Origin of the sequence: Streptomyces sp. NPDC126497 (genome assembly GCF_040302425.1) — a bacterium.
GTDB lineage: Bacteria > Actinomycetota > Actinomycetes > Streptomycetales > Streptomycetaceae > Streptomyces.
In genome coordinates this window covers 1-57,671 of record NZ_JBEORT010000033.1, presented here as the reverse complement: position 1 = coordinate 57,671, position 57,671 = coordinate 1, and the positions used below count along the sequence as shown (strand labels likewise).

Here is a 57,671-nt window from a genome sequence, read left to right as displayed (position 1 = left end):
CCGCTGGTGCGTCCCTACGCGATGACCGGTGGCCGGACCAGGCCGCGCTACCAGCTGGCCATCGAGGCACTGATCAGTACGACGGCCGACCCGGCAGCGCTCATGGGACTCCTTCCGGAGCACCAGCGCATCTGCCACCTGTGCCGTGAGGTGAAGTCGGTCGCCGAGGTCTCGGCGCTGCTCAACATGCCGCTGGGTGTTGCCCGGATCCTGGTGGCCGACTTGGCGGAGGCGGGACTCGTCGCCGTCCACCAGCCGGGCGGCGACGAGACGACCGGCGCCCCGGATGTGACACTGCTCGAAAGGGTGCTCAGTGGACTTCGCAAGCTCTAGCGGCGGGACGGTCTCCGACAGCCGTACCACCACCTCGGCGAAGATCGTGGTGGCGGGTGGCTTCGGCGTGGGCAAGACCACGTTCGTCGGGGCCGTTTCGGAGATCAACCCGCTGCGCACGGAGGCCGTCATGACGTCCGCTTCGGCGGGCATCGACGACCTCACCCACACCGGGGGCAAGACCACCACCACGGTGGCCATGGACTTCGGCCGCATCACCCTGGACCAGGACCTGATCCTGTACCTGTTCGGCACGCCCGGCCAGGACCGCTTCTGGTTCATGTGGGACGACCTGGTGCGCGGCGCCATCGGCGCGGTGGTCCTGGTGGACACCCGCCGGCTGGCGGACTGCTTCCCGGCGGTGGACTACTTCGAGAACAGCGGGCTGCCCTTCGTGGTCGCCCTCAACGGCTTCGACGGGCAGCAGCCCTACCAGCCGGAAGAGGTGCGCGAGGCGCTGCAGATCGGCCCCGACACCCCGATCATCACCACCGACGCCCGGCACCGCGCCGACGCGAAGAGCGCGCTGATCACCCTGGTCGAACACGCCCTCATGGCACGTCTCAAGTAGGGCCGGACAAGGGGCGGTACACGGCGTTTGCCGTGGATACCGGGGCCGGCTGTGTCCTTTGACACGGCCGGCCCCGGTATTCATAACGTTTCGGCAGAGGAATCGGAGGGAACCGACACGCGACGCGTTCGCGCAGTACCGCTGCGCGCACGAACGACCTGCCTTTTGCCGGTGGTCGTTCGTTATGACCGTTTTATCTGGGGCTTACATCACTCGGATTCCTCGCCTTCCACTGTTTGGAAGAGCGCTGGTCGGCATGCTGGAATGCCTGAACTGCCCAATAGTCAAAGACGTACTCCACAGTCGATGGCACACCGGGCTCTGAGACACTGCGGCACAACGTTGGTGCCGACCGCCGAGAGGTTGTTGGTCGAGTGAGGCGAAGCAAGAACAGTCCCGAGCCGTCGTCGGCCCGGGGCAACTTCACGCCGCCGCCGCGCACAGCGGCGCCCGCCCCCGTGCCCGGTCCCGAACCGACGGCCGCGCCCGCCAAGAGCGGAGGGGCCCTGTCCCCGCGCAACTGGCGTGTGACGACCAGACTCAACGCGATCCTGCTCATACCCGTGCTGGTCGGTCTGGTCATGGGCGGCTTCCAGGTGAAGGGCTCGATCGACACCTGGAACGAGGCCCAGGACGCGGAGAACACCGCGCGCCTGGTGCGCGCCTCCCTCACGTACGCCGACGCCCTCTACAACGAGCGGGACATCACCGCGGCCCCGCTGCTGCAGGGCAAGGGCACCAGCGACCCGGACGTCACCAAGGCCCGCGCCGCGACCGACAAGGCCGCCGAGGCCTTCGACGAGGCCGCGCTGAACATGCCGGACAAGCCCGGTCTGAAGCGCCGGATGGACCTGTTCCGCAAGGCCGAGCCCCAGCTGACCGCGCTGCGCGCCGCCGCCTACACCTCCAAGCTCAAGGGGGTCGCGACCGAGGAGGGGTACGTCACCGTCGCCCACCCCCTGATGGAGCTCGCCAACGAGCTCGGCCTCGGCACCGGCAACGTCACCAGCTACGGACGTACGGTCTACGCGATCTCGCTGACCAAGTCGGCGCTGTCGCTGGAGCGCTCCATCGGCATGCACCTGCTGGTGAAGCCCGGCCCGACCGACAGCCAGCTCGCCAGCCAGCGCGTCGCCCTCTCCTCCTACGCCTACCTCGAGCGCATCGCCATCGAGGAGTACAAGGGCGGTGGCACCGAGGCCGACGTGGAGAAGCTGGAGCAGACCGCGCAGCGGATCCAGGCCGAGGGCACGGCGATGGCCCGGGAGTCCAAGCAGAGGGACCCGGACTACGTGGCGCCGCCCGCCAAGACCGAGACCATGATCTCCGAGCTGGGCCGGCTCCCCTCCACGGAGGCGTCCGCCCGCGCCGGACTCGCCGCCCAGGGCATCACCCCCGCCAACTGGTGGGCCGTGAACACCCTCAAGTTCGACGGTTACCGCGAGATCGAGTCCGACCTGGCCGACACCGCGGTGAACGAGGCCTCGCAGATCGCCGACGACGCCCAGCGCGACGCCCTCATCACCGGTGCCGCCGTCATCGTCGCCCTGCTCGCCGCGTTCATCCTGGCCGGCATGGTGGCCCGCCAGATGAGCCGCTCCATGCGCCGGCTGCGCAACGCCGCCTTCGGCATCGCCGAGCAGCGCCTGCCGATGCTGGTCGACCAGCTCTCCCGCACCGACCCCGGCCGGGTCGACACCAAGGTCGCGCCGATCCCGATCTCCACCACCGACGAGATCGGCGAGGTCGCCCGCGCCTTCGACCAGGTCCACCGCGAGGCCGTCCGGCTCGCCGCCGAGCAGGCCCTGCTGCGGGGCAACATCAACGCGATCTTCACCAACCTGTCGCGCCGCAACCAGTCGCTGATCGAGGGCCAGCTGACCCTGATCACCGACCTGGAGAACAACGAGGCCGACCCGGACCAGCTGGAGAACCTCTTCCGCCTGGACCACCTGGCGACCCGTATGCGCCGCAACGGCGAGAACCTCCTGGTCCTCGCCGGCGAGGAGCCCGGCCGCCGCTGGGACCAGCCGGTGCCGCTGGTCGACGTGCTGCGCGCCGCCTCCTCCGAGGTGGAGCAGTACGAGCGCATCGAGCTGTCCGGCGTCCCCGAGGCCGAGATCCACGGCCGTGCGGTGACCGACCTCGTGCACCTGCTCGCCGAGCTCCTGGAGAACGCCACCACGTTCTCCTCCCCCCAGACCAAGGTCCGCGTCACCGCGACCCGTCTCCCCGACGGCCGCGTGATGATCGAGATCCACGACAAGGGCATCGGCCTCACCGCCGAGGACTTCGCGGACATCAACCACAAGCTGGCCAACCCGCCGACGGTGGACGCCGCGATCTCCCAGCGCATGGGCCTGTTCGTGGTCGGCCGGCTGTCCGACCGGCACGGCATCCGGGTCCAGCTGCGCCCCTCGGGCGAGCAGGCCGGCACCACCTCGCTGGTCATGCTGCCGGACGCGATCACCCACGGTGGCGGCGGCGAGCCGCAGATGGAGCGCGACGAGTTCACGGTCTCGCAGATCATCCCGGAGCAGAACTTCCAGGGCGAGGACTTCGGCCGGCAGCCGCTGCGCACCGCCGCGGAGCTGGGCTTCGACGACAGCCGCTACACGGAGGTCCCGGACGACATCCGCGACCTGGACCCCGTCGGCCGTTCCCTGCTGCGCGAGGAGCGCCGGGCGGCCCTGGAGTCCCAGGCACAGCCCGAGCCGACGGCCGCGAACGCCCCGGAGGCTCCCGGGGCGCCCGCCCACCCGGACGAGTTCGCCGCCCCGCAGGGCTACGACAACGGCCAGGGGTACCCCGGCGACGGACAGGGCTTCGACGGCGGTTACCAGGAACAGCAGACCGCCGGGTACGACGGGCAGGCCTACGACAACGGACAGCGGACGGCGTACGAGGAGCCGCAGCAGCAGGCGTACGGCGAGGGGTTCTACGCGCCGAACGGGCAGCTGCCGCAGAACGACGCCTTCTCGGCCAACGGCGGCTACCCGGACCCCTCCTACGCGGAGCCGGCCCAGGGCGGCGACGCGACGGGTGCGGCCTTCGCCGGGCGGCGCCAGGAGGACGACTGGCCGCAGCAGGGCGGTTACCCGAACGGCTATCCGGACCAGTACCCTGCTCAGGCCCCGGAGTCGGAAAATACGCAGGCCGCTGACGCACATGAGCAGGACGGCGTAGGCTTCGACCGTCCGGGACCGGCTGCCCCCGACGTCCACGCGATGACCGACGCCGGCCTTCCCCGCCGCGGATCCGCCGCGAGCGGCGCGAACGGCTCGGACGGCGCACGGCACGTCGACCAGGAGCCGCCGGCCTCCACTCCGGAGAGCGACAGCGGCTGGCGTTCGGCGAACGACGAGCGCTGGCAGCAGGCATCGGCGCTCCGGAAGCCCAAGGCGGGCGGAGTGACCTCCTCCGGTCTGCCCCGACGGGTCCCCAAGGCCAACCTGGTCCAGGGAGCCGCCGAAACCACACCTCAGGGAGGCCCCCAGGTCTCCCGTGCCCCGGAAGACGTCCGGGGCAGACTGAGCAACCTGCGGCGCGGTGTCCAAAAGGGCCGCACCGCAGGCAGTGAAACGAACGGCCAGGGCTTCGGTCCTGACAGCACCTACAACCAGGAGCGTTAGTGTGAGCCCGATGAGCCAGGCGGCACAGAACCTGAACTGGTTGATCACCAACTTCGTGGACAACACCCCGGGGGTGTCCCACACGGTGGTGGTCTCCGCCGACGGACTCCTTCTGGCGATGTCCGAAGGCTTTCCCCGTGACCGCGCCGACCAGCTCGCGGCCGTCGCCTCCGGTCTGACGTCTCTGACGGCAGGCGCCTCCCGGATCTTCGAGGGCGGCAGCGTGAACCAGACGGTTGTGGAGATGGAGCGGGGATTCCTGTTCATCATGTCCATTTCCGACGGTTCCTCGCTCGCGGTTCTCGCACATCCCGAGGCGGACATCGGCCTCATTGGGTACGAGATGGCCCTCCTGGTCGACCGAGCCGGTACGGTCCTGACACCGGACCTGCGGGCGGAGCTCCAGGGGAGCCTTCTCAACTAGAGGACGGACGGTGCGTTTCGGCGTCCCGGGGCCGTAAGGTTTCGGGACGCGGCTCCACAGTGATGGGTGCCAGGCACAGTCGGAGGAGGAGAAAGTGGCAACACCCCCAGACGGTTCAACAGCGGGCGACTGGTCGTACGGTCCTGCCCAGGGCCAGAACGACGGTTCCCAGAACCGGTACGGATACCCCTCCGCGCCACACCACGGCCAGCCGTACGCGCCGCAGGGCCCGGGCCCTTCGCCGTACGACCAGCCGCACGCCCCGCGCATCCAGCCGGTGCAGCCGCAGCGCCGAGCACCCGAACAGGCGCCCGCAGGGGCGTCGAACAACCCCCTGGTGCGCCCGTACGCGATGACGGGCGGCCGCACCAGGCCGCGGTACCAGCTCGCCATCGAGGCGCTGGTGCACACCACCGCGCAGCCGCACCAGATGCAGGGCCAACTGCCCGAGCATCAGCGGATCTGCAACCTCTGCCGGGAGATCAAGTCGGTGGCCGAGATCTCGGCCCTGCTGACCATCCCTCTCGGCGTGGCCAGGATCCTCGTCGCCGACTTGGCGGAGGCGGGACTGGTCGCCATCCATCAGCCCGGCGGCGACGAGAGCGCCGGCGGCCAGCCAGACGTGACACTGCTCGAAAGGGTGCTCAGTGGACTTCGCAAGCTCTAGCGGCGGTCCTTCCCGCTCCACCACCTCGGCGAAGATCGTGGTGGCGGGTGGCTTCGGCGTGGGCAAGACCACGTTCGTCGGGGCCGTTTCGGAGATCAACCCGCTGCGCACGGAGGCCGTCATGACGTCTGCTTCGGCGGGCATCGACGACCTCACCCACACCGGGGACAAGACGACCACGACGGTCGCCATGGACTTCGGCCGCATCACCCTGGACCAGGACCTGATCCTGTACCTGTTCGGCACGCCCGGCCAGGACCGCTTCTGGTTCATGTGGGACGACCTGGTGCGCGGCGCCATCGGCGCGATCGTGCTGGTGGACACCCGGCGTCTGGCCGACTGCTTCCCCGCGGTCGACTACTTCGAGAACTCGGGTCTCCCCTTCGTGATCGCCCTCAACGGCTTCGACGGGCAGCAGCCCTACCAGCCGGACGAGGTGCGCGAGGCGCTGCAGATCGGCCCCGACACCCCGATCATCACCACCGACGCCCGGCACCGCGCCGACGCGAAGAGCGCGCTGATCACCCTCGTGGAGCACGCCCTGATGGCCCGCCTCCGCTAGGGCCTGTCCGGCACCTCGTCGGTGCCGGGCGGCGCGACCGGTCCCCCGCGGCCACCGAGCCGCCGGGGGCTGTCGCGTGCCGGGTGCGGCAGGTCCGTGGCTCGTCGCGCCCACGCGGCGGAGCCGTGTGCCGTCACGGCCCCGCGCCCCGGGGGTGTCGTCCCGGACGGATCGCGAGAAGGGCCCCTCCTTCGTGGAGGGGCCCTTCTTCGGTGTACGGGGGTCAGCGCCAGCTGTGCGGGGCCCGGAAACCCGGTTCGCGTTCCAGGCGGCGCCAGCCGGCGCGGCCCCGGTGCGCCGGAGCGGCGGCGGACGGCTGGGCGGCGGCCCGCGCCAGCAGGATCGCCGTGATCGCGGCGACCTCCTCCGGCTCCGCGTGCCCCTTCTCGACACGGATGTCAGGTGTGCTCATGGCCATCGGTCTCCCCGGGAGATGTCCGCCGGTCACTGCGGCGGGTTGCCGTGCTTGCGGGACGGCAGGTCGGCGTGCTTGGTCTGCAGCATCGCCAGCGAGCGGATCAGCACCTCACGCGTCTGGGCGGGGTCGATCACGTCGTCGACGAGGCCGCGCTCTGCCGCGTAGTACGGGTGCATCAGCTCGGACTTGTACTCCTTGACCATGCGGGCCCGCATGGCGTCGGGGTCCTCGGCCTCGGCGATCCGGCGGCGGAAGATGACGTTGGCCGCACCCTCGGCGCCCATCACGGCGATCTCGTTGGTCGGCCAGGCGTAGGTGAGGTCGGCGCCGATGGACTGACTGTCCATCACGATGTACGCGCCGCCGTACGCCTTGCGCAGGATCAGCGAGATCCGCGGCACGGTGGCGTTGCAGTACGCGTACAGCAGCTTGGCGCCGTGGCGGATGATGCCGCCGTGCTCCTGGTCGACGCCCGGGAGGAAGCCGGGGACGTCCAGGAAGGTGAGGATCGGGATGTTGAAGGCGTCGCACATCTGGACGAAGCGGGCGGCCTTCTCGGACGCCTCGATGTCCAGGACGCCCGCCAGCGACTGCGGCTGGTTGGCGACGATGCCGACGACCCGGCCGTCCATCCGGGCCAGGGCGCAGATGATGTTGCGCGCCCAGCGCTCGTGGACCTCCAGGTACTCGCCGTCGTCGACGATCTCCTCGATGACCTTGGCCATGTCGTACGGCCGGTTGCCGTCGGCGGGGACCAGGTCCAGCAGGACGTCGCTGCGGCGCTCCGCCTCGTCGGTGCACTCCACGCGCGGCGGGTTCTCCCGGTTGTTCTGCGGGAGCAGGGACAGGAGGTAGCGGACCTCGTGGAGGCACGTCTCCTCGTCGTCGTAGGCGAAGTGGCACACCCCGGAGGTCTCTGCGTGCACGTCCGCGCCGCCCAGGCCGTTCTGGGTGATCTCCTCGCCGGTGACCGCCTTGACGACGTCCGGGCCGGTGATGAACATCTGCGAGGTGTCGCGGACCATGAACACGAAGTCCGTCAGGGCGGGGCTGTAGGCCGCGCCGCCCGCACAGGGGCCGAGCATCACGCTGATCTGCGGGATGACGCCGGACGCCTTGGTGTTGCGCTGGAAGATGCCGCCGTAGCCGGCGAGGGCGGAGACGCCCTCCTGGATCCGGGCGCCGGCGCCGTCGTTCAGCGACACCAGCGGCGCGCCGGCCGCGATGGCCATGTCCATGATCTTGTGGATCTTGGTGGCGTGGGCCTCGCCCAGCGCGCCGCCGAAGATCCGGAAGTCGTGCGCGTAGACGAAGACCGTACGGCCCTCGACCGTCCCCCAGCCGGTGATCACACCGTCCGTGTACGGCTTCTTCTCCTCCAGACCGAAGCCGGTGGCCCGGTGCCGGCGCAGCTGCTCGACCTCGCGGAAGGAACCCGGGTCCAGCAGCAGTTCGATGCGCTCCCGCGCCGTCAGCTTGCCCTTGGCGTGCTGCGCCGCGGTCGCCTTCTCGCCCGGGCCGGCCACTGCCTGCGCACGGATCTCGTGCAGTTCGGCCACGCGTCCGCGCGCGTCGGTCGGCTCACCCGGCGCCTCATCCAAAACGGTCATGTAGTGACCTTACGAAGCACACCCGCAAATGCGAGCCGTCGACTCCTCACAGTCTCCGGGGTGTTTTCCTGGTGCCCCTGAACAGAACCACGGCGCCATACAGCCGTTCCGACTGCTCAGAGGGCGTCCCGCTTGTGGAGGTCGCACAAAGACGTCACCTGAGAGTCACCTCACATTCATGGCTGGCACATGCACCCGTTCGGGTCGGTCCGCCCCCCGGGAGCGCAGCGGCGACGGTGGCCCGCCCCCCGCCGGGGCCTCAGCCGAAGCGGTTCAGGAGCCTGCGGTAGAGACGGGGGGCGAGGGCACGGACCCGGGAGGGCAGGGTGAGCCAGGCGGGGACGTAGGCCTCGTCACGGCCCTGGGAGACGGCGTCCCAGACGGCCGCCGCGACCCGGCCGGCCGAGGTGGGGCGCGGGTGGGAGCGGCGGTACGGCGTGCCCCTGCGGGCGAAGAAGCCCGTCTCGACGGGGCCGGGCACGACGAGCGTCACCCCGACGCCCGTACCGCGCAGCTCCTGCCGGAGCGCCTCGGCGAACGCGGCGAGTCCGGCCTTGGCGGCGGAGTACACCGCCTCCTCCCGCACGCCCACGGAACCGGCCACCGAGCCGACGAGCACCACCCGGCCGCCGCCGGCCGCCACCATCGCGGGCAGCACCTCCCGCACGAGGTGCAGCGTCGCGTTGAGGTCCAGGAACAGCACCCGGTCGATGTCGGTGTGCGGCATCGTCAGGAACGGCCCCGCCCAGCCGATGCCCGCCCCGGCGACCAGCACGTCGATGCGTCCGGTCTCCCGCAGCGCGGCCTCCGCCAGCATCTTCGCCCCGTCCGGCGCGGCGAGGTCGGCGGGCAGCAGGACCGCCGGGGTGCCGGACGCCGTCTCCTCCAGCCGCCGCCGGTCCCGGCCGCTGAGCAGCAACTGCCAGCCCCCGGCGGCGAAGCGCCGTGCGGTGGCCGCGCCGATGCCCGAGGAGGCGCCGGTGACGAGGGCGACGCGCCGGTCCGTGCGCGGCGGCCCGTGGCCGTGTGCCGCCGCCGGGGCGGAGGCGGCGGCACGGGCGGCGCCGTGTGCGGGGTCCGCCGGGGGGTCGTAGGTGGAACCGGAGCCGGTGGTGGTCACGAGTCGGTCTCCCATGCGCGGTCGCTGCGGGTCCTCGCCTTCCAGGACACCCCCACTCCGGTGCACCCCGCCAACGCTGGAGTCCGTCCGCCCGATCCGCTCCGGCCCCCGCCGGCGGGCGGTGTCCGGGCTCCCGGGGCCGGCGCGCCGCGCCGCGGGACCACTCCTGCGGGCCCCGGGATGCGGCCAGGCGGGCGTACGGCGGGGAAGCGGGCGGGCCGGCTCGAGGGGTGCGCCGCCGGCTCCACCGGGACCGCGGCCGGGGACACGGCCGGCGGACGCCCCGGCGTGACGGCGCGATCGCGCCGTCTTCGCCAGACATGTTGAAACTTCAACGGAATAGGTCTACGGTGGACCTCGTCAGGTTAGTTGAACATTAAACGTAATCCCCTCGGAGGGACATCATGGGCATCTTCGGCCGCAGGGACAACGAAACCGCCACCGTGACCACCGGCTCCGCGGTGAACCCGGAGCTGGCCGCGCTGACCGGCGCGTACACGATCGACCCCGCGCACTCCACGCTCGGCTTCGTCGCCCGGCACGCCATGGTCACCAACGTCAAGGGCAGCTTCCAGGACTTCACCGGCACGCTGCACCTCGACGGCAGCGACCCGTCCCGCTCCACGGCCACCATCGACGTGGTGATGGACAGCATCGAGACGGGCAACGCCGACCGCGACGGCCACCTGAAGAGCGCCGACTTCTTCAGGACGGACGAGTTCCCGACGATGACCTTCCGCACCACCGGGGCGGAGGCCCTCGGCGGCGACGACTACCGCATCACCGGCGACCTGACCATCCTGGGCACCACCCGGCCGCTCACCATCGACCTGGAGTTCAACGGCGCCGCGAAGGACCCCTTCGGCAACGAGCGCGTCGGCTTCGAGGGCAGGGCGGAGATCCTGCGCTCCGAGTGGGGCCTGACCTGGAACGCGGCGCTGGAGACGGGCGGCGTCCTGGTCTCCGACAAGATCAAGCTGAACTTCGACATCTCGGCGATCAAGCAGGCGTGAGCCCACCGCCCCCTCGGGGCACCCGAGTTCACCACGGCAACGGCCCGGAGCCCGACGAGGCGTCCGGGCCGACGCCTGCCCGGCCGCCGTCGCCTCAGCGCAGGACGGCGGCGCCGCGCGCCCGCAACCGCCGGACGACGGGGTGACGAGCACGGACGCCGCGGGGCAGTACCCGCCCGGCGCGACGAACCGGACCGGCCGGCCCACGCCGGCGTCGAGGAGCAGACCGCCCGCGCCGGGGCCCGGCGCCGAGGCGAGGACCAGGACCTGGTCAGAAGCCGCCGCCGAAGTCCCCGCCGCCCCCGCCGAAGTCCCCGCCGCCGAAGCCGCCCCCGAAGCCACCGCCGAAGTCCCCGCCGTCGAAGTCCGCGCCGGAGACGTCGCCGCCCTCGTAACCGCCGAAGTCTCCGTAGCCGGCGCCGTAGGCGGCCCCGTAGGCGGGACCGGCCATCATGCCGCCGAGCATGGTGCCGACGAGCAGGCCGGGCAGCAGGCCGCCGCCGAAGTAGCCGCCGGCCCAGGGACCGTACGCGGGACCGGCGTCCCAGTAGGGACGGCGCCCGTACTCGGTGTCGACCTCGCGGACGACGGGGTCGAGGCCGTCGGCGAGACGGGTCCGGTCGGCCGCGCAGACCGGGACCTCGCGCTCGGTGCCGCCCGGCGGCGTCCAGACGGCGTCGGCGACCGAGGGGCCGTGACGCGGGTCGAAGAAGCAGGGCGGGCGGCGCTCCGGAAGCGGCCGTCCCTCCCGGCGGGCGGCGAGGGAGGCGAGGGCGAAGCGGCCGTCCTCCACGGCCCGGGTGACGGTCCGGACGTCCTCCGGTTTGCGGGCCGCGGCCATGAACGACTTGGAGTGCTCGTAGGCGTCCAGCGCGCGCCCGTAGTCCGCGCGCATCGCGTCGTCCGCGCCGGGTTCGCCCGGGTGGAAGTCGAGACGGTCGAGTTCCTCGCCGAACGCGGTGATGTCCTCGTCGACCACCACCCGCAGCTTCTCCAGCGCCTCCCGCCGCTCCTCCTCGCGGCGGCGCCGGTTGCGGCGGGACACGGCGTAGACGCCCGCGCCGCCGGCCGCCACCAGCGCGCCGACGGTGATCAGCCCGCCGACGGGGACCTCGCTCGACCCGTCGCTCCACGAGTTCGGCGCCGAGCCGCCGGTGTTGCGCAGCGCGCTGTCGACGAAGTCGTTCAGCTGGGCCTTCGCGTCCCCGGCGCCCTGGACGGACATGACCAGGTTGCGCACCCCCTGGCGGCTGAGCACGCTGCTGTCGGCGCGTGCGTCGAACCGGTCGCCGAGGCGGATGCCGTACAGGCCGGTGACGCCGGTCTCGGTGCGCAGCTTCCGGAAGATGTCCTGCGTCGGGTAGTCCCCGGGAAGGACCGCCACGAAGACGGGTTCGTCCGCGTCCTCGATCTTGTCGGCGAGGGCCTCGGCGTCGGACTCCGCCAGGATGTCCCGGGCCGCGGGGTCGACGTAGACGGGGCTCTCGCGCAGCGCGCGGGCGATCTCCGACACGTCGGTGGCCGCCTGCGCCCCCGGCGCACCGGCCGTCAGGACCACCAGCACGGCGGTCACCGGCACGATCAGCAGGCGTACGAGGGTACGCATCGTCGCGTCCTTCATATCTTCGAAGCTACCCGAATCCATCCATAAACGGACATCGGGGCCGACAGGGGCTCCGAAGACGCCCCTGCCGGACGGGCCGTACGGGTCCCCTACGCGGCCGGTTCCACGCCTGCCCGCAGCAGCCCGTACGCGTAGGCGTCCTCCAGCGCCTGCCAGGACGCGGCGATGACGTTCTCCGCGACGCCCACCGTCGACCACTCCCCCGCCCCGTCGGACGTGGCGATCAGCACCCGGGTCGTCGACTGGGTGCCGTGCTTGCCCTCCAGGATGCGGACCTTGTAGTCGACCAGCTCCAGCTTGGCGAGCTGCGGGTAGATCTTCTCCAGGGCGACCCGCAGCGCCCGGTCCAGGGCGTTGACCGGGCCGTTGCCCTCCGCGGTGGCGACGATGCGCTCGCCCTTGGCCCACAGCTTCACCGTGGCCTCGTTGGCGTGGGTGCCGTCGGGGCGGTCCTCGGTGATCGCGCGCCAGGACTCGACGTCGAAGTACTTCAGCGGCCCGCCCTCGGCCTCCGCGCGCAGCAGCAGCTCGAAGGAGGCGTCGGCGGCCTCGTACGTGTAGCCCTTGAGCTCGCGCTCCTTGACCCGCTCGACGACCCGGCCGACCAGTTCGCGGTCGCCGCCGAGGTCGATGCCGAGCTCCTTGCCCTTGAGCTCGACGGAGGCGCGGCCGGCCATGTCGGAGACCAGCATCCGCATGGTGTTGCCGACCTGCTCGGGGTCGATGTGCTGGTACAGGTCCGGGTCGACCTTGATCGCGGAGGCGTGCAGGCCCGCCTTGTGCGCGAAGGCGGAGACGCCGACGTACGGCTGGTGCGTGGACGGGGTGAGGTTGACGACCTCGGCGATGGCGTGCGAGGTGCGGGTCATCTCGCGCAGCCGGCCCTCGGGCAGGACCCGCTTGCCGTACTTCAGCTCCAGGGCCGCCACCACCGGGAACAGGTTGGCGTTGCCGACGCGCTCGCCGTAGCCGTTGGCGGTGCACTGGACGTGGGTGGCGCCGGCGTCGACGGCGGCGAGGGTGTTGGCGACCGCGCAGCCGGTGTCGTCCTGGGCGTGGATGCCGAGCCGGGCACCGGTGTCGGCGAGCACGGTGGAGACCACGGCCTGGATCTGCGCCGGGAGCATGCCGCCGTTGGTGTCGCACAGGACGACGACGTCGGCGCCGGCCCCGGAGGCGGCGCGGACCACGGACTTCGCGTACTCGGGGTCGGCGCGGTAGCCGTCGAAGAAGTGCTCGCAGTCGACGAAGACCCGGCGGCCCTGCCCCTTGAGGAAGGACACCGTGTCGCGGACCATCTCGAGGTTCTCCTCGAGGGTGGTGCGCAGGGCGAGCTCGACGTGGCGGTCATGGGACTTCGCGACCAGCGTGATCACCTGTGCGCCGGAGTCGAGGAGCGCTCTGACCTGCGGGTCCTTCGCGGCGGTGGTGCCGGCGCGGCGAGTGGCGCCGAAGGCTACCAGCTGGGCGTGCCGGAACTCGATCTCCTGCTGGGCGCGGGCGAAGAACTCGGTGTCCCGCGGGTTCGCGCCGGGCCAGCCGCCCTCGATGAAGCCCACGCCGAACTCGTCCAGGTGCCGGGCGATGGCGAGCTTGTCGGCGACCGTGAGGTTGATGCCCTCACGCTGGGCGCCGTCGCGCAGGGTGGTGTCGAAGACGTGGAACGAGTCGTCGGGCTCGCTGGTTGCGGTCATGGTCTGAAGGCTCCTGAGTTGATCTCGGTCTACCGGAATGACCGGTTCCACCGTTCCCCCATGCTCCCCCACGCCCCGTTCCCCGGCTGCGGGTGGGCCGGGAAACAGAAAAACCTCTCGCGGGTGCGAGAGGTCTGCGCGCGGGTCGAGGACGACGGTGTCCGCCCGTACGGTGTCGTACGTTGCGGTCACTGCGGACCGGCGCGCCTGCTGCCAATAATCGTGGCGAACGAGAGCACGGGGGCAGTCTGGCACAATCCGCCCCCGCGCTCACGGTCCGTCTCAGGATGCGGGCGGTGTGTGGTCACCCACGGGACCCGGCTCAGCCCAGCCGGTGCATCCAGCCGTGCTTGTCCTCGGCGGTGCCCCGCTGGATGTCGAGCAGGGCCCGGCGCAGCCGGAGGGTGACCTCGCCGGGCTCGCCGCCGCCCTGCCGCCACTCGGCGCCGGCCCGCTTGACCGTGCCGACCGGGGTGATGACGGCCGCCGTACCGCAGGCGAAGACCTCGGTGAGGCTGCCGTTCTCCGAGTCGCGCTGCCACTGCTCGACGGAGACGCGCTCCTCGGCGGCCTCGTAGCCGAGGTCGCGGGCGACGTCCAGCAGGGAGTCACGGGTGACGCCCTCCAGGATGGAGCCGCTGAGGGCGGGCGTGACGATCCTGTCGCCGTACACGAAGTACAGGTTCATGCCGCCCAGCTCCTCGACCCACCGGTGCTCCACGGCGTCGAGGTAGCAGACCTGGTCGCAGCCCTTGGCGGCGGCCTCGGCCTGGGCGAGCAGGGAGGCGGCGTAGTTGCCGCCGGTCTTGGCGTCGCCCATGCCGCCGGGGACGGCGCGGACGCGGTCCTCGGAGACCCAGATGGAGACGGGCTTCACGCCGCCCGGGAAGTAGGCGCCGGCCGGGGAGGCGATGACCAGGAACAGGTACTCGTTGGCGGGCTTCACGCCCAGTCCGACCTCGGTGGCGATCATGAAGGGGCGCAGGTAGAGGGATTCCTCGCCGCCGTGCGCCGGCACCCACGCCTTGTCCTGCGCGACCAGGGCGTCGCACGCCTCGATGAAGGTCTCGACCGGCAGTTCGGGCATCGCCAGGCGCCTGGCGGAGCGCTGGAAGCGCTCGGCGTTCTTCTCCGGGCGGAAGGTGGCGACGGAGCCGTCGGGCTGCCGGTACGCCTTGAGGCCCTCGAAGATCTCCTGCGCGTAGTGCAGGACGGTGGTCGCGGGGTCGAGGGAGATCGGCGCGTACGGGACGAGCTGGCCGTCGTGCCAGCCGCGGCCCTCGGTCCACTTGATCGTCACCATGTGATCGGTGAAGTGGCGGCCGAATCCGGGGCTGGCCAGGATCGCTTCGCGCTCCGCGTCCGAGAGCGGGTGCGCCGAGGGCTTGAGCTCGATCGTGGGCGTCGTCATGAGTGGTTGTCCTTCACCGGTTGTAGTGACGGGCCGCGCACACTCCCGTACGGCCGGTGGCCAGTACTAGGACGTCCGAGCATTCCCTCATTCCGCGGCTCCGCGTTCGATTATCGCCCGGAGGCGGTGGCGGAAGAAACAGGGTGAATGCGGCCCGGTGGTCGATGGTGGCACCCGGCGGGGACAGGGGGAAGCCGCCGGGCGCTGATGCGACCCGGCGGCTTCGAGTGGTCTCGAGGGAGCGCCGGGTCAGCCGGCTACTCGCGCGGCGAGCGCGTCGCCGATCTGCGAGGTGCTCCGGGCGGGCAGGGAGCCGCGCTCCGCGAGGTCGGCGGAGACGGCGTCCTCGATGCGGGCCGCCTCGGCGTCGTGGCCGAGGTGGCGCAGCAGGAGGGCGACGGACAGGACCGTGGCACTGGGGTCGGCCTTGCCCTGGCCGGCGATGTCCGGGGCCGAGCCGTGCACCGGCTCGAACATGGACGGGTACGCGCGGTCCGGGTTGATGTTGCCGGAGGCCGCGACGCCGATGCCGCCGGAGACGGCCGCGGCGAGGTCGGTGATGATGTCGCCGAAGAGGTTGTCGGTGACGATGACGTCGAACCGGGCCGGGTCGGTGACCAGGTAGATCGTCGCGGCGTCGACGTGGATGTAGTCGGTGGTGACCTCGGGGTACTCCTCGGCCACCTTGTTGAAGACGTTCGTCCACAGGTGGCCGGCGAAGGTCAGCACGTTGTTCTTGTGGACCAGCGTGAGCTTCTTGCGGGGCCGGGCCTGGGCCCGGGCGAAGGCGTCGCGGACCACGCGCTCGACGCCGAAGGCCGTGTTGACGGACACCTCGGTGGCGACCTCGTGCGGCGTGCCCTTGCGGATGGTGCCGCCGTTGCCGGTGTACGGGCCCTCGGTGCCCTCGCGGACCACGACGAAGTCGATCTCCGGCTGACCGGCGAGCGGGGTGGCCACGCCCGGGAGGAGCTTCGACGGACGCAGGTTGACGTGGTGGTCGAAGGCGAAGCGGAGCTTGAGCAGGAAGCCCCGCTCCAGGACGCCGGAGGGGACCGACGGGTCGCCGATGGCGCCGAGCAGGATGGCGTCGTGCCGCTTCAGCTCGTCGAGGTCGGCGTCGGTGAGGGTCTCACCGGTGGCGTGGTAGCGCCTGGCGCCGAAGTCGTACTCCTTGGTCTCCAGCTTCACATCCTGCGGGAGGACGGCGGAGAGGACCTTGAGACCTTCGGCCACGACCTCCTGGCCGATGCCGTCACCGGGGATCACTGCGAGATTGATGCTGCGAGACATGCGGGCACCCTACTCCTCGTCCCAGGGGATGACATGCGGCGTCCGGCATGCGGACGATCGGCGTGTCAGTGGCCGGTCGAGCCGCCGTTGTCCCTGCGGTCGAGGGCGCGCTGGAGCGCCGCGGCGGCGTTCTTCCGGTCGGATTCGCTGGTGCGGGGGGTGTGACGGACGCGGCGGCGGACGGTCGTCTCGGCCATGGGGCATCGACTCCTTCGGCATACGTGGAGTACGGAAAGGGGGATTACGAGACGCCGGAAGGGGCGGGGAGCGGCGGGCCGCAGGGATTGCCTGCACGGGGCCCGGCTCACGACCGCCGTTCGCTTGATCGAGCGAGTCGTTCGGCTCCTACAAAGCTAGAGGAGTGGACTGCATCTGTCTGCACAAGTACTCGGACTTCCTACTATCTGAGACGGTCGACCGGGTCACACCGCTCCCAGCTGCGAAAACACCGGACGGACCAGGTCGGGGGGTGACCTGGTCCGTCCGGGGCCGGGTGGGCGTCAGCCCATGTGCGGGTAGGTGTAGTCGGTCGGCGGGACCAGCGTCTCCTTGATGGCGCGGGTCAGGGTCCAGCGCATCAGGTTCTGCGGGGCGCCGGCCTTGTCGTTGGTGCCGGAGGCGCGGCCGCCGCCGAAGGGCTGCTGGCCGACGACGGCGCCGGTCGACTTGTCGTTGATGTAGAAGTTGCCGGCCGCGTAGCGCAGCTTCTCCATCGTGTACGCCGCCGCCGCGCGGTCGTTCGCGATCACCGAGCCGGTGAGGGCGTAGTCGGAGACCGACTCCATCTGGGTCAGCATCTCGTCGTACTTCTCGTCGTCGTAGACGTGCACGGCGAGGATCGGGCCGAAGTACTCGGTGCGGAACACCTCGTTCTCCGGGTCGGTGCACTCGATGACGGTCGGGCGGACGAACCAGCCGACCGAGTCGTCGTAGGAACCGCCCGCGACGACCGTGCAGGCCGCGTCCTCCTTGGCGCGGTCGATGGCGGCCTTGTTCTTGGCGAAGGACCGCTCGTCGATGACGGCGCCGATGAAGTTGGACAGATCGGTGACGTCACCCATGGCGATGCCGTCCACCTCGGCCGCGAACTCCTCCTTGAAGCCGGAGTTCCAGATCGAGGCCGGGATGTACGCGCGCGAGGTGGCGCTGCACTTCTGGCCCTGGTACTCGAAGGCGCCGCGGGTCAGGGCGGTCTTCAGCACGGCGCGGTCGGCGCTCGGGTGGGCGACGACGAAGTCCTTGCCGCCGGTCTCGCCGACCAGGCGCGGGTAGGTGCGGTACTTCTCGATGTTCTGGCCGACCGTCTTCCACAGGTGCTGGAAGGTCTTGGTCGAGCCGGTGAAGTGGATGCCCGCGAGGTCCCGGTGGGCCAGGGCGACCTCGGAGACCGCGATGCCGTCGCCGGTGACGAGGTTGATGACGCCCTTGGGCAGACCGGCCTCCTCCAGGAGCTGCATCAGCAGCACGGCGGCGTGGGTCTGGGTGGGGGACGGCTTCCAGACCACCACGTTGCCCATGAGGGCCGGCGCGGTGGGCAGGTTGGCGGCGATCGCGCTGAAGTTGAACGGCGTGATCGCGTAGACGAAGCCCTCCAGCGGGCGGTGGTCCAGGCGGTTCCACACGCCCGGCGAGTTGGCCGGCGGCTGCTCGGCGAGGATGCCGCGCGCGTAGTGGACGTTGAACCGCCAGAAGTCGACCAGCTCACAGGGGCTGTCGATCTCCGCCTGCTGGGCGGTCTTGGACTGGCCCAGCATCGTGGAGGCGGCGATGGTCTCACGCCAGGGGCCGGCCAGCAGCTCGGCGGCGCGCAGGATGATCGCCGCGCGGTCGTCGAAGGACATCGCGCGCCAGGCGGGCGCGGCGGCCAGGGCCGCGTCGATGGCGTCCTGCGCGTCCTGCTGGGTGGCGTTGGCGTAGGTGCCCAGGCGGGCCTTGTGGTTGTGCGGCTGCACGACGTCGAAGCGCTCCCCGCCGCCCATCCGCTTCTCGCCGCCGATGGTGCAGGGGAGGTCGATCGGGTTGTCGGCCAGCTCCTTGAGCTTGGCCTCCAGCCGGGCGCGCTCGGGCGTCCCGGGGGCGTAGCCGTGCACCGGCTCGTTGACGGGGGTGGGGACCTGGGTCACAGCGTCCATGGGTGGCGTAACTCCTTGTCGTGAGCGGTGTGGTGTCAGCCCTTGGTGATCATGCTTCGGGCGAAGAACCGCAGGTTGGCGGGCTTCTCCGCCAGTCGGCGCATGCTGCGCCTGCCCGGGGGACACCCCCCGGACCCCCGGCCGGGGCCGGAGGTGCGGCACAGCCGGGTCGTCTCAGCCACGACTGATCATGCTTCGGGCGAAGAACCGCAGGTTGGCGGGCTTCTCCGCCAGTCGGCGCATGAAGTAGCCGTACCAGTCGGTGCCGTAGGCCGTGTAGACGCGCATGCGGTGGCCCTCGGCGGCCAGTCGCAGGTGCTCGTCACCGCGGATGCCGTAGAGCATCTGGAACTCGTATTCGTCGAGCTTGCGTCCGGCGGTGCGGGCCAGTTCCTGGGCGATGGAGATCAGGCGCGGGTCGTGGGACCCGATCATCGGGTAGCCCTCGCCCTCCATCAGCGTCCGCAGGATCCGCACGTACGCCTTGTCGATCTCGTGCTTCTGCTGGTGGGCGACTTCGGCGGGCTCCTTGTAGGCGCCCTTCACCAACCGTACGCGACTGCCGGCCGCGGCGAGGCGGCGCGCGTCCTCCTCGGTGCGGAAGAGGTAGGCCTGGATGACGCAGCCCGTCTGCGGGACGTCCTTGCGCAGCTCCTCGTGGATGGCGAACATCGAGTCGAGGGTGGTGTGGTCCTCCGCGTCCAGCGTGACCGTGGTGCCGATCCCGGCGGCGGCCTCCACGACCGGGCGGACGTTGGCGAGCGCCAGCTCGTGGCCGCCGGGGAGCGCCTGGCCGAACATCGACAGCTTCACCGACATCTCGGCGCGGGTGCCGAGCTCCAGCGGCTTCAGCCGGTCGATCAGCTCCAGGTACGCGTCGCGGGCGGCGGCGGCCTGCTCGGGGGTGGTGATGTCCTCGCCGACGACGTCCATGGTGAGCTCCAGGCCGTTGCCGGTGAGCTCCCGGACGATCGGCAGGACCTCGTCGACGGTCTCCCCGGGGATGAACCGGTCGACGACCTGTTTGGTCACCGGGGCCGCCGAGATCAGGCGTCGCATCCGGTCGCTGCGCGACGCGGCGAGAATCACGGGACCCAGCACGGGGCACCTCCACAAGCTGCACGAGGCCGTCACCCGGTGGTTCGGGCACGGCACGGAGAACCACCGTGAAACCTACGGATGCCCCCGATCGTGGGCCACGGACACCTGTCACGCATCCGTGCCACAGATCTCAGACAGATGTATGAAGGCTTCGGGACTTTGCGGCAGAATGCCCGGGTGACGTCGGAACACAGGGACGACTACCAGGAACTGGTGGACGAGATCTCGGAGCTGCTGGGCGCTCCGGCGACCCTGGAGAACCGGGACTTCGAACTGATCGCCTTCGGGGCGTACGACAGCGAGGGCGACCTCGACCCGTCCGCGCTGGACCCGGTGCGCACCCGCTCGATCCTGACCCGGCGTTCGACGCCCGCCGTCCGCGTCTGGTTCGAGGGCTTCGGCATCACCCGTGCGAGCGGTCCGGTCCGCATCCCGCCCACTCCGGAGGCGGGGGTCCACCGGGGGCGCATCTGCCTGCCGGCGCGCCATCGGGGCGTCGTCCTCGGGTACGTCTGGCTGCTCGACTACGAGCCGGGCCCCTCCGAGCGGCAGCTGGACGCGGCCATGCGGGTGACGGCGCGGATCGGGGCGCTGCTCGCCGACGAGGCCCGGCACGGCGCCGGCCTCACGCGCGAACTGCGGGCGGTGCTGACGGCGGAGCGGGACTGGCAGCGGGAGATGGCGGTCGCCGAACTGCGCGCCGCCCTCGGGGTCCGGGCCGGCGGTCCGCACACGGTGGTCTGTGTCGCCCCCTGGCCCTCCGCCGACCCGGACGACGCCCCGTCGGTCCGTACGGTGCCGGGGGCGACGGCGCTGTGCACCCTGCCGTGGGACGCCGGCGCCCTGTCCCTGGCCCTGCTGCTGCGGCTGCGCTCGACGGACGCGGCGACCCCGGCGACGACGGCGGCCTCACGGCTGCTGGAGCGGGCCGGGAGCCGGGGCGGTCCCCCGGTGGCCGCAGGGATCGCCGCGCCCCGCGCGGGCCGCGCCGACCTGGGCGCGGCCTGGGCGGAGGCGTCGGCGTCGGCCCGGGCGGCGCTGGCCGAGCCCCGGCTCGGACCGGTCGCCCGGTGGGCGTCGATCGGCCCCTTCCGCCTGCTGACCGCACTGCCCCCGGGGGCCGCCCGCGATCCCGCCGTCGCCCCCCTGCTCTCCCCCGCGCACGCCGAGCTGGCCCGTACCGCCGAGGTCTACCTCGACCGCGCGGGACAGGCCGGCCGCACGGCCGCCGAGCTGGGCATCCACCGCCAGACCCTCTACTACCGCCTGTCCCGGATCGAGCAGCTCACCGGCCTGGACCTGGACGACGGCGAGGACCGGCTGCTGCTGCACATGGCGCTCAAGGCCTCGCGCCTGTAGCGGCGGCCTCGACCACCCGGCGCGGGCCGGCGGTGAGCCGTCCGCCGTCGGGCGCCGGCTCACCTGCTGAGCGTCCCGCTGTCGATGGCGGCGGTCCCGCCGGTGGTCCTACGGCCTGGACGGTCGGCTTCGTCGTCCCGGCGGGCGGTGACGGACTGCCGGCCTGCGCCGGCACCGACTCACCGTGGCCGGTGCCGGCCGCGTGCGGGGTGGGAGCCTCGGGCATCGTCGCCGTGATGCCGCTCCTCACCGGCCTGGCCCTGGGCTCGGCGCCGGTGGAGAGGGCCGGGGGCGGCGTCCTCCCCGCCGGAGACCGGCACGGGGTTCGGCGGCGCCCTGGGCATGGCCCGGGAGACCCCGGGCGGCGCGGGAGGCGTTCACCCGCGGGATGCGGGGCGCGGCGACCACGGGAGCGGTACTGCTCCTCGGAGCGGCGGGACCGGCCGCCCCGGGTCTGCGGCACATCGGGGTGCGGCCGGCGGCGCCCACGGAAAACGCCGGACGGACTGATGCGATCAGCCCGTCCGGCGTGTGAGGACGAGTCCGTCCGGGACGGACGGGGTTCCGGGGCACAACCCCCGGAATCTCAGACCAGGTTGACGGAGCGGGCCGACGTCGCCCCGATCTCCGCGGCGAGCTCACCGAGCACCCCGGCGGACACCGTGTCGTCGACCGTCAGCACCGCGAGCGCCTCGCCGCCGACCGTCGCGCGGGCGACCTGCATGCCGGCGATGTTGATGCCCGCCTCGCCGAGGACGCGGCCCACGGTGCCGACGACACCCGGACGGTCCTCGTAGCGCAGGACGACCATGTGGTCGGCGAGCGCGAGGTCGACGTCGTACTCGCCGACCGCGACGATCTTCTGGACGTGCTTGGGACCGGCCAGCGTGCCGGAGACCGAGATCTCCTCGCCGTCGGAGAGGGTGCCGCGCACGGTGACGACGTTGCGGTGGTCGGCCGACTCCGAGCTGGTGGTCAGCCGGACCTCGACGCCGCGCTCCTGGGCGAACAGCGGGGCGTTGACGTAGGACACCGTCTCGTCGACGACGTCCTCGAAGACGCCCTTGAGCGCGGACAGCTCCAGCACCTTCACGTCGTGCTGGGTGATCTCGCCGTACACCTCGACGTCGAGGCGGACCGCGACCTCGCCGGCGAGCGCGGTGAAGATGCGGCCGAGACGCTCGGCGAGCGGCAGGCCCGGCTTGACGTCCTCGGCGATGACCCCGCCCTGCACGTTCACCGCGTCCGGGACCAGCTCACCGGCGAGCGCGAGGCGCACCGAGCGGGCGACGGCGATGCCGGCCTTCTCCTGGGCCTCGTCGGTGGAGGCGCCGAGGTGCGGGGTGCAGACGACCTGGTCGAACTCGAACAGCGGGGAGTCGGTGCACGGCTCCTTGGCGTACACGTCCAGGCCGGCGCCGGCGACGCGGCCCTCCTTGAGCGCCGAGTACAGCGCCTCCTCGTCGACGATGCCGCCGCGCGCGGCGTTGATGACGCGCACGCCCGGCTTGACCTTGCGCAGCGCCTCGTCGCCGATGAGGCCGACGGTCTCGGGGGTCTTGGGCAGGTGGACGGTGATGAAGTCCGAGACCTCGAGGAGCTCGTCCAGCGACAGGACCTTGACACCCATCTGCGCGGCCCGCGCGGGCTGGATGTAGGGGTCGTAGGCGACGACCTTCATGCCGAAGCCGGACATGCGCTGGGCGACCAGCGCACCGATGCGGCCCAGGCCCACGACGCCGAGGGTCTTCTCGGCCAGCTCGACACCCGTGTACTTGCTGCGCTTCCACTCGCCGTTCTTCAGTGCGGCGTTGGCCTGCGGAATGTGGCGGGCGGTGGCGATGATCAGACCGCAGGCGAGCTCGGCGGCGGTCACGATGTTCGAGGTGGGGGCGTTGACGACCATCACGCCGGCCTTGGTGGCGGCGGAGACGTCGACGTTGTCCAGGCCGACGCCGGCGCGGGCGACGACCTTGAGCCGGTTCGCGGCGGCGATCGCCTCGGCGTCGACCTTGGTGGCCGAGCGGATCAGGATCGCGTCCACCTCGGCGATGGCCAGGAGCAGTTCGGCACGGTCCGCGCCGTTGCAGTGGCGGATCTCGAAGTCCGGACCGAGTGCGTCGACGGTGGCGGGCGACAGCTCTTCAGCGATGAGTACGACGGGTTTCGAGCTCACGTGAGTCCTCACAAGTCCAATGCGGACGGCCGTCCCGACGGCCGCAGGCGGTGAAGAAGTGCTAGCCGCGTGGAAGACGCACGACGCTGTGGGCCTGACGCGTTTGTTGTACAGCAGTCTAGTGGCGCGGGGCGGCTCGTCCTGTGCCTCTTCGGAACGATCACCCGGAAGTGGCTGTACGGCCTGGCCAACTGGATCGTCCCCTCCAGCGGGGTCCGGAGCGGAGCCCCGCGACGGCGCCCGGTGCACGCGGCGCCGTCGCGGGGCGACAGGGCTTACGCCTCCTCGTCGACCCAGCTCATGAGCTTGCGCAGCTCCTTGCCGGTGGTCTCCAGCAGGTGCTCGGAGTCCTGCTTCTTGTACTCGTTGTACTTCTTCAGGCCGCCGTGGTACTCGTCCATCCAGTTCCTGGCGAAGGTGCCGTCCTGGATCTCGGCGAGGACCTTCTTCATCTCGGCCTTGGTGGCGTCGGTGATGATCCGCGGGCCGGTGACGTAGTCGCCCCACTCGGCGGTCTCGGAGATCGACCAGCGCATCTTCTCCAGGCCGCCCTCGTACATGAGGTCCACGATCAGCTTCAGCTCGTGCAGGCACTCGAAGTAGGCGATCTCCGGCTGGTAGCCGGCCTCGGTCAGGGTCTCGAAGCCCGCCTTGACCAGGGCCGCGGTGCCACCGCAGAGGACGGCCTGCTCACCGAACAGGTCGGTCTCGGTCTCCTCGGTGAAGGTCGTCTTGATGACGCCGGCGCGGGTGCCGCCGATGCCCTTGGCGTACGACAGGGCCAGCGCGAAGGCGTTGCCGGAGGCGTCCTGCTCGACGGCGGCGATGCAGGGGACGCCGCGGCCCTCCTCGTACTGACGGCGCACCAGGTGGCCCGGGCCCTTGGGGGCGACCATGCAGACGTCCACGCCGGCCGGGGGCTTGATGAAGCCGTAGCGGATGTTCAGGCCGTGACCGAAGAACAGTGCGTCGCCGTCCTTCAGGTTGTCCTTGACGTGCTCCTCGTAGACCTGGGCCTGGATCGGGTCCGGGACGAGGATCATGATGACGTCGGCCTCGGCGGCGGCCTCGGACGGGCTCACCACGCGCAGGCCCTGCTCCTCGGCCTTGGCCTTGGACGTGGAGCCCTCGTGCAGACCGACGCGCACGTCGACACCCGAGTCACGCAGCGACAGGGCGTGGGCGTGGCCCTGGCTGCCGTAACCGATGACCGCGACCTTGCGGCCCTGGATGATGGACAGGTCGGCGTCGGCGTCGTAGAACAGCTCGGCCACTGGGTTCTCTCCTTGTGTGCAGGTGTTGCGTCCCACCGTATGACGGCGGGCGGAAGGGAAGTTTCGGAGTCTCGGAATACGGGCGGCCGGATCACGGCCGACCGCCCGTTCCGTGTCTCAGGCCGACCGGTCCAGGGCGCGCAGCGAGCGGTCCGTGATGGAACGGGCTCCGCGTCCGATCGCGATCGTGCCGGACTGGACGAGCTCCTTGATGCCGAACGGCTCCAGCATCCTGAGCATGGCGGACAGCTTGTCGCTGCTGCCGGTGGCCTCGACGGTCACGGCCTCCGGTGAGACGTCCACGGTCTTGGCGCGGAACAGCTGGACGATCTCGACGATCTGGGAGCGCGTCTCGTTGTCGGCGCGCACCTTCACCAGAACGAGTTCGCGCTGGACGGCCTGCCCGGGTTCGAGCTCGACGATCTTCAGCACGTTGACGAGCTTGTTGAGCTGCTTGGTGACCTGTTCCAGCGGGAACTCCTCGACGCTCACCACGATGGTGATGCGGGAGATGTCGGGGTGCTCGGTGACGCCGACGGCGAGGGAGTCGATGTTGAAGCCGCGGCGGGAGAACAGGGCGGCGATCCGGGCCAGGATGCCCGGGGTGTTCTCCACCAGGACGGAGAGCGTGTGCTTGGACATGATCTGCTTCCTCTGCTTGAAAGTCCTGACGGCTCTCAGTCGTCTTCGTTGTCGCCGAAGTCGGGGCGGACGTCCCGGGCGGCCATGATCTCGTCGTTGGAGGTGCCGGCGGCGACCATCGGCCACACCATCGCGTCCTCGTGGACGATGAAGTCCACGACGACCGGGCGGTCGTTGATCGAGTTCGCCTCCTCGATGACCTTGTCGAGGTCGGCCGGGTCCTCGCAGCGGATCGCGTGGCAGCCCATGGCCTCCGACAGCTTCACGAAGTCGGGGACGCGGGTGCCGGCGCTCTTCTCGGCGGTGTCGGCTCCGGGGCCGGAGTGCAGCACCGTGTTGGAGTACCGCTGGTTGTAGAAGAGGGTCTGCCACTGGCGGACCATCCCGAGGGCGCCGTTGTTGATGATGGCGACCTTGATCGGGATGTTGTTCAGGGCGCAGGTGGTGAGCTCCTGGTTGGTCATCTGGAAGCAGCCGTCGCCGTCGATCGCCCAGACGGCGCGGTCGGGGACGCCGGCCTTGGCGCCCATGGCGGCCGGGACCGAGTAGCCCATGGTTCCGGCCCCGCCGGAGTTCAGCCAGGTGGCGGGCCTGTCGTACCGGATGAAGTGCGCGGCCCACATCTGGTGCTGGCCGACGCCGGCCGCGAAGATCGTGCCCTCGGGCGCCAGTTGTCCGATGCGCTCGATGACCTGCTGCGGGGAGAGCGAGCCGTCCTCGGGCAGGTCGTAGCCGAGCGGGTAGGTCTCGCGCCAGCGGTTGAGGTCCTTCCACCAGGCGGTGTAGTCGCCCTTGTGGCCCTCGGCGTGCTCCTTCTGGACGGCCTGGACGAGGTCGGCGAGGACCTCGCGGGCGTCGCCGACGATCGGCACGTCGGCGGCGCGGTTCTTGCCGATCTCGGCCGGGTCGATGTCGGCGTGGACGATCTTGGCGTACGGGGCGAAGCTGTCCAGCTTGCCGGTGACGCGGTCGTCGAAGCGGGCTCCGAGGGCGACGATCAGGTCGGCCTTCTGCAGCGCGGTGACGGCGGTGACCGAACCGTGCATGCCCGGCATCCCCACGTGCAGCTCGTGGCTGTCGGGGAATGCGCCGAGTCCCATCAGGGTGGTGGTGACGGGAGCTCCGGTGAGTTCCGCGAGGACCTTCAGTTCGGCGGTGGCGCGGGCCTTGAGGACGCCGCCGCCGACGTAGAGGACCGGCCGCTTCGCGGCGGTGATCAGCTTGGCGGCCTCGCGGATCTGCTTGGCGTGCGGCTTGGTGACGGGCCGGTAGCCGGGCAGGTCCATGGTGGGCGGCCAGGAGAAGGTGGTCTTCGCCTGGAGTGCGTCCTTGGCGATGTCGACCAGCACCGGGCCGGGGCGGCCGGTGGAGGCGATGTGGAACGCCTGGGCGATCACCCGCGGGATGTCCTCGGCCTTGGTGACCAGGAAGTTGTGCTTGGTGATCGGCATGGTGATGCCGACGATGTCCGCCTCCTGGAAGGCGTCCGTGCCGATCGCCTTGGAGGCGACCTGGCCGGTGATCGCGACCATCGGCACCGAGTCCATGTGCGCGTCGGCGATCGGGGTGACCAGGTTGGTGGCGCCGGGACCCGAGGTCGCCATGCAGACGCCCACCCTGCCGGTGGCCTGCGCGTAGCCGGTGGCCGCGTGGCCGGCCCCCTGCTCGTGCCGGACCAGGACGTGGCGCACCCGGGTGGAGTCCATCAGCGGGTCGTAGGCGGGAAGGATCGCACCGCCGGGAATGCCGAATACCGTGTCGGCGCCGACCTCCTCGAGAGAGCGAATGAGGGACTGTGCGCCCGTGACGTGCTCGACGGGGGCGGACTGTCCTCCGGATCGGGGCCGGGGCTGCGGGTGATGGGCCCCGGTGGCCTGCTCGGTCATCGGCATTCTCTTCTCGATGCTGAGGGTTTTTGCGAGTTTTCTACGGGTTACGCCTGCTGCTCGGCGGGTGCCTGTGCAACAAAAAACCCCTCGTGCCGTAAGGCAAGCGAGGGGAGCGCGCCGGGTGGTGGGTCGCTGAGCGGTCGAGGCTCAGCGTCAGCCGACGCGCTGTCCAAGTACGAGAATTCGGGTGCGCATGGCACTGACCCTCCACCCGGCGCACATCCACTGTCAAGTGGGTGGGACGGGAGTCTCAGCATGTGAGCGCAGCGTCGTACCGCCCCGGAGTACGGCGGTCACCCCGGAGGAGTACACCCCGGATCCCCCGCCGACGAACACGGGTTCGGCCCGCCCGGACGCCACCGGGTAGTGCCCGGCGGTCAGCGCCCTGCGCAGCCGGTACTCGTCCAGCGGCCCGGAGAAGGCCTTGCCCTGCCCGTGCGTGCAGCCCATCACGCGCAGGGCCGCCACCTGCTCGGGCAGGTCCACGCCGTCGGCCACGGACTGCATGCCGAGGTCGGAGGCGATCCGCAGCAGACCACTGGTGATCTTGTGCAACCGTGCGGACTCCACCACGCCGTCGACCAGACCGCGGTCGAGCTTCAGCACGTCGACGGGGAGCCGGCGGAGGGCCGTGATCGCCGTGGGACCGCTGCCGAAGCCGTCGAGCGCGATCCGGACGCCGAGCCGCTTGAGCACGGCCAGCCGGCGCTCCAGTTCGTCGAGCGGCACCCGGGGGTCGGTGTCGGCCAGCTCGACGACGAGGGAGCCGGACGGCAGTCCGTGCCGGGTCAGCAGGGCCTCGATCGAGCCCAGCGGCAGCGACCGGTCCAGCAGCCGGTGCGCGCTCAGCCGGACGGCCACCGGGACGGGCAGGCCGGTCGCGTGCCGCTCGGCGGCCTGTTCCACGGCCTCCTCCAGCACCCAGCGGCCCAGTTCGGCGTTCTTCTCACCGTCCTCGGCCACGCGCAGGAACTCCGCGGGGGTGAACAGCACCCCCTGGGAGGAGCGCCAGCGCGCCTGGGCGCAGACCGAGGTGATCCGGCCGTCCTCCAGGCACACCACCGGCTGGTGCAGCAGGGCGAACTCGCCGTGGTGCAGCGCCGCGCGCAGCCGGGTGGCCAGCTCCGCCTTGCGCACCACGTCCTGCTGCATCTGCGGCTTGTACAGCTCCACGCGGCCCTTGCCCGCGGCCTTCGCGCGGTACATGGCGAGGTCGGCGTTGCGCAGCAACTCGCCCGCGCCGAGGCCGGGTTCGGCGAAGGCCACGCCGATGGAGGCGTTGACCCGGACATCGTTGCCGTCGATGGCGTAGGGCTGGGAGAGGGTCGCTCTCAGGCGGTCGGCCAGCTCCAGGATGTGCCGTTCCCGGGCGTCCCGGTCCCGGACGCCGTCGCCGACGATCAGGGCCGCGAACTCGTCGCCCCCCAGCCGGGAGGCGGTGTCGCCCTTGCGGACCGCGTCCTGGAGTCTGCGGGCGGCCTGGACGAGCAGCTCGTCCCCGGCCTGGTGTCCGATGGTGTCGTTGACGCCCTTGAACCCGTCGAGGTCGATGAAGAGCACCGCCGTGCCCCTGAGGGCGGCCCCGCGGTCCGAGGCGCGGCGGCCGGAGAGCGCCTGCTGGACGCGCCGGGTGAACAGGGCGCGGTTGGGCAGGTCGGTGAGCGGGTCGTGTTCCGCGTTGTGCTGGAGCTGTGCCTGGAGCCGTACCCTCTCGGTCACGTCACGGCTGTTGAAGATCAGGCCTCCGTGGTGCCGGTTGACGGTCGACTCGACGTTCAGCCAGCCGCCGTCGCCGGAGCGGAAGCGGCACTCGATGCGGGTGGTGGGCTCCTCGGCCGGGCTGGCGGCGAGGAAGCGGCGCACCTCGTGCACGACACAGCCCAGGTCCTCCGGGTGGATGAGACCGGCCAGTTCGGTCCCCTCCAGTTCCTCCGCGGGTCTGCCGTAGACCCCGGCGGCGGCCGGGGAGACGTAGCGGAGGACGCCGCTGGGGGCGGCGATCATGATGACGTCGCTGGAGCCCTGCACCAGGGAGCGGAAGTGGTTCTCCTTCTGCGCCAGTTCCTGGGTGAGGGTGATGTTGTCGAGCAGCATGATGCCCTGGCGCACGACCAGCGCGAGCACCACGGTGCCCCCGGTGAGCAGCACGACGCGGTCGACGCTGCGCCCGTTGAGGACGTTGTAGAGGATTCCCAGGGTGCACACGGCCGCGGCGAGGTACGGCGTGAGTGCGGCGAGGGAACCGGTGATGGGCCGGGAGAGCGGGTACCGGCCGTGCTCGCCGGGCGGCGGCCCGTGGTGGTGGTCCGGTGCGCCGCGCCGTCCGGGCAGGTGTTCGCGGACCACGCGCGTGTGCCCCTCCCGCTCGGGCCGCCCATCGCGCGGCGCGGTCCAGGGCGCGTACGCCAGGAGCAGCGAGCCGGCGAACCAGCCCGCGTCGAGCAGCTGTCCCGAGCGGTAGTCGGCGTGCAGCAGCGGGGAGGTGAACAGGGCGTCGCACATCACGGTCAACGCCAGCGCGCCGATCGCGGTGTTGACCGCGGACCGGTTGACCGCCGAGCGCCGGAAGTGCAGCGCGAGCACCATGCTGACCAGGGCGATGTCGAGCAGCGGGTACGCCAGGGACAGCGCGGTGTGCGCGACGCCCGGCCCCTCGGCCCGTGCGGCCTGGGCGAGCGCCAGGCTCCAGGCGAGGGTGAGCAGGGAGCCGCCGATCAGCCAGGCGTCCAGGGCGAGGCAGACCCAGCCGGCCTTGTTCGCGGGCCGCTTGGCGAGCACCAGCAGCCCCACGATGGCGGGCGGCGCGAAGCACAGGAAGAACAGGTCGGCGTAGCTGGGGCTGGGCACGGGAAGCCCGAGGACGACCTCGTACCACCCCCACACCAGGTTGCCCAGGGAGGCCATGGTCGAGGAGAGGCCGAACATCAGCCACGCGGGCCGGAACCGGGTGCGGGGGCTGCGGGCGTAGGCGAAGCAGGACACGGCGGCGGCACCGGCCGCGGCGCTCAGCCCGAAGTCGCCCATGACCAGCGCGAGCCGCTCCGAGCCCCAGCCGAACGCGGCGCCGACGGCGTAGGCCGCGCAGACCAGGGCGAGCACGAGTTGGGCGGCCGGGCCGGGCCGTCGGCGGACGGCCGGTGCGCCGGGCGGCAGCGCCGTCGGCGTGGGCTGCCGCCGCGGCGCCCCGTCGAGCGTGGAGGCGGGGGTGGGCGCGCTCACCGGTACCTCCCGGTCCGCTCCGCTCCCGGGTCCCCCGGCCTGCACACCGGGTGGGCGCGCCCGCGGCGGCCGCCGTGTCCGGGACGGTGACGGCCGGGACCCTCATGAGGGCCGCCGTACCGGATGGGGCGGCCGCCGTGGTGACCGCGGGCGCGCGCGGGCGCGCACCACACTCGTCGCCGACGGCTCCGCCGCTTCGGATCGCTCGTCCGTGGGCCGTGCATCGTCCGTCGCCCCCCTCACTGTCCGCAGTGTCCTGCCCCCGCGCCGTTGGTCAGCGGCGCAGCCCCTGTCGGGACGATACACCAGCATCGTCACTCAGGGACATAGGTTCTCTACGCTCCGTAACGATCATTCGGTGTATGAGTACCCACCGCGCCGGAAGAAACGCGGACGGTACTCGAATCGGACTACGCGTCCTCCGCTCCGGTCACCAGGATCACGTTGCCGAGCTCCTCCCGGTTCAGATAACGGCGCAACTGGTCGGTCAGCAACCGCTCGGCGCGCGGCCGGAAGGCGGAGGTGGGTCCGCCGACGTGCGGGCTGACGAGGACGCCCGGCGCCCGCCACAGGGGATGCCCCGGAGGCAGCGGTTCGGGATCGGTGACGTCGAGGGCCGCGGTGATGCGGCCGCTCTCCACCTCGGTGAGCAGCGCCTCGGTGTCGACGACACCGCCGCGGGCCACGTTCACCAGCAGGGCGCCGTCCTTCATCCGGGCCAGGAAACCGGCGTCCACCAGGTGCCGGGTGGTCTCGGTCAGCGGTGTGGACAGGACGACGACGTCCGCCTCCGGGAGCAGGGCGGGCAGTTCGGTGAGCGGGTGCACCGGCCCGCGCTCCGTGGTGCGTGCGGAGCGCGCGACGCGCACCACCCGCGCGAGCTCGAACGGAACGAGCCGGTCCTCGATGGCCGCGCCGATCGAGCCGTACCCGACGATGAGCACGTTCCTGTCGGCGAGCGCGGGCCGGAACCCGCCGCGCCACTCCCCCTTGTCCTGTGCCCGCACGAAATCGGGGATGCCGCGCAGCGAGGCCAGGATCAGCGCGAGCGCCAGCTCGGCGGTGCTGGCCTCGTGCACGCCGCGCGCGTTGCACAGCCGTACGCCGGGGGGCAGGTGCTTCAGGCCGGGCTCCACGTGGTCGGTGCCGGCCGACAGGGTCTGCACGACGCGGACGGAGCGCATCAGCGGCAGCGGGCGCACACCGACCCCGGCGGGCCTCATGTAGGGCACGACGTAGAAGGCGCAGTCGGCGGGATCGGCGGGGAACTCCTCACCCCCGTCCCAGAAACGGTAGTGCGGCCCCTCGGGGAGGCCCTCGATCTCGTCCGGCGGGATGGGAAGCCATACGTCAGCAGCGGTCATGGTCGGGAGGCTAGTTCAGGGGCCGGAACGGGCGCGGGTTAGGTTGGGGGGCCGGAGAGGGAGGGTCACGACCAGGTGGAGCTCAGGACGATCGGCGCGGGGGCGCTCGCGGTGGGGGCCGTCGGACTCGGGTGCATGCCGATGAGCTGGGCCTACAGCACGTCCCGGCAGCGCGGCGAGGAGTCGCTCAGGGCGGTGCACCGGGCACTGGACGCGGGCTCGACGCTCCTGGACACCGCCGACATGTACGGCCCGTTCACCAACGAGCTGCTGCTCGGGCGGGTGTTGAGGGAGCGGCGCTCCGACGCCTTCGTGTCCACGAAGGTCGGGCTGCTGGTGGGCGACCAGCACATCGTGGCCAACGGCCGCCCCGGGTACGTGAGGAGGGCCTGCGACGCCTCGCTGCGCCGGCTCCAGACCGATGTCATCGACCTCTACCAACTGCACCGTGCCGACCCGGAGGTCCCGGTCGAGGAGACCTGGGGCGCGATGGCGGATCTCGTACGGGCGGGGAAGGTACGGGCGCTGGGCCTGTGCGCGGTGGGGGCGCGTTCGGCGCGGCGGCCGGGGGCCCGGCTGTACGACACGACGATCCGGCAGCTGGAGCGGGTGCAGCAGGTCTTCCCGGTGAGCGCGGTGGAGGCGGAGCTGTCGGTGTGGTCGCCGGAGGCGCTGCGGTCGCTGCTGCCGTGGTGCGCGTCGCGGGGGATCGGTTTCCTGGCGGCGATGCCGCTGGGCAGCGGCTTCCTGACCGGGACGCTGACGCCCGGCGTGGGGTTCGAGGCGGACGACCCGCGTGCCCGGCACCCCCGCTTCACGGCCGAGATGATGGCCGCGAACCAGCCGATCGTGGTCGGCCTGCGCCGGGTCGCCCGCCGGCACGGCGCGCACGTCACCCCGGCGCAGGTGGCGCTGGCCTGGGTGCTGGGCCTGGGCCGCCAGGTGATCCCGGTCCCCGGCACCAAGCAGGAGCGGTGGGCCGCGGAGAACGCGGCCGCGGCGGACCTGCGCCTGACGGAGCGCGACCTCGCGGAGATCGCGGAACTGCCCGCGGCGCAGGGGTCCTGGGACTGAGCGGGGGCCGGCGGCGGCGATCGGACGGTTCGGGGTTCCGCGATCGGGAACTTCGGGAGCGCGAGCGGTGTATGACAGGAAGGACCCCGCCGCGTCGAAGGGACGAGATCGTGCAACGACGAGCCGTGCCGGCCGTACTGGCCGCCGCCGCGCTCCTGCTGGCCGCCGGCTGCTCCTCCGACGACGGAGGACCGCCGGGCAAGGACACCGGCGCCTCCCCGTCCGGCACGTCGCCGGCCACGTCGTCCTCGTCGCCGGGGGCGGGCGCGCGGGAGGCGCCGCCCGCGAAGGGCTCGGTGAAGGTGGTCCGGACGGTGACCACCGGACTGGACTCCCCCTGGGGCCTGGCCCCGCTGGCCGACGGCGACCTGCTGGTCTCCTCCCGGGACGAGGCGACGATCACCCGGGTCGACGGGAGGACCGGGAAGAAGACCGAGCTGGGCGAGGTGCCCGGGGTGTCGCCGTCCGGCGAGGGCGGCCTGCTCGGCATCGCCCTCTCCCCCGAGTACGCCTCGGACCGCATGGTCTACGCGTACTTCACCTCGGCCTCCGACAACCGCATCGTCCGCATGATCTACGACGAGCGGAAGCCGGCCGGTGAGCAGCTGGGCGCACCGGACACGGTCTTCCGCGGCATCCCCAAGGGCGTGATCCACAACGGCGGCCGGATCGCCTTCGGCCCGGACGGGATGCTGTACGCGGGCACGGGCGAGAGCGGCGACACGGGCCTGTCCCAGGACAAGGGGTCCCTGGGCGGCAAGATCCTGCGGCTGACCCCGGAGGGCGAGCCGGCCCCGGGCAATCCGTTCCCCGGCTCCCCGGTCCACTCGTACGGCCACCGCAATGTGCAGGGCCTGGCCTGGGACGGCAAGCAGCGGCTGTTCGCCTCGGAGTTCGGCCAGGACACCTGGGACGAGCTGAACGCGATCGAGCCGGGCGGCAACTACGGCTGGCCGGAGGCGGAGGGCGAGTCGGACGACGACGGCTTCCTCGACCCGGTCGAGCAGTGGGACACGGACGAGGCCTCCCCCAGCGGGGCCGCGTACGCCGAGGGTTCGGTCTGGATGGCGGGACTGCAGGGCCGGCGCCTGTGGCGCGTTCCCCTCGAGGGCACGAAGGCCTCGGCGGACCCGCAGGCGTTCCTGGAGGGCGAGTACGGCCGGCTGCGCACGGTGGTGGCGGCGGGCGGCGACAAGCTGTGGCTGGTCACCAGCAACACGGACGGCCGGGGCGGCCCGAAGGAGGGGGACGACCGGATCCTGGAGCTGGAGGTGCGCTAGGGGCGCCGTTCGGGCCGTGCCGGGGCCGTGGCCCCCGGCGCCGCACCCGGCCCGCGCTCACGTCTCGTCGGCTTCCTCCTCCGGGGCGGTCGGCGGGCGCACGGTGACCTTTCCGGACGCGAGGTCTATCGGCCCGCGTCCGGGATCGGCGTCGCCGACGTCCTGCCGGGTCAGTTCCAGCCGGTTCCGCTCGTCGCGGGTGTGTTTCCGGCCGGGGGCGAACAGTTCCTCGAAGGCGTTGAACATCGCTCCCCTTTCCAGGGACGAACGGGTCGTCCGCCTAGTCTCCCGCCGCCACCCGTTCGCCCGTCCCCGCCGCGAACAGATCCAGCCGGTGCGCCACCGCCGCCGCCTCGCCCCGCCCCGAGACGCCCAGCTTGGCGAGGATGTTGGAGACGTGGACGCTGGCCGTCTTCGGGGAGATGAACAGTTCCTCGGCGATACGGCGGTTGGTGTGGCCGGCGGCCACCAGGCGCAGCACGTCGCGCTCCCGGCTGGTGAGGCCGAGCGCGTCGGCCGGATCGGCGGGGGGCCGGTCGCGGCCCGCGGGGGCCAGTGCGAGCCGGGCACGCTGCGCCAGCAGGCCGGCGGACCGGGCCAGCGGCGCGGCGCCGAGGTGGTCGGCGACGGCGGTCACCAGCCGCAGCAGTTCCGTGGCGCGGGCGCGCTCGTCGTCGCCCCCGCCACGCGCGAGCAGCGCCTCGGCCAGCCGGAACCGGACGCGTGCGAGGTCGTAGGGCCGTCCCAGGGGCTCCACCGCCTCGACGGCGGCGGACCACTCGTCCGGCGCGGTCCTGCCCTCGGCGCGCAGCAGCTCGGCGCGCAGCCACAGGTCGTAGGCCTGCCACACGGGCACCCCGGTCGCCAGCGTCCTGGCCGCCGCGCGGATCCGTTCCAGGATCTCCGGGCGGCCGGGCCCGGTCTCCGGGGCGCCGTGGGCGTCGGCCTCCGCGGTGGCGGCGGCGATCAGCAGGGGCCAGCCGTAGCGCTGGGTGCCGGGCGGGAGGCCGGTGTCGAGGGCGGCGAGGAACTCGGCGCGGGCGTCGGGGAGGCGGCCCTCGGCGGCGGCGATGCCGACGGCGACCCACTTCATGGGGAGGGCGTACTGCGGCATCGGGTCGTGGGTGCCGAGGACGGTGCGGGCGTCGGCGAGCCGGCGGGCCGCCTCGGCCGTGTCGCCCCGGTCGTACGCGAGGTACGCCAGGCGCATCGAGCCGCCGGCGCGCTGCTTGGCGCTCTGCTCGAGGCGCCGCGCGTTGGCCGCGGCCCGCGCGGCCTCCTCCCAGCGGCCGAGGGAGTGGAGGGACTCGGCGAGGTTTCCCCACACCCAGCCCTCGGAGTCCAGCAGCCCGAGCCTACGGGTGACGTGGACGCCCTCCTCGAGGAGGCGGGCGGCCTCCTCGGAGCGGCCGACGCCTTCGAGGACGGACGGGAGGTTCACCTGGGCACGGGCGACCACCGTGTCCACGCCCAGCTCGGTCGCCCGGTCCTTGACCTCGTACATCTCGGCGAGCCCGGCCTCGATGTCACCGGCGTCGACCATGAGGCCGCCGAGGGTGAGCCGGGCGTTGAGCTCGATGTCGTGGGCGCCGACCATGCGGGCGTACTCGACGGCGCGTTCGGCGGCGGCCATGGCGTCCGGACCGGGTTCGTGCAGCATCGACCAGCTGGCGGCGGAGGCGAGGACCTCGGCGTGCACCTCGGAGGGCGGCAGTCCGCGCACCAGGTCGCGGGCGGTGCCGAGTTCGGCCCAGCCGTCGCCGCGGGCGAGGGCCTGGGTGAGCCGGGAGCGCTGCACCCAGAACCAGGCGGCGCGCAGCGGGTCGGGGTCCTCGTCGAGGAGGCGCAGCGCCCGCTTGGTGATCTTCATCGAGCGCTCGCGTTCCCCGCAGAGGCGGCCGGCGACGGCGGCCTCTGCCATCAGGTCGAGGTACTGGAGCGGGGTGGTCCCGGGGTCGCAGCCGCAGGGAGGGTAGACCTCGGCGTGGTCGAGCGGGCGCAGGGTGGCCCGTACGGCGTCGGGGACGGCGTCCCACAGCTCCATCGCCCGCTCCAGCAGACCCAGTTGCTCGGAATAGGCGTGGCGTCGGCGGGCCTCGACGGAGGCGTCGAGGACGGCGGGCAGGGCCTTGGCCGCGTCGTGGGCGTGGTACCAGTAGCTGGCCAGGCGGGTCACCCGCTCGTCGGCGGGGACGAGGGTGGGGTCGGCCTCCAGGGCCTCGGCGTAGCGGCGGTTGAGGCGGGAGCGTTCGCCGGGCAGCAGGTCGTCGCTGACGGCCTCGCGGACCAGGGAGTGGCGGAAGCGGTAGCCCTCGCGGTCGGGCGCGGGGGTGAGGATGCTGGCGTTGACCCCGGCGCGCAGGGCCTCGATGAGGTCGTCCTCGGTGAGCCGGGCGACGGCGGCCAGCAGCCGGTCCTCGACGGTGGAGCCGCCCTCGGCGACGATCCGGGCGACCTGCTGGGCGCTCTCCGGGAGGGCCTCGACGCGGACCAGGAGGAGGTCGCGCAGGGAGTCGGTGAGGCCGGTGCAGCAGCCCTCGTCGGCGGCGACGGCGAGTTCCTCGACGAAGAAGGCGTTGCCGTCGGAGCGTTCGAAGATGTCGTCGACGCGGTCGGGGTCGGGTTCGCGGCGGAGGATGCCGGCGATCTGCCGGTGGACCTCGTCGCGGTTGAAGCGGCCGAGTTCGACGCGCTGGACCGCGCGGAGCCGGTCGAGTTCGGCGAGGAGGGGGCGCAGCGGGTGACGGCGGTGGATGTCGTCGGAGCGGTAGGTGGCGAGGACGACGAGGCGGCCGGTGCGCAGGGTGCGGAACAGGTAGGCGAGCAGGTGGCGGGTGGAGGCGTCCGCCCAGTGCAGGTCCTCCAGGGCGAGGACGACGGTCCGCTCGGCGGCGACGCGCTCCAGCAGGCGTGCGGTGAGCTCGAAGAGACGGGCCATGCCCTGCTCGTCGCGGCGGGCCTCGCGTGCGGCGGCGGTGCCGATCTCGGGCAGCAGGCGGGCGAGCTCCTCCTCCTGCCCGGAGGCGGCGGCGGCGAGTTGCTCCGGCAGTTCGCGGCGGAGCTGGCGCAGGGCGGTGGAGAAGGGGGCGAACGGCAGTCCGTCGGCGCCGATCTCGACGCAGCCGCCGAGGGCGACGATCGCGCCGCGGCGGCGGGCGGCGGCGGCGAACTCCTCCACCAGGCGGGTCTTCCCCACCCCCGCCTCACCGCCGACCAGCAGCGCCTGGGGTTCGGTGACGGCCCGGGCGAGCGCGGTGTTCAGCGTGTCGAGCTCGGTGCTGCGGCCCACGAACACGGGGCTGACGGACTTGGTCTCCACGCCCTTGAGCATCGCATGCCCCTTCGACAACGGGTCACCGTTTTTCCTCCCTCCCGGGAGTCCGTGGCACGGGTGGTCCCGCGGCCCGGCGCCCGTGGGAGGGCGGCGCGCCCGCCGTGCCGCCCGGGAGGGCACCTCCCAGGCCCTTCACAGGCACGGGGGAGGCACGACCGTCCGCGGCTGACGCGGCACGCGGCCGGCCCCCGCGCGGCTGCCGGTCGCGTCGGGCTCATGCGGCCCGTGCGAAGCGGGTGGTATGGCTTTCGGCCCCGGTGCCCCGTGCGGCGGCTTCCCGGCGTGCGGCCCCACGCGGCCGCAGTGCCTCCCGGACCCGGCGCTCGTGCTCCGCGCCGCGGAGGAGCTCGTCGTGACGGAGCCGGTGGAGTGCGTACTCGAACATGGTGTGGTCCCCCCGGAGGAGTCGGTGTCGGTCATCGCCTTCCGCGATGCCTCCACCTTCGTCCCCGGGGCCGCCCGGCCGCATCGGGAGGGTTCCGTATCTTCGGCGGGCGCGGGACCTTAGACCGCGCTTAGTGCGGGTCACCGGCCCCCGGATCCCCTAAGCCCTCGGCCCGGCCGGTCGCGGGCAGGTCCGGGAGCACGTCGGTGCACGCGCGGGGACGACCGCGGCGGCGCCCTGTCCGGCACCGGGGGGGACGGCCCTCGTCACGTCGGGCCGGCGGACGGTGTCGAGGCCCGGCGCATGGCCGGCCGCCGCGGCCCGCTCGACCCGGTGGCGGGCTCCAGCCGGCGGGGACGCCCCGCGGGCGCCGGGCGCGGCGCCGGCGGGGGCGCACCGGTCGGCGAACTCCCGGCCCCGGTCCGGACGGGCCGGGAGCCCCTCGGCGTGCCGGGGTCCGAGGGGGCGCGGCTCGGCTCCGTCGTCACCCGGTCGTACCGCGTACGTCCCGCTGCCGCTCCTCCTCGGCCAGCACGTCCGCCACCCCGGCGTCCGTGGCGGCGGCCAGCCTCTCGTGGGCGGCCCGGGCCTCGGGCGGCTCGATGCTGATCCGGGGCAGGAGCCGGTCCAGCGAGCGCGGCAGCCACCAGTTGGCGCCGCCGAGCAGGTGCATCAGGGCGGGGACGAGCAGGGTGCGCAGCACGAAGGCGTCGAGGGCGACGGCCGCGGCGAGCGCGATGCCGAACATGGCGATCACGCGGTCGCCGGTGAGGACGAAGGCCAGGAAGACCGAGATCATGATCACGGCGGCGGAGTTGATCACCCGGCCGGTCTCCGCGAGGCCGACGCGGACGGCGCGCCGGTTGTCGCCGGTCTCCAGCCACTCCTCGTACATCCGGCTCACCAGGAAGACCTGGTAGTCCATGGAGAGCCCGAAGAGGACGGAGACCATGATCACGGGCAGGAAGGGCTCGATGGGTCCCGCCCGGCCGAGGCCGAGCAGCTCGCTGCCCCAGCCCCACTGGAAGATCGCGACCACGACGCCGAAGGCGGCGGCGACGGCGGCCACGTTCATCGCGGCGGCCTTCAGCGGGATGGCGAGGGACCGGAAGGCGAGCAGGAGCAGCAGGCAGCCCAGGCCGATCACGACGCCGACGAAGAGGGGCAGCTTGTCGACGATGACGTCGGCGAAGTCGTCGTACCCGGCCGTCACGCCGCCGACGTGCACGTCGAGCGAGGTGCCCGACTCGGCCCGCGGCAGCACGTCCTCGCGCAGCCGGTCGACCAGGTCGCTGGTCTGCTTCGACTGCGGGGACGTCTCCGGTACGACGGTGAGGTACGCGGTGTCGCCGCCCGCCCCGTAGGTCACGGGCGACACCGACGCGACGCCCTCGGTCCCGCGCAGGGCGGCGTCGAGGTTGTCCAGGGCGAGCCGGTCCTCGGCGCCGTCGACCTGGCCGACGAGGGTGAGCGGGCCGTTCACACCGGGGCCGAAGCCGTCGGCGAGGAGGTCGTAGGCCTGGCGGGTGGTGGACGCCTCGGGGTCGTTGCCCTGGTCGGAGGTGCCCAGGTGGAGGGAGAGGGTGGGCAGCGCGAGGACGGCCATGACGACGACGGCGACCGCGCCGAGCAGCTTGGGGTGGCGCTCCACGAACGCCGACCAGCGGGCGGCGAACCCGGTCGGCACCTCCGGCTCGGGCCCGTGCTCGGCGAGCCGGCGCCGTTCCCGGCGGCTGAGCGCGCGCATGCCGATGAGCGACAGCAGTGCGGGCAGCAGGGTGACGGAGGCGGCGACGGTCAGGACGACGGTGAGCGCGGCCGCTATGGCGACGCCGTTGAGGAAGTTCAGCCGGAGGATCAGCATGCCCAGCAGGGCTATGCACACGGTGGCGCCCGCGAAGACGACCGCCCGTCCGGTGGTGGCGACGGCGTTGGCGGCGGCCTCGGGGACGGTGAGGCCGCGCTTCAGTCCGCGCCGGTGCCGGGTCACGATGAACAGCGCGTAGTCGATGCCGACGCCGAGCCCGATGAGCATGCCGAGCATGGGGGCGAAGTCGGCGACGGTCATGAGGTGCCCGAGCAGCACGATGCCGGCGTAGGCGGTGCCGACGCCGACCAGGGCGGTGGCGATGGGCAGCAGCGCGGCGGCGGGCGAGCCGAAGGCGAGGAACAGGACGACGGCGGCGACCAGCACGCCGACGATCTCGGCGGTGTGCCCGCCGGGGGACTCGCCGAGCTCGACGGCGCTGCCGCTCAGCTCGACTTGGAGCCCGTCGGTCTGAGCGGCCTGGGCCGTCCTCACCACGGCGGCGGCCTCGCCCGCGTCGATGTCCTTGGCCTGGTCGTCGAAGGTGACCGTGGCGTAGGCGGTGCGGCCGTCCGCGCTGACCCTTCCGGCGCCCCGGTCGTCGTACGGGCCGCTCACGGCGGTCACCCCGGGCAGGTCCCCGATCCGGTCCAGGGTGCGGGTCATGGCCTGTTCGACGCCGGGGTCCCGGACGCTGCCGGACGTGGTGTGCCAGACCACGGTGTCGCTGTCGCCGCTGAGGTCCGGGAAGCCCTCCTGCAGCAGCTGGGTGGCCCGCCCGGACTCGGTGCCGGGCACCTGGTAGTCGTTCGAGTAGGCGGAGCCGGCGGCGAGGGCGCCGGCGGAGACCCCGCCGAGGGCGAGGAGCCAGAGCAGAACGGTGATCAGACGGCGTTGGACACACCAGCGTGCGAGGGCTGCCACGAATGTGCTCCCGTGGTGACTCGGTGTGGATCTTTGGCCGGGAGCAGTCGCGCGTGAACCGAACAGCCCGCAAAGAACGCATGAGCAATGCAGTGACCACTCTTGCAGGCATGAATGATCGTTTGTCGCTTTCGTGTACTAATTCACATTCCTGCGACTCCTCGGTCGAACCGGCCCCCCGGCGCCATGGCCGTGAGCCCCGCGATCAGCAGCCACAGCGCCCTGCGGGACCTCCCCCGGGAGCCCGGCGCGCCTCCCCGGGGCGCCGTCGGCACGGGTCTGCGGAATCGGTTCGGCATCGGCACGTCCGTTCATGGCGCGGGAGCGTGGCGCCCGGCGCCGGGAAACCCGGATGCGGGGTGGGAGGGCGGACTGCTAGCGTCCGTCGGTCCGACGTTCCGCGGCAGTCAGCCGCCGGCCGAAGCAGGTGCTTTGATGCTTGTCCGCCTGATCTCCGACGCGACCCCTTCCCCCTTCACGGCCCCGAGGAGCCCGTTCACCGATGTCGGACATCACACCGAACACCCCGCACGACGACCTCGCTAACCGCATCGCCCTGCCCCGTTACCCCCGCAGCGGCGCCTACGACGCCCGCTGGGCCGTCGACAACCAGATGGGCCCGCACGCGCTGTGGCTGCTGGAGTGGCTCGCCCCGGCCCTCGGCCTCGACGCCCTGCGCCCCGGCGCCCGCGTGCTCGACCTGGGCTGTGGACGCGCCATGACGTCCGTCTTCCTCGCCCGGGAGTACGACGTCCAGGTCACCGCGGCCGACCTGTGGATCGAGCCGGACGACAACGCGCGCCGCATCGCGCGGGCGGGCGTCGCCGACCGGGTGTTCCCGGTCCGCGCCGAGGCGCACGACCTGCCCTTCGGGGAGGAGGGCTTCGACGCGATCGTCTCCGTCGACGCGTACCAGTACTTCGGCACCGACGACCTCTACCTGCCGACGCTGGCCCGGCTGCTGAGGCCCGGCGGACGGATCGGGGTCGTCGTCCCGTCCCTGACCGGGGAGATCGGGGGGAGCGAGCCGCCGGAGCACCTGAAGCCCTTCTGGGAACCCGCCTTCTGGTGCTTCCACAGCCCCGCCTGGTGGCGCCGCCACTGGACCCGCAGCGGGGCCGTGGAGGTCGAGACGGCCGACTGGCTGGAGGACGGCTGGCGGGAGTGGCTGCTCTGGTGCGACGTCGTCGCCGAGGAGAGCACGGAGGAGTTCCACGTGCGGATGAGCCGGGAGTGCGCGGAGATGCTGCGCGCGGACCGGGGTCGCACGCTGGGCTTCGCACGCGTGGTGGGCCGCCGCCCGTGACCGCGTGACCGCATGGGTGAGGGGGCGCATCGGATCCGATGCGCCCCCTCCCGCACGCTTCGGCGGTCAGCCCTCGGCGACGCCCAGCTTCTGCAGGATCAGCTCCTTGACGCGGGCCGCGTCCGCCTGTCCGCGCGTGGCCTTCATGACCGCGCCGACCAGGGCGCCGGCCGCGGCCACCTTGCCACCGCGGATCTTGTCCGCGACGCCCGGGTTGCCGGCGATGGCCTCGTCGACGGCGGCGCCCAGGGCGCCCTCGTCGGAGACGACCTTCAGACCGCGCTTGTCGACCACCTCGTCCGGGGTGCCCTCACCGGCGAGCACGCCCTCGATGACCTGGCGGGCCAGCTTGTCGTTCAGATCGCCCTTGACGACCAGCTCGGCCACCCGGGCCACCTGCTCCGGGGTGATCGCCAGCTCGTCCAGCGCCCTGCCGGACTCGTTGGCGGCGCGGGCCAGCTCGCCCATCCACCACTTGCGGGCGGAGGCCGCGTCGGCGCCGGCGTCGATCGTGGCGACGATCGGGTCCAGCGCACCGGCGTTGAGGATGGACTGCATGTCGGTGGCGGAGATCCCCCACTCCTCGCGGAGCCGGTTGCGGCGCACCAGCGGCAGCTCGGGCAGGCCGGAACGGATCTCCTCGACCCACTCGCGGGACGGGGCGACCGGCACCAGGTCGGGCTCCGGGAAGTACCGGTAGTCCTCGGCCTCCTCCTTCACGCGGCCCGAGGTCGTGGACCCCGTGTCCTCGTGGAAGTGGCGGGTCTCCTGGACGATCGTGCCGCCGCCGCTCAGCACCGCGGCGTGCCGCTGGATCTCGAAGCGGGCCGCGCGCTCCACGGACCGCAGCGAGTTGACGTTCTTCGTCTCCGAGCGGGTGCCGAACGTCTCGGTGCCGTGGGGGCGTAGCGACAGGTTGACGTCGCAGCGCATCTGCCCCATCTCCATGCGGGCCTCGGACACGCCGAGCGCCCGGATGAGCTCGCGCAGCTCACGGACGTACGCCCGCGCGACCTCGGGGGCGCGCTCGCCCGCTCCCTCGATCGGCTTGGTGACGATCTCGATCAGCGGGATGCCGGCGCGGTTGTAGTCCAGCAGCGAGTGGGACGCGCCGTGGATGCGGCCGGTGGCGCCGCCGACGTGCGTCGACTTGCCGGTGTCCTCCTCCATGTGGGCGCGCTCGATCTGGACGCGGAAGGTCTCGCCGTCCTCCAGCTGCACGTCGAGGTAGCCGTCGAAGGCGATCGGCTCGTCGTACTGGGAGGTCTGGAAGTTCTTCGGCATGTCCGGATAGAAGTAGTTCTTCCGGGCGAAGCGGCACCACTCGGCGATCTCGCAGTTCAGCGCGAGACCGATCTTGATCGCCGACTCGACGCCGGTCGCGTTGACGACCGGGAGCGCGCCGGGCATGCCGAGGCAGACGGGGCAGGTCTGGGTGTTCGGGTCGGCGCCGAGCGCCGTCGAGCAGCCGCAGAACATCTTGGTGCGGGTGCCGAGTTCGACATGGACCTCGAGGCCCATGACGGGGTCGTACGACGCGAGTGCGTCCTCGTACGACACCAGGTCGGTCGTGGTGGTCACGGTGAAACTTCCCTCTCAGCCCAGCAGGACGTCGTCGTCGCCGAGGCGCTTCAGCTCGCGGTAGAGGATGGCGAGGTTGGTGACGACCGCGGCTCCGGTGACGACGGCGTCGAGCAGCCGCAGCGTGTCGCTCTCGCCACGCGCCTTCTTGATCTGCTTGTACACACCGACGGCGCCGAACGCCGAGGTGGCCATGGAGACGTACAGACCGGACTTGGACTTCTTGAAGCCCTTGGCCTTGGACAGTGCGCTCACAGCGACGGTGCCTCCTCGATCAGCGGGTGGCCCCACTTTTCCACGAAGGCGGCCTCGACGGCGGCACCGACCCTGTAGAGCCGGTCGTCCTTCATGGCGGGGGCGATGATCTGCAGTCCCACCGGCAGGTTGTCCTCGGGCGCGAGACCGCAGGGCAGCGACATGGCCGCGTTGCCGGCCAGGTTGGTGGGGATGGTGCACAGGTCGGCGAGGTACATCGCCATCGGGTCGTCGGCGCGCTCGCCGATCGGGAAGGCGGTGGTCGGGGTCGTCGGGGAGACGATCACGTCGACCTGCTCGAAGGCCCGCTCGAACTCCTGCTTGATGAGGGTGCGGACCTTCTGGGCGCTGCCGTAGTACGCGTCGTAGTAGCCGGAGCTGAGCGCGTACGTGCCGAGCATGATGCGGCGCTTGACCTCGTCGCCGAAGCCGGCCTCGCGGGTCAGCGAGGTGACCTCCTCGGCGGAGCGCGTGCCGTCGTCGCCGGTCCGCAGGCCGTAGCGCAGGCCGTCGAAGCGGGCGAGGTTGGAGGAGCACTCGGAGGGCGCGATCAGGTAGTACGCGGAGAGCGCGAGGTCGAAGGACGGGCAGTCCAGCTCGACGATCTCGGCTCCCAGCCCCTTCAGCAGCTCGACGGACTCGTCGAACCGCTGGACGACGCCGGCCTGGTAGCCCTCGCCGCGGAACTGCTTGACGACGCCGACGCGCAGGCCGGCGACGCTGCCGTTGCGGGCGGCCTCGACGACCGGCGGGACCGGGGCGTCGATGGAGGTGGAGTCCATCGGGTCGTGCCCGGCGATCACCTCGTGCAGCAGGGCCGCGTCCAGGACCGTGCGGGCGCAGGGGCCGCCCTGGTCGAGGGAGCTGGAGAAGGCGACCATGCCGTACCGGGAGACGGAGCCGTAGGTCGGCTTGACGCCGACGGTGCCGGTGACGGCGGCCGGCTGGCGGATGGACCCGCCGGTGTCGGTGCCGATGGCGAGCGGCGCCTGGAAGGAGGCGAGCGCGGCGGACGAACCGCCACCGGAGCCTCCCGGGATCCTGGTGAGGTCCCACGGGTTGCCGGTCGGTCCGTAGGCGCTGTTCTCGGTGCTGGACCCCATGGCGAACTCGTCCATGTTGGTCTTGCCGAGGATGACGACGTCGGCGGCCTTGAGCCGCTTGGTGAGCGTCGCGTCGTACGGCGGGATCCAGCCCTCGAGGATCTTGGAACCGACGGTGGTCGGGATCCCCTCGGTGGTGAAGATGTCCTTGAGCGCGAGCGGGACGCCGGCCAGCGGGCCGAGCTTCTCGCCGCGGGCCCGCTTCTCGTCGACGGCGCGCGCCTGGGCGAGGGCGCCCTCGCGGTCGACGTACAGGAAGGCGTGGACCTTCTCGTCGACGGCCTCGATCCGGGCCAGGTGCGCCTCGGTGACCTCCACGGCCGTGAACTCGCCGGAGGCGATCTTCTCGGCGGTCTCGGCGGCGGTGAGCCTGATGATGTGATCGCTCATGGCGGGTTACTCCTCCCCCAGGATCTGCGGCACCTTGAAACGCTGCTGCTCCTGGGCCGGGGCGCCGGAGAGCGCCTGCTCGGGGGTGAGCGAGGGACGGACCTCGTCCGTGCGCATGACGTTGGTCAGCGGGAGCGGGTGCGAGGTCGGCGGTACGTCTTGGTCGGCGACCTCGCTGACGCGGGCGACCGCGCCGATGATGTCGTCCAGCTGGCCCGCGAAGTGGTCGAGCTCTTCGGGCTTCAGCTCCAGACGCGCCAGCCGGGCGAGGTGGGCGACCTCCTCGCGCGTGATGCCAGGCATGCAGCGATCCTCTGGGGTGAGTGTGTGGTTGGAACAAATCGGCTTGGGCAAGTCGGTTTGGCCCAATCCTATGGGGCCGGGCCCCCTGGCCGTTAAACGGTTCCCGCGGGGCCGCTCCCCGGTGTCGCGCGCCCCGGGGACCCGCCCGGACCGCGGGGAGCGGGCCGGCGCCGGCCGGGGCGCCGACCGCGCCGGCGCAGCGGACGCCGTGGGCCACGGCCCTCTCGCCCCGTGGCGCAGTACGACGAGCGTGTCGCCGAGCGGTGCGAGGGCCGCGCACGGCGGGAACCACGCCTCGGCGCGGGCGGCCCGTACGGGACGGCGTACCCGCCGGCCGCGGGGCGGTCAGGTCACTCGTCGGCCGCCGCGGCGGGCAGTGCCGCGGCGGCCCGCACCCAGCCCCGGGAGCCGCGGGCCAGCAGCCAGGCCGTCATCTCCTCGGGCGGCATCGCCGCGGCGACCAGCCAGCCCTGGACCGCGTCGCAGCGCAGGTCGCGCAGCCGCTCCCACGTCTCGTCGTCCTCCACGCCCTCGGCGACGACGAGCAGCCCCAGCGAATGCGCCAGGTCGATGGTGCAGCGCACGATCTCCGCGTCCTCGGTGTCCACGGCCAGCCGGGCCACGAACGACCGGTCGATCTTCAGCTCGCTGACCGGCAGCCGCCGCAGGTGCACCAGCGACGAGTACCCCGTCCCGAAGTCGTCCAGCGACATCTTCACCCCGTGGCCGGTCAGCGCGTTCAGCGTGTCGGCGGCCCGCTGCGGGTCCTCGAGCAGCACGTGCTCGGTGATCTCCAGCTGCAGCGCCCCCGCCGGCACCCCGTGCCGGGCCAGCCGCGCCGCCACGGAGCCCGCGAAGCCGGGCGTGTGGACGTCGCGCGGCGACACGTTGACGGCGACCGGCACGAACAGCCCCTGGGCGCGCCACCGCGCGACCTGCTCCAGCGCGGTCTCCAGCACGTACTCGGTGAGGTGCGGCATCAGCCCGGACGACTCGGCGATCGCTATGAACTCGTCCGGCGGCACCCTCCCCCGCTCCGGGTGCACCCACCGCACCAGCGCCTCCAGCCCCGCGACCTGCCCGTCGAAGCGGACCTTGGGCTGGTAGTGCAGCTCGACCTCACGGGCGTCCAGCGCCCGCCGCAGGTCACCCAGCAGCCCCAGCCGGTCGGGGGTGTTGGAGTCCCGCTTGGACTCGTACGCCTCGACCCCCGTACGGTCCCGCTTGGCCTGGTACATCGCCACGTCCGCCCGCCGCAGCAGCCCCTCCGCGTCCTCGGCGTGGTCGGGGAAGACGGCGACCCCCGCACTCGCCTCCAGGACGAGGGTGAGCCCGTCGAGGTCGAGCGGGGAGCCGAGGGCGGCGACGAGACCGCGGGCGATCCGGGTCGCGGACGTCGTGGAGTCGGTGACGGGCAGTAAGACGGCGAACTCGTCACCGCCGAGTCGCGCGGCCTCCGCCCCGCGCGGCAGAGCCGCTCTCAGCCGGTCGGCCGTCTGCAGCAGCAGCCGGTCGCCGGCGAGGTGGCCGAGGGTGTCGTTGACCGACCGGAACCGGTCCAGGTCGATCAGCACGAGCGCCGCGCGGGCACCGATCCGCTCCGCGTCGTCCAGCGCGGTCCAGATGCGCTCCAGCAGCCACTGCCGGTTGGGCAGTCCGGTCAGCGGATCGCGCAGCTGCTCCTCGGCCCGCGCGCGGGCTATCCACAGGGTGGAGTCCAGGGCGATCAGCGGAATGGAGAAGAGCGGCAGCAGCACCGGCTCGGCGACGGCGACCACGCACACCAGGGGCGCTATGCCGAGCAGGGCGACCGCGACGAGTCCCTGGCGGACCAGGGCGGTGCGGGCCACGGTGGGCAGTCCGGCGCGCGGGGTGTGCAGGTACCACAGCAGGCCGCGGGTGACCGCGAGGTAGACCGCGGCGACCAGCACCACCCCCGGGGCGGTGTAGGGCGTCCAGGTGTCCGGGGTCGACGGCGACTCGACGGACGGCACGGAGCCGAACGCGGCCAGCACCAGCGCCCCGGCGCCGATGCCGAGCAGATCGACCGCGCCGTGCAGCACGCCCTGCCGCCAGCGGCCCCGCCGGGCCACGCCGACCAGCACGACGACGGTCAGGCTGACCATCCCGGCCGGGAGCCAGCCGTAGAGCAGCAGCACGGCGAGGGTGAGGGCGGCGCCGGACCCCGTGCCGCCCCACCAGCGGGAGCGGCCCAGCATCACCAGGTGGCCGACGACGATTCCGGTCAGCACGGCCAGGGACCAGCCGACGGTGCCGGACGGGAAGAGCGCGCGTCCCGCGGTGAAGGCCCGCAGGACACCGGCGCCGAGCACGAAAGCGGCCGCGGCGACGACCGCCGTGGGCAACGCGGGCCAGGACGGGTGCCGTTCGGCGTCCGCCTCGGACAGCCCGGGGCCGCGCGCGTCCGCAGCGCGCGCACCGGCGCGCCCCGTCGCGCCCGGCCGCCCCGCGGGCCGCCCGCCCTCACGTCCGCGCCGTCCTGCGACCGCCATGCGGCGCGGGCGCGGCCGTGAGCCCGGGGCGGCGCTCTCGGTCGGTTCCATTCCCGTCCCTCTCCCAGCCGGCGGTGCCCACGCCACGCGGCCCGATGCCCGACGACTCTCAGCGGCTCCGCGGTGGAAAGCCCTTACCCCGGACCCCTGACGAGTACGGGGTTGCCCCGACCGCAGCTGGGCACGGCAGGCGCACCTCCCCACAGTAGGCCGCGGAAGACCCGTACGGGCACCGGTCGTCGACGGTTGCCCGAATGCGCCCCGGCCACCCGTATGCATCTGGTATGCGCCGATCGGGCGGTCTTCAACCGCTATTCCTCGGCCGAAAGAGCGACCTCCGCCGCGGCCTCCGGGCCTTGTTCGAGCAGGACGCCGAAGCCGTCCTCGTCCAGAACCGGAACCTTGAGCTGCATCGCCTTGTCGTATTTCGTCCCCGGGTTGTCACCCACCACGACGAACGACGTCTTCTTGGAGACGGATCCGGTCACCTTCGCCCCCCGGGCCTGCAGCGCCTCCTTCGCGCCGTCCCGGGTGTGGTTCTCCAGCGTTCCGGTCACCACCACGGTGAGCCCTTCCAGCGGGCGGGGCCCCTCGTCCTCCCCGGACCCCTCGTCCTCCATGCGGACACCGGCCGCCTTCCACTTGCGGATGATCTCCCGGTGCCAGTCCTCGGCGAACCACTCCTTCACGGAGGCGGCGATGATGCCGCCGACCCCCGCGGTCTCCGCCAGCTCCTTCTCGGTGGCCTGCTCGATGCGGTCGACGGAGCGGAACTCGCGGGCCAGTGCCTCCGCCGCCACCGGACCGACGTGACGGATCGACAGGCCGGTCAGCACGCGCGCCAGCGGACGCTCCTTGGCCGCCGCGATGTTCGCCAGCATCGCGACCGCGTTCTTCCTCGGCTCGCCCTCCTGATTGGCGAAGACGGTGGCGATCTTCTCCTCGCCGGTCTTCGGGTCCCGCTTGGGAAGCCCGCTGTCCTGGTCGAGGACGTACGCCTTGATGGGCAGCAACCGGTCGATGGTGAGGTCGAACAGGTCCCCCTCGTCCTTCAGCGGCGGCTCCCCCGGCTCCAGCGGCCGGGTCAGCGCCGCCGCGGCGACGTAGCCGAAGTGCTCGATGTCCAGCGCCTTGCGCCCGGCGAGGTAGAACAGCCGCTCCCGCAACTGGGCGGGGCAGGTGCGGGCGTTGGGGCAGCGCAGGTCGACGTCGCCCTCCTTCATCGCCTTCAGCGGCGTCCCGCACTCCGGGCACTCGGCCGGCATCACGAACTCCCGCTCGCTGCCGTCCCGCAGGTCGGCGACCGGGCCGAGGATCTCGGGGATCACGTCACCGGCCTTGCGCAGCACCACCGTGTCGCCGATGAGGACGCCCTTGGCCTTGACCACGTCCTGGTTGTGGAGCGTGGCGAACTCCACCTCGGAGCCGGCCACGTGGACCGGTTCGACCTGGGCGTACGGCGTGACCCTGCCCGTACGGCCCACGCCCACCCGGATGTCGATCAGCTTGGTGTTGACCTCCTCGGGCGCGTACTTGTACGCGATGGCCCAGCGCGGGGCGCGCGAGGTGGTGCCGAGGCGGCCCTGGAGCGGGATCTCGTCGAGCTTGACGACGACGCCGTCGATCTCGTGCGCCACGGAGTGCCGGTTCTCGCCGTAGTGCGCGATGAACTCCCGCACGCCCGCGAGGTCGTCGACCACCCTGTTGTGCTCGGAGGTGGGCAGGCCCCACTTCTTCAGCAGGTCGTAGCCCTGGGACAGGCGGGTCATGCCCCGGTAGCCCTCCAGGACGCCGATGCCGTGGACGACCATGTGCAGCGGGCGGGTGGCGGTGACCCGGGGGTCCTTCTGGCGCAGCGAACCGGCCGCCGCGTTGCGCGGGTTGGCGAACGGTTTGTCGCCGGCCGCGTTCAGCCGCGCGTTGAGCTCCTGGAACTTCTCCATCGGGAAGTAGACCTCGCCGCGGATCTCCACCAGGTCGGGGACCTCGTCGCCCTTCAGCCGGTCCGGGATCTCGGCGATGGTGCGCACGTTGGGCGTGATGTCCTCGCCGGTGCGGCCGTCGCCGCGGGTCGCCGCGCGGACGAGCCGGCCCTTCTCGTAGGTGAGGTTGACGGCGAGGCCGTCGACCTTCAGCTCGCACAGGAAGTGGAACGTCTGCTCGCCCAGCTCCTTGCGGATGCGCTCGGCCCAGGCGGCGAGGTCGTCGTCGTTGAACGTGTTGTCGAGGGAGAGCATGCGCGAGACGTGCCGCACGGAGGTGAACTCCGTCTCGTACGCCCCGGCGACCTTCTGGGTGGGCGAATCCGGGGTGCGCAGCCCCGGGTGCTCCTCCTCCAGCGCCTCCAGCTCGCGCAGCAGCCGGTCGAAGTCGGCGTCGCTGATGACGGGGGCGTCGTTCACGTAGTACCGGAAGCGGTGCTCCTCGATCTGCTCAGCGAGCCTGGCGTGCTTCTCCCGCGCCTCGGCGGGCACGCTCGTCGTCTCCGCTTGCTTGTCGCCGGCCACCGTGTGTCCTCCCGTTACTCTGGGTTGTCCGCGAGTGATCTCGCCGCCCGGACGCAGTGGGCGAGGGCCCTGCGCGCGTACTGAGGAGAAGCCCCCTCGAGTCCGCACGCCGGAGTGAGCGTGACCGCCTCCGGGAGGAGTCCCGGCCGCAATCCCAGCCTGCGCCAGAGCGTCCTGACCCCCATGACGCTACCGCCCGGGTCCGACAACGCCGCGTCCGTGCCCGGGACGACACCGGCGAACAGCCGGGTCCCGCTCTCCACGGCTTCCCCGATCGCCTCGTCGTCACGCTCGGTGAGGAGGGAGAAGTCGAAGGAGACCGCCGCCACGCCCGCCCGGCGCAGCAGGGCGAACGGGACGTCCGGTGCGCACGAGTGGACCACGACGGGCCCGTCGTCGTGCGCCCCGACGACGTCCCGCAGCGTGGCCTCCACGATCTGCCGGTCCACCGCGCGGTGGGTGCGGTAGCCGCTGGCGGTCCGCACCTGTCCGCGCAGTACGGCGGTGAGGGAGGGCTCGTCGAGCTGCAGGACGAGTCGGGCGCCGGGGACGCGCCGCCGGACCTCGGCGAGGTGGAGGCGCAGTCCCTCGGCGAGGGAGGCGGCGAGGTCGCGGCAGGCGCCGGGGTCGGAGAGGGCGGCCTCGCCGTTGCGCAGCTCCAGGGCGGCGGCGAGCGTCCACGGGCCGACCGCCTGGACCTTCAGCGGCCCGCGGTACTCCTGGGTGAACTCCTCCAGCGCGTCGAGGTCCTCGCCGAGCCAGGAGCGGGCGCGCCTGGTGTCGCGGCCCGGGCGGTCGCCGAGGCGCCAGCCGCTGGGCTCGACGCGGGCGTACAGCTCGACGAGCAGGCCGGCGGTGCGGCCGATCATGTCCGCGCCGGGGCCGCGGGCGGGGAGCTCGGGGAGGTGCGGGAAGGACTCGAAGCTGCCGGTGACGGCCTTGGCCGCCTCGCGGGCGTCGCCGCCCGGCATGGAGCCGATGCCGGTGGCGGGGCCGAAGCGAAGGTTGTCGTTCACGGGTGAAGCGTACGCAGGGGTGGGGCCGGAGGTGGTCCGCCCCCGCCGCCCCTTCCCGTCCCCCGGGGGCGCTGCCCCCGGGCCCCCCGCTCCTCGAACGCCGGAGGGGCCGAAGGGTGCCGGAGGTGCTGGACGGTGCCGGACGGGCGGGAGGGCGCGGACGGGGGGAAGGTGCGGACGGAGCGACTACCGTCCCGGTCGGACCGTCAGGTCGTTGATCTCCGCGTCGGCCGGCAGGTCCAGGGCCGTCACGATCGTCGTGGCGACCGACTCGGGGTCGATCCACCTGGCCGGGTCGTACTCCTTGCCCTCCTGCTGGTGGACCTTGGCCTGCATCGGGCTGGCCGTGCGGCCGGGGTAGACCGAGGTGACGCGCACCCCGCCCGCGTGCTCCTCGTGGCGCAGGGAGTCGGCGAGGGCCTTGAGACCGTGCTTGGAGGCGGCGTAGGCGGACCAGTCGGCGTGGGCGCTCAGGCCGGCGCCGGAGTTGACGAAGATCACATGGCCCCGGCTCGCGCGGAGCTGGGGCAGGAAGTGGCGGGTCAGCTCGGCGGGGGCGATCAGGTTGACGTTGAGCTGGTGCCGCCAGGTCTTCGGGGTCAGCTCGCCGACCGGGCCGAGGTCGACCACGCCGGCGATGTGCAGGAGGGAGTCCACCCGGTCCGGGAGCGACTGGTGGGAGAAGGCCCAGGAGAGCTTGTCCGGGTCCGCCAGGTCGCCGACGAGGGTGCGGGCGCCGGGGAAGGCGGCCGCCAGTTCCTTGGCCCGGCCCGCGTCGCGCGCGTGCAGGACGAGTTCGTCCCCGCGCGCGTGCAGACGGCGGGCGACGGCCGCGCCGATGCCGGAGCCCGCTCCGGTGATCACATGTGTAGCCATGCCCGCCATGCTCGCATCACCGGGCGCTCACTCCACGCCCAGGCTCTCCTCCAGGTAGGCCAGCGCGCCCACCGGCTCCTCGGCGAAGAACACCAGGTCGGTCAGCGGGCGGGGCAGGAAGCCCTCGTCCTCCATGCGGCGGAACTGCTCCTTGAGGCCGTCGTAGAAGCCCGCGGTGTTGAGCAGGACCACCGGCTTCTCGGTGTGCCCGTGCTTCTTCAGCTCCAGGATCTCGGTCGCCTCGTCGAGGGTGCCGGTGCCGCCGACCATGATGACGACCGCGTCGGCCTTCTCCAGCAGCAGCCGCTTGCGCTCGGCGAGGTCGCCCGCGATCACCATCTCGTCGACGCCGTCGCGTGCCTTCGCCGCGAGGAACTCCACGGAGACGCCGCAGAGCCGGCCGCCCGCCTCCTGCGCACCGTCGGCGACCACCTTCATCAGGCCGGTGTCCGAACCGCCCCACACGAGCGTGTGACCGCCCTTGCCGAGCAGGCGCCCGAACTCCCGGGCGGGGCGTGTGTAGCGTTCGTCGAGGTCGGCGGCGGAGAGGAAGACACAGATGTTCACGGCCCCACAGTACGGGCCCCCGCCGGGAAGAAGTCCGCTCCGGGGTGCGCTGTACCCGGGGAACCGGCCACCCGAGGAGGGACGATCGTGACCATGGGCCACCGCATCACCATCGAGGACTGCGACCGGCACGTGCGCGTGGTGCGCGACGGGCAGGTGCTGGCGGAGAGCGACCGGGCGCTGGTGCTGCACGAGACGGGCTGCCCGGACCGGTACTACATCCCGCCGGCGGACGTACGGCTCGACCTGCTGACGCCCTCCCGGACGCACACCCGCTGTCCCTTCAAGGGCACCGCGTCCTACTGGTCGCTGCCGGACGCGGCGGATCTGGCCTGGGCGTACCCGGAGCCGAAGCCGGAGGTCGCGCGGATCAAGGACCACCTCTGCTTCTACGAGGCGGAAGCCGGCTGATCGCGTAGAAGGGTCGTGATCGGCGGACGCGCCGCCCGCCTCACCGATGATCGCCGCCTCGTGCGGCAGTCTGGTGTGACATGGACAAGAACATCTCTTCGCGTGACGGCACCGTGCTGGCGTACGAGAGCGCCGGGCGGGGTGCCACGATCGTTCTGGTCAGCGGCGCGATGTCGACGGGCGCCACGGTGGCGCCGCTGGCGGCGCCCCTCGCGGAGCGGTTCCGGGTGGTCGTGTACGACCGCCGGGGCCGGGGCGGGAGCGGGGACACGGCGCCGTACGCGGTGGAGCGCGAGGTCGAGGACCTGGCGGCGCTGATCGAGGCGGTGGGGGGCCGGGCCGCGCTGTACGGCGTCTCCTCGGGCGGCGCGCTGGCGCTCAGGGCGGCGGCGAGCGGACTGCCGGTGCGCCACGTCGCCGTGTACGAGACGCCGTACGCGATGTCCGAGGAGGACCTCGGGGAACGCGCGCGCTACACCGAGCGGCTGACGGCGGCGCTCGCCGAGGGGCGGCGCGGGGACGCGGTGGAGCTCTTCCTGCGGCTGACCGGGCTGGGTGAGGAGATCATCCGGGGCGCGCGGCAGTCGCCGATGTGGGCCGGGATGGAGTCGATCGCGCCGAGCCTCGCGTACGACGACGCCGTGATGGGCGACGGGAGCGTCCCGCGCGAACTGCTGGCGTCGATCCGGGTGCCGGTGCTGTCGATCGCGGGCGACGCGAGCCCGGCGTGGATGCGCGAGGCCGCGCGGGCGATCGCGGAGTCGGTCCCCCGGGGCACGTACCGCACCCTGGAGGGCCAGACCCACATGGTCGAACCGGACGTCCTGGCCCCGGTCCTGGCGGAGTTCTTCACGCGGTGAGCGTCCTGCCGGGATCCTGGGGGGAGCGCCTCAGGCCACGCCGGCCGTCGCCCGCACGGTGGACGCGATCGTCGCCGAACCGACCACGCGGGTGCCGTCGTACAGGACGACGGCCTGGCCGGGGGCGACGCCGCGGACCGGCTCGGTGAAGCGCACCCGGAGTTCCCCGTCGACGAGTTCCGCCGTCACCTCGGTCTCGCCGCCGTGGGCGCGCAGCTGGGCCGTGTAGGTGCCGGGGCCGGTGGGGGCGGCGCCGCACCAGCGGGGCTTGACCGCGGTGAGGGCGGTGACGTCGAGGGCCGCCGCGGGGCCGACGGTGACGGTGTTGGTCACCGGGGAGATGTCGAGGACGTAGCGGGGCTTGCCGTCGGGGGCGGGGGTGCCGATCCGCAGGCCCTTGCGCTGGCCGATGGTGAAGCCGTACGCGCCCTCGTGGCTGCCGACCTTGGTGCCGGTCTCGTCGACGATGTCGCCCTCGGCCCTGCCGAGGCGGCCGGCGAGGAAGCCCCGGGTGTCGCCGTCGGCGATGAAGCAGATGTCGTGCGAGTCGGGCTTCTTGGCGACGGCCAGTCCCCTGCGCTCGGCCTCCGCGCGGATCTCCTCCTTGGTGGTGACCGTGTCGCCGAGGGGGAACATGGCGTGGGCGAGCTGGCGGTCGTCGAGCACGCCGAGGACGTAGCTCTGGTCCTTGGCCATGTCGGAGGCGCGGTGCAGTTCGCGGGTGCCGTCCTCGCGCAGGATCACCTGGGCGTAGTGGCCGGTGCAGACCGCGTCGAAGCCGAGCGCCAGCGCCTTGTCCAGCAGGGCGGCGAACTTGATCTTCTCGTTGCAGCGCAGGCACGGGTTGGGGGTGCGGCCGGCCTCGTACTCGGCGACGAAGTCCTCGACGACGTCCTCGCGGAAGCGGTCGGCGAGGTCCCACACGTAGAAGGGGATGCCGATGACGTCGGCGGCGCGGCGGGCGTCGCGCGAGTCCTCGATGGTGCAGCAGCCCCGCGCGCCGGTACGGAACGACTGCGGGTTCGCGGAGAGCGCGAGGTGGACTCCGGTCACGTCGTGGCCCGCTTCGGCCGCGCGGGCGGCGGCGACGGCGGAGTCGACTCCGCCGGACATGGCGGCCAGGACGCGGAGGGGGCGGGAGCGCTGCGGGGTGTCAGTCATAACCCCTCCAGGGTACGGGGGGACGGGAACCACGGCCGCCGGGTATCCGTTGACGATCACATGGGGGCGCGAAAAGCATCAGCTGACGGGGACCGGCGCATCGGGCGGCGGGCCCTGATCGTGGGCGGGGCGGCGGCAGCGGCGGGCACGGCGGCGCTGGCGCGGGACGAGCTGGCCCGGCTGTGGTGGCGCGTGCCCGGGATCGAGAAACCGCGTGAACAGGGCGTCGTCGACTACGCGGGCGCCCGCTGGGTGGCGGCCTCGGACGCCAACTGGCGGCGCGCGGACCGGCCGGACGACTTCGGCGTCGACATGGTGGTCGTCCACGTCACCCAGGGCAGCTTCGACAGTGCGGTGCGGGCGTTCCAGGACCCGGAGCACAAGGCCGCCTCGCACTACATCGTGGGCCGGGACGGCCGTGTCGCCCAGATGATCCGCGAACTGGACGTGGCGTACCACGCGGGCAACCGCGACTACAACGAGCGCAGCGTCGGCATCGAGCACGAGGGGTTCGTGGACCGCCCCGAGGACTTCACGGACGAGATGTACGAGGCCTCGGCCCGCCTCACGGCCCGCATATGCGCCCGCTACGACATACCCGTCGACCGCGACCACGTCATCGGTCACGTCGAGGTCCCGGGCACCGACCACACCGACCCGGGCCCGCACTGGGACTGGGACCGCTACATGAAGCTGGTGCGCCGGGCCCGCACGGAGCAGTCCCGGACCGGCCCTTCGGGCTCTCCGTCGGCCACGGCGGGCTAGGTGTATCGCCTCGTGAGGCCGGCGACGGACCGGGGTTTGTCGTGAAAGTGCTGGTCACAGCCATTCGTTGAGGGCTGCGACCAGCACGGGCCGCTTCGTGGCGGACGGCGGGTTCGTCATACCGAGTGGCCACGGCCCGGTGGCGCTCGAGCCGGTCTGCGGGGAGTCGCCCCGCAGACCGGCCGTGATCACGACGGACAAGGGTTCCCGACCCTGCTCGACCGCGCAGTGGACCCTGCCGGCCAGTCCGCCGCGGGAGCGCCCGAGACCGTGGTCACCCGGCCCGACGAAGCTCCCGCCGGACGGCTCCTTCCGGAAGTCCCCCCTTTTTCGCCGCTCCGGCGGCGTGCCCGTGGGCCCGGCAGACGGTGGAGCCGACGTCGGCCTCCCAGGCGATCAGACCCTTCGCGTCCGCCCCGGCCCGGAGCCGAGTGAGGATCCTCGCCCAGGCACCGCCCCGCCGCCGGCGCCGAAACGGGTCACGGACCCGGCCCCACGACCCATGACGTCCGGGCACGTCCCACCACGGAGCACCGGCCCGGCTCGACGCCCCGGGGCAGCAACGCCTCAAGCCGGGCCCACCGGCCACCCGTCGGATCCCCACGTCCCACAGGACGTGGGGATCCGACGAACAGGATCCACCCTCGCAACAGGCCCTAGTACCACATGTACAGGTGGTACTTGAACTTCCCGTCAGTGCCCAGGCCGGGCTCGCACGTCGCCCACCAGGAGGGGTTCAGGCTCATCCAGTAGCTCCCCCGAGCCTGGCACTCCGCCCGGGTCCAGTGGCTGCTGTAGAAGTGCTTGCTCGCCTGGGCACTCTGCGTGTGCGCGGTGCCCTCGGTGCCCGAGGAAGCCGTGGGAGCCGCCTGGGCGGGCGCCGACATGAGACCCAGTCCGACGGTGGTTCCGAGAGCGAGTCCTGCGATGGTCGCGCGGAAGCGCATCAGTATTCCCTCCTTCGGCGAGGTCTGAGCCCGGAAGGCCCAGCCCTCTGCTTTGTTCGACGTGTCAACCTTGCTCGTGCGACCTTGTGCGAACCTTGCAGGAAGCTGGAATCTTGCACCCGGAGCCACCTCGGGCAGTTCGCGCGAGGACCCGGCGTCTCCCCCGTGCTTCCGGCCACACCGGAACGGTTCATCGATCCCTTGGGCCAGAGACGTCGACAAGGCCGGGCAACACGGTGGTGATGGTCGACCGGGCGAGTTCCGGGCTGATCGTTCCACGGGCGGCCGCACGCCCGAGCGCGTCCGCGGCGCCCACGAATGCGATGGCTGCTTCCTCACCGGGGTCCGCAGCGCCGTCGGCGCTTCGTCTGGCTTGCCGACGGTCGTCCACGTAGCGGCGCTCGGTTCCTCGCGCCCGGGTGCCGTCCCGCCGCCGGCGCCGAAACAGGCCACGGACCCGACCTCACGGCCCGTGACGTTCGGGCACGTCCCGCCACGGAGCACCGGTCCGGGTCCGCCACCGTATGCCGTCCATCAGACTGTCGCCGCGTCCACACCTGCGGCCGGCCCGGCTCGACGCCCCGGGGCAGCAACGGCTCAAGCCGGGCCCACCGGCCACCCGTCGGATCCCCGCGTCCCACAGGACGTGATCACCGACGAACAGGATCCACCTCCGCAACAGGCCCTAGGGCCTCTCGTTTGGATCAGGTCGGCCGCGACCGACGGTGCGTCGTGGCCGACCCGAGCGGGGCTTGGTGCGTGCAGATGCAAGGCGGAG

General features: G+C 72.3%; 46 protein-coding genes (1 of these 46 running past the window's edge). 14 read left to right on the top strand and 32 right to left on the bottom strand.

The genetic code is table 11. From position 1 onward, the window contains the following. The 6 genes from ABTY20_RS16560 to ABTY20_RS16535 all read left to right on the top strand — a co-directional run. A protein-coding gene (locus ABTY20_RS16560) for a DUF742 domain-containing protein (protein ID WP_004924977.1) crosses the window boundary here: on the top strand, positions 1-333 show its 3' portion. Its footprint begins 63 nt before the window's first position; only the last 333 of its 396 coding nucleotides appear in the window; its start codon lies beyond the left edge, outside the window; its stop codon occupies positions 331-333. After that, a complete protein-coding gene (locus tag ABTY20_RS16555; RefSeq protein ID WP_351997710.1) occupies positions 314-904 on the top strand; it encodes a GTP-binding protein in 591 nt (196 codons plus the stop codon). The genes ABTY20_RS16560 and ABTY20_RS16555 overlap by 20 nt, the downstream gene beginning before the upstream one ends. A gap of 374 nt (positions 905-1,278) precedes the next feature. Next, the gene (locus ABTY20_RS16550) at positions 1,279-4,536 is read left to right on the top strand and encodes a sensor histidine kinase (protein WP_351997709.1); all 3,258 of its coding nucleotides are present in this window, start codon (positions 1,279-1,281) and stop codon (positions 4,534-4,536) included. A gap of 10 nt (positions 4,537-4,546) precedes the next feature. Beyond that, positions 4,547-4,960: a roadblock/LC7 domain-containing protein gene (locus ABTY20_RS16545; RefSeq protein ID WP_004983065.1), complete on the top strand. Its 414-nt coding sequence runs from the start codon at positions 4,547-4,549 to the stop codon at positions 4,958-4,960. A 94-nt stretch (positions 4,961-5,054) separates the two neighbouring features. Further along, positions 5,055-5,627: a DUF742 domain-containing protein gene (locus ABTY20_RS16540; RefSeq protein WP_351997708.1), complete on the top strand. Its 573-nt coding sequence runs from the start codon at positions 5,055-5,057 to the stop codon at positions 5,625-5,627. Beyond that, entirely contained in the window at positions 5,608-6,189 is a 582-nt protein-coding gene (locus ABTY20_RS16535) for a GTP-binding protein (RefSeq protein ID WP_030216560.1), read from the top strand. Before ABTY20_RS16540 ends, ABTY20_RS16535 begins: the two co-directional genes overlap by 20 nt. 223 nt (positions 6,190-6,412) lie before the next feature. On the opposite strand, the gene ABTY20_RS16530 is transcribed toward ABTY20_RS16535, so the two are convergent. The 3 genes from ABTY20_RS16530 to ABTY20_RS16520 all read right to left on the bottom strand — a co-directional run bounded on the left by ABTY20_RS16530 (position 6,413) and on the right by ABTY20_RS16520 (position 9,337). Continuing rightward, positions 6,413-6,601, bottom strand: coding sequence for an acyl-CoA carboxylase subunit epsilon (locus ABTY20_RS16530; protein WP_351997707.1), 189 nt, complete (start codon positions 6,599-6,601; stop codon positions 6,413-6,415). A 32-nt stretch (positions 6,602-6,633) separates the two neighbouring features. Then, positions 6,634-8,217, bottom strand: a complete 1,584-nt coding sequence (locus tag ABTY20_RS16525; protein WP_351997706.1) for an acyl-CoA carboxylase subunit beta — start codon at positions 8,215-8,217, stop codon at positions 6,634-6,636. 259 nt (positions 8,218-8,476) lie between these two features. Further along, positions 8,477-9,337, bottom strand: a complete 861-nt coding sequence (locus ABTY20_RS16520) for an SDR family NAD(P)-dependent oxidoreductase (RefSeq protein ID WP_351997713.1) — start codon at positions 9,335-9,337, stop codon at positions 8,477-8,479. Positions 9,338-9,741: 404 nt separating this feature from the next. On the opposite strand from ABTY20_RS16520, the gene ABTY20_RS16515 reads away from it, so the two are divergent. Next, the gene (locus ABTY20_RS16515; protein WP_351997705.1) at positions 9,742-10,350 is read left to right on the top strand and encodes a YceI family protein; all 609 of its coding nucleotides are present in this window, start codon (positions 9,742-9,744) and stop codon (positions 10,348-10,350) included. A gap of 271 nt (positions 10,351-10,621) precedes the next feature. On the opposite strand, the gene ABTY20_RS16510 is transcribed toward ABTY20_RS16515, so the two are convergent. The 8 genes from ABTY20_RS16510 to ABTY20_RS16475 form a co-directional block, all read right to left on the bottom strand. Next, positions 10,622-11,971, bottom strand: a complete 1,350-nt coding sequence (locus ABTY20_RS16510) for a hypothetical protein (protein ID WP_351997704.1) — start codon at positions 11,969-11,971, stop codon at positions 10,622-10,624. 92 nt (positions 11,972-12,063) lie between these two features. Continuing rightward, on the bottom strand, positions 12,064-13,668 hold the full coding sequence (gene cimA / locus ABTY20_RS16505) for a citramalate synthase (protein ID WP_351997703.1): 1,605 nt from the start codon (positions 13,666-13,668) through the stop codon (positions 12,064-12,066). A 322-nt stretch (positions 13,669-13,990) separates the two neighbouring features. Beyond that, a complete protein-coding gene (locus tag ABTY20_RS16500) occupies positions 13,991-15,079 on the bottom strand; it encodes a branched-chain amino acid aminotransferase (RefSeq protein ID WP_351997702.1) in 1,089 nt (362 codons plus the stop codon). A 249-nt stretch (positions 15,080-15,328) separates the two neighbouring features. Further along, positions 15,329-16,372 (bottom strand): 3-isopropylmalate dehydrogenase, encoded by a 1,044-nt coding sequence (locus ABTY20_RS16495; protein WP_351997701.1) that lies wholly within the window; start codon positions 16,370-16,372, stop codon positions 15,329-15,331. 65 nt (positions 16,373-16,437) lie between these two features. Further along, positions 16,438-16,569, bottom strand: a complete 132-nt coding sequence (locus tag ABTY20_RS16490) for a hypothetical protein (RefSeq protein WP_106979167.1) — start codon at positions 16,567-16,569, stop codon at positions 16,438-16,440. A gap of 303 nt (positions 16,570-16,872) precedes the next feature. Further along, positions 16,873-18,504, bottom strand: coding sequence for an L-glutamate gamma-semialdehyde dehydrogenase (gene pruA / locus ABTY20_RS16485; protein ID WP_351997700.1), 1,632 nt, complete (start codon positions 18,502-18,504; stop codon positions 16,873-16,875). A gap of 35 nt (positions 18,505-18,539) precedes the next feature. Continuing rightward, the gene (locus ABTY20_RS16480; RefSeq protein WP_351997699.1) at positions 18,540-18,686 is read right to left on the bottom strand and encodes a hypothetical protein; all 147 of its coding nucleotides are present in this window, start codon (positions 18,684-18,686) and stop codon (positions 18,540-18,542) included. Continuing rightward, complete coding sequence (locus ABTY20_RS16475) at positions 18,679-19,605, bottom strand: proline dehydrogenase family protein (RefSeq protein WP_351997698.1); 927 nt, start codon at positions 19,603-19,605, stop codon at positions 18,679-18,681. Before ABTY20_RS16475 ends, ABTY20_RS16480 begins: the two co-directional genes overlap by 8 nt. A gap of 138 nt (positions 19,606-19,743) precedes the next feature. Between ABTY20_RS16475 and ABTY20_RS16470 the strand changes: the two genes are divergently transcribed. Next, on the top strand, positions 19,744-20,964 hold the full coding sequence (locus ABTY20_RS16470) for a PucR family transcriptional regulator (RefSeq protein WP_351997697.1): 1,221 nt from the start codon (positions 19,744-19,746) through the stop codon (positions 20,962-20,964). Positions 20,965-21,550: 586 nt separating this feature from the next. Here ABTY20_RS16470 and serA read toward each other — a convergent pair. From serA to ABTY20_RS16435, 6 genes are all read right to left on the bottom strand, one after another. Then, the gene (gene serA, locus ABTY20_RS16460) at positions 21,551-23,140 is read right to left on the bottom strand and encodes a phosphoglycerate dehydrogenase (protein ID WP_351997696.1); all 1,590 of its coding nucleotides are present in this window, start codon (positions 23,138-23,140) and stop codon (positions 21,551-21,553) included. 275 nt (positions 23,141-23,415) lie between these two features. Continuing rightward, positions 23,416-24,414 (bottom strand): ketol-acid reductoisomerase, encoded by a 999-nt coding sequence (gene ilvC / locus ABTY20_RS16455; RefSeq protein ID WP_351997695.1) that lies wholly within the window; start codon positions 24,412-24,414, stop codon positions 23,416-23,418. Between the two features lie 117 nt (positions 24,415-24,531). Beyond that, entirely contained in the window at positions 24,532-25,056 is a 525-nt protein-coding gene (gene ilvN, locus ABTY20_RS16450) for an acetolactate synthase small subunit (protein ID WP_351997694.1), read from the bottom strand. 35 nt (positions 25,057-25,091) lie between these two features. Continuing rightward, positions 25,092-26,942: an acetolactate synthase large subunit gene (locus tag ABTY20_RS16445; RefSeq protein WP_351997693.1), complete on the bottom strand. Its 1,851-nt coding sequence runs from the start codon at positions 26,940-26,942 to the stop codon at positions 25,092-25,094. 231 nt (positions 26,943-27,173) lie between these two features. Further along, a complete protein-coding gene (locus ABTY20_RS16440) occupies positions 27,174-30,164 on the bottom strand; it encodes a putative bifunctional diguanylate cyclase/phosphodiesterase (RefSeq protein ID WP_351997692.1) in 2,991 nt (996 codons plus the stop codon). Positions 30,165-30,574: 410 nt separating this feature from the next. Continuing rightward, positions 30,575-31,528: a 2-hydroxyacid dehydrogenase gene (locus tag ABTY20_RS16435; protein WP_351997691.1), complete on the bottom strand. Its 954-nt coding sequence runs from the start codon at positions 31,526-31,528 to the stop codon at positions 30,575-30,577. 75 nt (positions 31,529-31,603) lie between these two features. Here ABTY20_RS16435 and ABTY20_RS16430 point away from each other — a divergent pair, with 75 nt between their 5' ends. Both ABTY20_RS16430 and ABTY20_RS16425 read left to right on the top strand, forming a co-directional pair. Further along, positions 31,604-32,602 carry an aldo/keto reductase gene (locus ABTY20_RS16430; protein ID WP_351997690.1) on the top strand — a complete coding sequence of 333 codons (999 nt, stop codon included), beginning with the start codon at positions 31,604-31,606 and terminating at the stop codon, positions 32,600-32,602. Positions 32,603-32,673: 71 nt separating this feature from the next. Beyond that, positions 32,674-33,882: a PQQ-dependent sugar dehydrogenase gene (locus ABTY20_RS16425; protein WP_351997689.1), complete on the top strand. Its 1,209-nt coding sequence runs from the start codon at positions 32,674-32,676 to the stop codon at positions 33,880-33,882. Between the two features lie 57 nt (positions 33,883-33,939). Here ABTY20_RS16425 and ABTY20_RS16420 read toward each other — a convergent pair whose 3' ends face one another. The 3 genes from ABTY20_RS16420 to ABTY20_RS16410 form a co-directional block, all read right to left on the bottom strand. Beyond that, complete coding sequence (locus tag ABTY20_RS16420) at positions 33,940-34,128, bottom strand: DUF6191 domain-containing protein (RefSeq protein ID WP_351997688.1); 189 nt, start codon at positions 34,126-34,128, stop codon at positions 33,940-33,942. A gap of 34 nt (positions 34,129-34,162) precedes the next feature. Next, entirely contained in the window at positions 34,163-37,213 is a 3,051-nt protein-coding gene (locus tag ABTY20_RS16415; RefSeq protein WP_351997712.1) for a helix-turn-helix transcriptional regulator, read from the bottom strand. Positions 37,214-38,085: 872 nt separating this feature from the next. After that, positions 38,086-40,332: an MMPL family transporter gene (locus ABTY20_RS16410; protein ID WP_351997687.1), complete on the bottom strand. Its 2,247-nt coding sequence runs from the start codon at positions 40,330-40,332 to the stop codon at positions 38,086-38,088. A gap of 502 nt (positions 40,333-40,834) precedes the next feature. On the opposite strand from ABTY20_RS16410, the gene ABTY20_RS16405 reads away from it, so the two are divergent. Then, positions 40,835-41,638 (top strand): SAM-dependent methyltransferase, encoded by an 804-nt coding sequence (locus ABTY20_RS16405; RefSeq protein WP_351997686.1) that lies wholly within the window; start codon positions 40,835-40,837, stop codon positions 41,636-41,638. 66 nt (positions 41,639-41,704) lie between these two features. Here ABTY20_RS16405 and gatB read toward each other — a convergent pair whose 3' ends face one another. From gatB to ABTY20_RS16360, 9 genes are all read right to left on the bottom strand, one after another. Next, positions 41,705-43,219 carry an Asp-tRNA(Asn)/Glu-tRNA(Gln) amidotransferase subunit GatB gene (gene gatB / locus ABTY20_RS16400; protein WP_351997685.1) on the bottom strand — a complete coding sequence of 505 codons (1,515 nt, stop codon included), beginning with the start codon at positions 43,217-43,219 and terminating at the stop codon, positions 41,705-41,707. 15 nt (positions 43,220-43,234) lie between these two features. After that, the gene (locus ABTY20_RS16395; protein WP_030188427.1) at positions 43,235-43,474 is read right to left on the bottom strand and encodes a hypothetical protein; all 240 of its coding nucleotides are present in this window, start codon (positions 43,472-43,474) and stop codon (positions 43,235-43,237) included. Further along, the gene (gene gatA / locus ABTY20_RS16390; protein ID WP_351997684.1) at positions 43,471-44,967 is read right to left on the bottom strand and encodes an Asp-tRNA(Asn)/Glu-tRNA(Gln) amidotransferase subunit GatA; all 1,497 of its coding nucleotides are present in this window, start codon (positions 44,965-44,967) and stop codon (positions 43,471-43,473) included. Before gatA ends, ABTY20_RS16395 begins: the two co-directional genes overlap by 4 nt. A gap of 6 nt (positions 44,968-44,973) precedes the next feature. Beyond that, positions 44,974-45,270, bottom strand: coding sequence for an Asp-tRNA(Asn)/Glu-tRNA(Gln) amidotransferase subunit GatC (gatC, locus tag ABTY20_RS16385; RefSeq protein ID WP_076093923.1), 297 nt, complete (start codon positions 45,268-45,270; stop codon positions 44,974-44,976). Positions 45,271-45,620: 350 nt separating this feature from the next. Beyond that, positions 45,621-47,834 (bottom strand): putative bifunctional diguanylate cyclase/phosphodiesterase, encoded by a 2,214-nt coding sequence (locus ABTY20_RS16380; RefSeq protein WP_351997683.1) that lies wholly within the window; start codon positions 47,832-47,834, stop codon positions 45,621-45,623. A 260-nt stretch (positions 47,835-48,094) separates the two neighbouring features. Beyond that, entirely contained in the window at positions 48,095-50,290 is a 2,196-nt protein-coding gene (ligA, locus tag ABTY20_RS16375; protein ID WP_351997682.1) for an NAD-dependent DNA ligase LigA, read from the bottom strand. A 14-nt stretch (positions 50,291-50,304) separates the two neighbouring features. Continuing rightward, the gene (locus tag ABTY20_RS16370; RefSeq protein WP_351997681.1) at positions 50,305-51,306 is read right to left on the bottom strand and encodes a methionine synthase; all 1,002 of its coding nucleotides are present in this window, start codon (positions 51,304-51,306) and stop codon (positions 50,305-50,307) included. 186 nt (positions 51,307-51,492) lie between these two features. Further along, on the bottom strand, positions 51,493-52,191 hold the full coding sequence (locus tag ABTY20_RS16365) for an SDR family oxidoreductase (RefSeq protein WP_351997680.1): 699 nt from the start codon (positions 52,189-52,191) through the stop codon (positions 51,493-51,495). Between the two features lie 18 nt (positions 52,192-52,209). Beyond that, the gene (locus tag ABTY20_RS16360) at positions 52,210-52,749 is read right to left on the bottom strand and encodes an LOG family protein (RefSeq protein ID WP_351997679.1); all 540 of its coding nucleotides are present in this window, start codon (positions 52,747-52,749) and stop codon (positions 52,210-52,212) included. A 93-nt stretch (positions 52,750-52,842) separates the two neighbouring features. Between ABTY20_RS16360 and ABTY20_RS16355 the strand changes: the two genes are divergently transcribed. Further along, positions 52,843-53,160: a DUF427 domain-containing protein gene (locus ABTY20_RS16355; RefSeq protein WP_351997711.1), complete on the top strand. Its 318-nt coding sequence runs from the start codon at positions 52,843-52,845 to the stop codon at positions 53,158-53,160. An 80-nt stretch (positions 53,161-53,240) separates the two neighbouring features. After that, entirely contained in the window at positions 53,241-54,020 is a 780-nt protein-coding gene (locus tag ABTY20_RS16350; protein WP_351997678.1) for an alpha/beta fold hydrolase, read from the top strand. Positions 54,021-54,050: 30 nt separating this feature from the next. Here the strand turns inward: ABTY20_RS16350 and mnmA are convergent, their stop codons facing one another. Beyond that, positions 54,051-55,181, bottom strand: coding sequence for a tRNA 2-thiouridine(34) synthase MnmA (gene mnmA / locus ABTY20_RS16345; RefSeq protein WP_351997677.1), 1,131 nt, complete (start codon positions 55,179-55,181; stop codon positions 54,051-54,053). Between the two features lie 60 nt (positions 55,182-55,241). On the opposite strand from mnmA, the gene ABTY20_RS16340 reads away from it, so the two are divergent. Next, complete coding sequence (locus tag ABTY20_RS16340; RefSeq protein WP_351997676.1) at positions 55,242-55,946, top strand: N-acetylmuramoyl-L-alanine amidase; 705 nt, start codon at positions 55,242-55,244, stop codon at positions 55,944-55,946. A 54-nt stretch (positions 55,947-56,000) separates the two neighbouring features. On the opposite strand, the gene ABTY20_RS16335 is transcribed toward ABTY20_RS16340, so the two are convergent. Beyond that, positions 56,001-56,147, bottom strand: coding sequence for a hypothetical protein (locus ABTY20_RS16335; RefSeq protein ID WP_351997675.1), 147 nt, complete (start codon positions 56,145-56,147; stop codon positions 56,001-56,003). A gap of 455 nt (positions 56,148-56,602) precedes the next feature. Beyond that, positions 56,603-56,893 carry a hypothetical protein gene (locus ABTY20_RS16330; protein WP_351997674.1) on the bottom strand — a complete coding sequence of 97 codons (291 nt, stop codon included), beginning with the start codon at positions 56,891-56,893 and terminating at the stop codon, positions 56,603-56,605. Positions 56,894-57,671 lie beyond the last annotated feature (778 nt).

What these genes read in the sequence shown, in the direction of transcription:
- ABTY20_RS16530 (WP_351997707.1), bottom strand. Translation starts at nt 6,601, where the DNA reads ATGAGCACACCTGACATCCGTGTCGAGAAGGGGCACGCGGAGCCGGAG.
- ABTY20_RS16380 (WP_351997683.1), bottom strand. Translation starts at nt 47,834, where the DNA reads ATGGAACCGACCGAGAGCGCCGCCCCGGGCTCACGGCCGCGCCCGCGC.
- ABTY20_RS16435 (WP_351997691.1), bottom strand. Translation starts at nt 31,528, where the DNA reads ATGACCGCTGCTGACGTATGGCTTCCCATCCCGCCGGACGAGATCGAG.
- ABTY20_RS16330 (WP_351997674.1), bottom strand. Translation starts at nt 56,893, where the DNA reads ATGCGCTTCCGCGCGACCATCGCAGGACTCGCTCTCGGAACCACCGTC.
- ABTY20_RS16525 (WP_351997706.1), bottom strand. Translation starts at nt 8,217, where the DNA reads ATGACCGTTTTGGATGAGGCGCCGGGTGAGCCGACCGACGCGCGCGGA.
- ABTY20_RS16445 (WP_351997693.1), bottom strand. Translation starts at nt 26,942, where the DNA reads ATGACCGAGCAGGCCACCGGGGCCCATCACCCGCAGCCCCGGCCCCGA.
- ABTY20_RS16365 (WP_351997680.1), bottom strand. Translation starts at nt 52,191, where the DNA reads ATGGCGGGCATGGCTACACATGTGATCACCGGAGCGGGCTCCGGCATC.
- ABTY20_RS16340 (WP_351997676.1), top strand. Translation starts at nt 55,242, where the DNA reads ATGGGGGCGCGAAAAGCATCAGCTGACGGGGACCGGCGCATCGGGCGG.
- ABTY20_RS16545 (WP_004983065.1), top strand. Translation starts at nt 4,547, where the DNA reads ATGAGCCAGGCGGCACAGAACCTGAACTGGTTGATCACCAACTTCGTG.
- ABTY20_RS16405 (WP_351997686.1), top strand. Translation starts at nt 40,835, where the DNA reads ATGTCGGACATCACACCGAACACCCCGCACGACGACCTCGCTAACCGC.
- ABTY20_RS16490 (WP_106979167.1), bottom strand. Translation starts at nt 16,569, where the DNA reads ATGGCCGAGACGACCGTCCGCCGCCGCGTCCGTCACACCCCCCGCACC.
- ABTY20_RS16515 (WP_351997705.1), top strand. Translation starts at nt 9,742, where the DNA reads ATGGGCATCTTCGGCCGCAGGGACAACGAAACCGCCACCGTGACCACC.
- ilvN (WP_351997694.1), bottom strand. Translation starts at nt 25,056, where the DNA reads ATGTCCAAGCACACGCTCTCCGTCCTGGTGGAGAACACCCCGGGCATC.
- ABTY20_RS16470 (WP_351997697.1), top strand. Translation starts at nt 19,744, where the DNA reads ATGTATGAAGGCTTCGGGACTTTGCGGCAGAATGCCCGGGTGACGTCG.
- ABTY20_RS16355 (WP_351997711.1), top strand. Translation starts at nt 52,843, where the DNA reads ATGGGCCACCGCATCACCATCGAGGACTGCGACCGGCACGTGCGCGTG.
- ABTY20_RS16350 (WP_351997678.1), top strand. Translation starts at nt 53,241, where the DNA reads ATGGACAAGAACATCTCTTCGCGTGACGGCACCGTGCTGGCGTACGAG.
- ABTY20_RS16420 (WP_351997688.1), bottom strand. Translation starts at nt 34,128, where the DNA reads ATGTTCAACGCCTTCGAGGAACTGTTCGCCCCCGGCCGGAAACACACC.
- ABTY20_RS16495 (WP_351997701.1), bottom strand. Translation starts at nt 16,372, where the DNA reads ATGTCTCGCAGCATCAATCTCGCAGTGATCCCCGGTGACGGCATCGGC.
- ABTY20_RS16510 (WP_351997704.1), bottom strand. Translation starts at nt 11,971, where the DNA reads ATGAAGGACGCGACGATGCGTACCCTCGTACGCCTGCTGATCGTGCCG.
- pruA (WP_351997700.1), bottom strand. Translation starts at nt 18,504, where the DNA reads ATGGACGCTGTGACCCAGGTCCCCACCCCCGTCAACGAGCCGGTGCAC.
- gatA (WP_351997684.1), bottom strand. Translation starts at nt 44,967, where the DNA reads ATGAGCGATCACATCATCAGGCTCACCGCCGCCGAGACCGCCGAGAAG.
- cimA (WP_351997703.1), bottom strand. Translation starts at nt 13,668, where the DNA reads ATGACCGCAACCAGCGAGCCCGACGACTCGTTCCACGTCTTCGACACC.
- mnmA (WP_351997677.1), bottom strand. Translation starts at nt 55,181, where the DNA reads ATGACTGACACCCCGCAGCGCTCCCGCCCCCTCCGCGTCCTGGCCGCC.
- ABTY20_RS16415 (WP_351997712.1), bottom strand. Translation starts at nt 37,213, where the DNA reads ATGCTCAAGGGCGTGGAGACCAAGTCCGTCAGCCCCGTGTTCGTGGGC.
- ABTY20_RS16500 (WP_351997702.1), bottom strand. Translation starts at nt 15,079, where the DNA reads ATGACGACGCCCACGATCGAGCTCAAGCCCTCGGCGCACCCGCTCTCG.
- ABTY20_RS16425 (WP_351997689.1), top strand. Translation starts at nt 32,674, where the DNA reads ATGACAGGAAGGACCCCGCCGCGTCGAAGGGACGAGATCGTGCAACGA.
- gatC (WP_076093923.1), bottom strand. Translation starts at nt 45,270, where the DNA reads ATGCCTGGCATCACGCGCGAGGAGGTCGCCCACCTCGCCCGGCTGGCG.